Below are 56,922 nucleotides of genomic sequence, written 5' to 3' on the forward strand. Positions count from 1 at the left end.
CTTCCCACATCCGCATGACCTTGCCTTCTGGCTCGACGCGCGCGAGCGAGCCTTTCTTCACCACGCCGTCGACGACGGCCATCTCGTTGATCAGCGTCGGGTTCGCGAAGGTTGCGCGCTGCGCGGTCAGGTGGTCTCCCCGGTGCGTCGCGTACGAATTGAAGTCCTCTTCCGGCAGGCCCATCTTCGTGAGGTACTCGCCGGCCGCGCTGTTCGCGAGGATCGCGTTCGACGGCGACAGGTGGTCGGTCGTGATGTTGTCGCCGAGCACCGCGAGCGGGCGCATGCCCTTGAGCGTGCGCTCGCCGGCCAGCGCGCCTTCCCAGTACGGCGGACGGCGAATGTACGTGCTTTGCGGACGCCAGTCGTACAGCGGCGCCGCGCGCTCGCCCGCATCGGCGGTGCGCGCGAACATCGGTTCGTAGACCTTGCGGAACTGCTCGGGCTTCACGCTCGATGCGACGATCGCGTCGATCTCCTCGTCGGTCGGCCAGATGTCCTTCAGCGTGACGGGCTTGCCGTCCCGGTCGTGGCCGAGCGCGTCCTTCTCGATGTCGAAGCGGATCGTGCCGGCGATCGCATACGCGACGACGAGCGGCGGCGATGCGAGAAACGCCTGCTTCGCATACGGGTGGATGCGGCCGTCGAAGTTGCGGTTGCCGGACAGCACGGCGGTCGCGTACAGGTCGCGATCGACGATCTCCTGCTGGATCTTCGGATCGAGCGCGCCCGACATCCCGTTGCAGGTCGTGCACGCGAACGCGACGATGCCGAAGCCGAGCTTCTCGAGTTCCGGCAGCAGGTTCGCTTCTTCCAGATACAGCTCGACCGCCTTCGAGCCCGGCGCGAGCGAGCTCTTCACCCACGGCTTGCGCGTGAGGCCCTTCGCGTTCGCGTTGCGCGCGAGCAGGGCCGCGGCGATCACGTTGCGCGGATTGCTGGTGTTCGTGCAGCTCGTGATCGCGGCGATGATCACCGCGCCGTCGGGCATCTCGCCCGCCTTCTCTTCCCACTGGCCGGCGATGCCGCGCGCGGCGAGATCGGACGTCGGCAGCCGCTTGTGCGGGTTCGACGGGCCGGCCATGTTGCGCACCACGCTCGACAGGTCGAACGTCAGCGTGCGCTCGTACTGCGCGCCATCCAGCGTGTCGGCCCACAGGCCCGCCGCCTTCGCGTAGGTCTCGACGAGCTTCACCTGCTCGTCGCTGCGGCCGGTGAGGCGCAGGTAGTCGGTCGTCTGGCCGTCGATGAAGAACATCGCGGCCGTCGCGCCATATTCGGGCGCCATGTTCGAGATCGTCGCGCGGTCGCCGAGCGTGAGGCTCGCCGCGCCCGCACCGCGGAATTCCAGGTACGCGCCGACCACCTTTTCCTTGCGCAGGAATTCGGTCAACGCGAGCACGATGTCGGTCGCGGTGATGCCGGGCTGGCGCTTGCCGGTCAGTTCGACGCCGACGATGTCGGGCAGGCGCATCCACGATGCGCGGCCGAGCATCACGTTCTCCGCCTCCAGCCCGCCCACGCCGATCGCGATCACGCCGAGCGCGTCGACGTGCGGCGTGTGGCTGTCGGTGCCGACGCAGGTGTCCGGATACGCGACGCCATCCTGCGCCTGGATCACCGGCGACATCTTCTCCAGGTTGATCTGGTGCATGATGCCGTTGCCCGGCGGGATCACGTCGACGTTCTCGAACGACTGCTTGGTCCATTCGATGAAGTGGAAGCGATCCTCGTTGCGGCGATCCTCGATCGCGCGGTTCTTCGCGAACGCGTCCGGATCGAAGCCGCCGCACTCGACGGCGAGCGAGTGGTCGACGATCAGCTGCACGGGCACGACCGGGTTCACCTTCGCCGGGTCGCCGCCGCGCTCGGCGATCGCGTCGCGCAGGCCCGCGAGGTCGACGAGCGCCGTCTGGCCGAGAATGTCGTGGCACACCACGCGCGCCGGGAACCACGGGAAGTCGCGCTCGCGCTTGCGCTCGATGATCTGCTTCAGCGAATCGGCGAGGATCGCCGGATCGCAGCGGCGCACGAGGTTTTCGGCGAGCACGCGCGACGTGTACGGCAGCGTATCGTACGCGCCGGGGGCGATCGCTTCGACCGCGGCACGCGCGTCGAAGAAGTCCAGCGACGTGCCGGGCAGGGGTTTGCGGTAGGCGGTATTCATGATGTGGGGCGGAAATCGGGGTAAGACGTTCCGCGCGCGCCGGCAGCCCGCATCATGGGCGGCCGGTGCACGCGGCGTTTCAGCGCTTCTCGATCGGCACGAACTGCAGATCTTCCGGACCCGTGTAGTTCGCGCTCGGGCGGATGATCTTGTTGTCGATGCGCTGCTCGATGATGTGCGCGCTCCAGCCGGACGTGCGCGAGATCACGAACAGCGGCGTGAACATCGCGGTCGGCACGCCCATCATGTGATACGACACGGCGCTGAACCAGTCGAGGTTCGGGAACATCTTCTTCGCGTCCCACATCACCGATTCGAGGCGCTCGGCGATGCTGTACAGCTTCAGGTCGCCCGCTTCCTTCGACAGCTTGTGCGCGACGCCCTTGATCACCTTGTTGCGCGGATCGGAGATCGTGTAGACCGGATGGCCGAAGCCGATCACGACTTCCTTGTTCTCGACGCGGCGGCGGATATCGGCTTCGGCGTCGTCCGGCGAGCTGTAGCGGCTCTGGATTTCATACGCGACTTCGTTCGCGCCGCCGTGCTTCGGCCCGCGCAGCGCGCCGATCGCGCCGGTGATCGCCGAGTAGATGTCCGAGCCCGTGCCCGCGATCACGCGGCCGGTGAACGTCGATGCGTTGAACTCGTGCTCCGCATACAGGATCAGCGACGTGTGCATCGCGTCGACCCACGACTTCGACGGCGTCTTGCCGTGCAGCAGGTGCAGGAAGTGGCCGCCGATCGAATCGTCGTCGGTTTCCGTCTCGATGCGCTTGCCGTTGTGCGAGAAGTGATACCAGTACAGCAGCATCGAGCCGAGCGACGCCATCAGGCGGTCGGCGATGTCGCGCGCGCCCGGCAGGTTGTGATCGTCCTTCTCCGGCAGCACGGTGCCGAGCACCGATACGCCGGTGCGCATCACGTCCATCGGGTGGGCGGAGGCCGGGATCTGCTCGAGCGCGGCCTTCAGCGCGTTCGGCAGGCCGCGCAGCGCGCGCAGCTTGGTCTTGTACGCGGCCAGTTCGGTCAGGTTCGGCAGCGTGCCGTGCACGAGCAGGTGTGCGATTTCCTCGAATTCGCACGATTCGGCGACGTCGAGAATGTCGTAGCCGCGGTAGTGCAGGTCGTTGCCGGTCTTGCCGACCGTGCACAGCGCCGTGTTGCCGGCCGTCACGCCCGACAGCGCCACCGACTTCTTCGGCTTGAATGCGCCTGCGGCGGCCGGTGCTGCTGCGTCTTTCGTCTCGCTCATGTTTCCGTTCTCCAATGGGTATCGGGGGTGTCATGTCGGCCGGTCGCTGCGCGGGTGCGCGCGATCCGGCTTCATGCAAAGCATTCCGGGAACGTGCCCCGGCGCGCGGGCCGCGTTACTTCTTGCCCTGCGCGAACAGTTCGTCGAGCTTCTGCTCGTAGGCGTGATAGCCGAGGAAGTCGTACAGCTCGGCGCGGGTCTGCATGGTCGGCACGGTGGCCTTCTGCGTGCCGTCGCGGCGCAGCGTCTCGTAGAAATTCAGCGCGGCCTTGTTCATCGCGCGATACGCGCCGCAGCAGTACAGCGCGATGTCGACGTTCGCCTCGCGCAGTTCGTCGAGCGTGAACAGCGGCGTCGAGCCGAACTCGGTCAGGTTCGCGAGGATCGGCACCTTCACGGCGGCCTTGAAGCGGCGGTAGTCGTCGAGCGTCTTCATCGCTTCCGGGAAAATCATGTCGGCGCCGGCTTCCACGTATGCGATCGCGCGCTCGATCGCCGCGTCGATCCCTTCGGCAGCGGCTGCGTCGGTGCGGGCCATGATCACGAACTGGTCGTCGGTGCGCGCATCGACCGCGGCCTTCACGCGGTCGACCATCTCCTCGGTCGGCACGACTTCCTTGCCCGGACGGTGGCCGCAACGCTTCTGGCCGACCTGGTCCTCGAGGTGGACGGCCGCGACGCCGGCCTTGATGAACGAGCGAACGGTGCGCGCGATGTTGAACGCGCCGCCCCAGCCCGTGTCGATGTCGACCAGCAGCGGCAGGTCGGTCGCGTTGGTGATCCGGTTCGCGTCGATCAGCACGTCTTCCATCGTGCTGATGCCGAGATCGGGGATGCCGAGCGAATTCGCGGCGACGCCGCCGCCAGACAGGTAGACGGCCTTGAAGCCGACGGCCTGCGCCATCTTGGCTGCGTATGCGGTGATCGCGCCGACCACCTGCAGCGGCTGCTCGGCCGCGACTGCCGCGCGGAATTTCGCGCCGGCGCTCTGAAGATGCGTATTGCTCATGAACGGCCTCCTGAAGGAATGCCCATCAACAGCAAGGACCGGGCCAGCTCGCGAATCGCCGCTAACCCACTGATTCTTAAGCAACCGGCCCGTGCGAGGAATCGTCCGTTTATTTCAATTCGGCAATTTCATGTTTCAAAAATGAAATCGCGCGCGCATAATCGATTGCCATGGACCTCTCCTCGACCAAGCCCGTCGGCCCGGCCGACCGCACCGTTCGCCCGCGCATCTGGGCGATGGGCATCAGCCGCCTGCGCGACCTGTTTCGCGAGATCGCCGGCGAATTCGACGAACGCGCCGACGTGCGCATCGTCACGCGCGCGTACGAAGATGCATTGAGCGCGATCGCGGAGGCCGGCACCGCGCGGCCCGACGTGATCGTCGCGGCCGGCTCGAACGGCGGCTTCCTGAAAACACGTGCGCAGGTGCCGGTCGTGGTCGTATCGCCGACCGGCTTCGACGTGATGCAGGCACTCGCGCGCGCGCGGCGCGACGCATCGCGGATCGCGCTCGTCAGTGCCGGCGAGACGCCGCCCGAAGTGCGCCGCTTCGTCGCCGCGTACGGCCTCGACGTGCAGTTTGCGTCATATCAGTCCGCGCAGGAAGCGGAAGCGTGCGTGCACGACCTGCACGACCGCGGCATCGAGACGATCGTCGGCCCGGGCCTCGTCACCGATCTGGCGGCGAGCGCCGGCATGGGCGCGGTGTTCCTGTATTCGCACGCGTCGGTGCGCAAGGCGGTCGAGACGGCGCTCGAAGTCGCGTACGCGACGCACGCCGAGGCGTTTCGTCGCCAGCGGCTCGACAACCTGTTGCAGCACCTGCGCGACGGCGTGGTCGCGCTCGATGCGCGCGGTCGCGTCGAAGCCATCAACGAGCGGCTCGCGTCGGCGCTCGGGGTCGAACCCGCGGCGGCCGTCGGCCGCGCGCTCGTCGACCTGCGCCCGGAGCTGCGCACGCTGCGCGGCGAGGACGGCGACGCGCTCGCGACCGTGCGCGGCGTGCGCTACGTCGTGCATCGCGGGCCGCTGGTCGATCGCGGCGTCACGTCGGGCAGCGTGCTGACGTTCCAGGAATCGCGCGCGGTCGAACGGCTCGACCGTGCGCTGCGCTCGCAGCCGAATACGCAGCAGTTCGCGGCACGCTACACGCTCGACGACGTGGTCGGCGCGTCGGCGCCGATGGCGCGCGTGCGCGATCTCGTGCGCCGCTACGCGAAATCCGACGCGACCGTCCTCGTACTCGGCGAAAGCGGCACCGGCAAGGAGATGATCGCGCAGAGCCTGCACGCGCTGTCCGTGCGGCGCAGCTATCCGTTCGTCGCGATCAACTGCGGCGCGTTTCCGGAGGCGCTGCTCGAGAGCGAGCTGTTCGGTTACGAAGAGGGCGCGTTCACCGGCGCGCGGCGCGGCGGCAAGACCGGGCTGTTCGAGGCCGCGCACCGCGGCACGCTGTTTCTCGACGAGATCGGCGAGATGCCGCCGTCGCTGCAAAGCCGGCTGCTGCGCGTGCTGCAGGAGCGCGAGGTGATCCGCCTCGGCTCGACCGAGCCGATTCGCATCGACGTGCGCGTGATCGCCGCGACGCACCGTCCACTGCTCGCGGCCGTCGAGGACGGCACGTTCCGCGCGGACCTGTATTACCGGCTCAACATCCTGAACATTGGCCTGCCGCCGCTGCGCGAGCGCGCCGCCGACATCCCGGCACTCACGGCCACGCTGCTCGTGCAGGCCGCTCGGCGTGAACCGCGGCTGGCCGAACGCGTGCGCGAAGTCGGCGATGCGATGCGCGTGCTCGACGCGACCCAGGCGACGCTCGCGCGCTACCGATGGCCCGGCAACGTGCGGGAACTGCAGAACGTGGTCGAGCGGATCGCGGTGGAACTGGCCGAGGAAGTCGACGAACACGATCCGGGCGCCGCGTGCGCTGCGCTCACGCCGGATGCGCTGCAGGCGATCGCGCCCGAGCTGTTCGCGGTGCCGCCCGACGCAATCGACACCGACGACGCACAGACACTCCACGCGCGCCGCCGTCGCGCCGAAGCCGACGAGATCCGCGCGGTGCTCGATGCGTGCGGCGGCGACCGCGATCGCGCATGCGCGATGCTCGGCATCAGCAAGACCACGCTGTGGCGGAAGCTGTCGGCGAGATAGGTCCGGGCGGAACGGGCGCGGCTGCATGACACGCTGCGCGCGCCGCCGTCACTCGGCCTTGTGATAGTGACGGTAAGCCTTCGCGCGATTGCCGCACGACGACATCGAGCACCAGCGGCGGCTGCCGTTCTTGCTGTCGTCGATGAACAGCCACTGGCATGCATCGTTCGCGCAGCGCTTGACCTTCGCGAGCCGCGTGCCGCCCAGCAGGTCCGTCGCCGACCACAGCACCGGGCTCAGCAGCCCCGCGAGCGTCGCGTCCGCTGCCCCGAGCCGCCACGCGTAGCCGCCGTCGATCCGCGCGAGCGCGACGCGCGGCGCCGCTTCCGCCAGAAAACCGCCCAGCAGCGCGAGATCGTCGGCTTGCGGCTCACGCCGCTCGGCTTGCGCGTGAAAGAGCCGATACAGCGCCTCGCGCAACGCGAGCGCGTGCGCCAGCATCGCCGGCTCGCCCCCTTTCTCCGTCACCTGTGCACGACACACGTCGGCCAGGCCGGCCGGCACGCCCGCCTGCTCGCGGCACCATGTGAACAGGTCGTCCAGCGCGCCGAAGGTTTCGGTCGGCGCGTCCGCTCCGCGCCAGTACAGCGTGTTCGCGAAATCGATGCTCAGCGTTTCGGACGGCGCCGGAACCAGGCAGTCCGTCGTGACGGAAGGTTGCGTTTTACTCATGACACGATCGTATCTAACCACCATGCCGGTTGACAAGTGTCGGGACGCTTTCTAACATAACCAGCATGGTGGTTAAAAAGGTTTGCTGCACTGACGTCCCCTCTTCAGTTCAAGGCAAGGAGCCACAGATGATCGATCGTTTTTCCTGCGACGTTGTCCACACCGGCCGTAGCCGCGCCTTCTACGACAGCGCGCTCGGCGCGCTTCGCTACAAGCGGCTGGCCTGGTGGCTATAAACGGTTTGCCGCACTGACGTTCCCCCCTTCAGTTCAAGGAGCCACAGATGATCGATCACCTTTCGTTCGGCGTTGCCCATATCGACCGCAGCCGCGCGTTCTACGACAGCACGCTCGGCGCGCTCGGCTACAAGCGGCTGTACAGCGACGACGGGGCCCTCGGCTACGGCACCAGCGAACCGGTGCTGTGGTTGCAGCACGCGGCGCGTCCGGTCGTCGCCGATCCCGATTCCGGGTTGCACGTGTCGTTTCGTGCATCGTCGCCCGTGGAAGTCGATGCGTTTTATCGCGCCGCGCTGCAGCACGGCGGACAGGACAACGGCGGGCCAGGCAAACGCGAGCACTACGGTCCCGGCTACTACGCGGCGTTCGTCGTCGATCCCGACGGATATCGGCTCGAAGCCCATTGCGAGCTGGACAACGTCGTCTGATCCGGTTCGCACCGACACCGGTGAATGACAAGGGCCCGATTTCGCATCGCGCGGAATCGGGCCCTTGTCTTTGCTGCATCGATGTCCGGTCCGTGGCGGCCACAGCCAATGACGCCCAAACGGCGCGGGCCGGGGTCGCGGTCGATTGCGCCCGCGATCCGGCTCGCGCCACACGCTCGCCTACTGCGCGTCGCGCGTGCCCTGCAATTGCTCGCCCAGCCCCTCGACCCCGAGGCGCACGGTCTGGCCAGCCTTCAGGAACACAGGCGACGGCTTGATGCCCATCCCGACGCCCGGCGGGGTACCGGTCGTGATCACGTCGCCCGGTTGCAGTGTCATGCAGGTCGACAGGTAGGCGATCAGTTGCGCGACGGTGAATACCATCGTGCGCGTGTTGCCGTTCTGGTAGCGGTGGCCGTCGATCTCGAGCCACAGGTCGAGGCGCTGCGGATCGGGCACCTCGTCGCGCGTCACGAGCCACGGGCCGATCGGGCCGAACGTATCGAAGCCCTTGCCCTTGTCCCATTGGCCGCCACGTTCGATCTGCCACTCGCGCTCGGAGACGTCGTTGACGACGCAATAGCCTGCGACGTAATCCAGCGCGCGCGCCTCGTCGACGTCCTTGCACGTCGCGCCGATCACGACGCCCAACTCGACTTCCCAGTCCGTCTTCACCGAGCCCTTCGGGATGTCGATGCCGTCATTCGGGCCGCAGATCGAACTCGTCCATTTGCCGAATACCACCGGCTCCTTCGGTACCGGCATGCCGGCTTCGGCCGCGTGATCGGCATAGTTCAGACCAATGCCGATGAACTTGCCGACGCGCCCGACGCACGCGCCAATGCGCGGCTCGCCAGGGACCAGCGGCAACGTGGCCGGGTCGATCGTGCGCAGGCGCGCGAGAGCGGCGTCGGATAGCGCGTCGCCGACAAGATCCGGCACGTGCGCGGACAGGTCGCGAATCCGGCCGTCCGCGTCGAGAATACCGGGCTTTTCCTGGCCGGACGGACCATAGCGAAGCAGTTTCATCGTGCTTAACCTCTGTTGTCGAATGTGACAGGATACCGGCCGACGCAGCCGCCTATGGCCACGCGCCGGACTGAATGCCGATCGTCGATGACGCGCGTCGGCGCCGCATCCGGCAGGCCAATCGACACGCGAGGCTCGCGCTGGCGCAGCGATCGCGGCGCCGCACCGGAGTGCGACGCGCATCGAACGGGCGGCCGCCGGTCTGCGCATCGGCGACGACGGCCCGGCATCCGCGACACGTGCCGGTCGGCTTCACGCGCGTCCACGCCGTCGCTGGCCCGCCGCTCTTTGTACCATCGGCGGCCCGCCGTGAAATGGCGCGCGACGGATAACGACTATTGGTGCGCCTGCGGAGATTGCACCGCAACATCGGGCCCGCCGGACCATTCGGCTTTACGCCAAAAGCCACTGTCCGTCGACACCGAAAGATGAATTGCGAATATTTCTTAGGACCCTGTCATCGGGAACGATATGTGATCCGTTCTTGCTGGGTAACGATCGGTAATAAGACGCTGCATTGCCCACTGAACGTTTGTTGTTAAGCTCGCGCCGATGGCAGTCACATCTGCATGCGGCTTCACGAATCCGCGTGCAAAACCGGTCTGCGTGCGTCGCCCTCCGATTGGCAATCCCCGGACTTCCTACCCCATGACGCAAACGACCAATAACCCGCTCCCCAGTAGCGACGCACGGGAGTCGATGGGCGCAGCCGACCGCTATCGCGCGCCCGCGCTCGACAAGGGTCTCGACATTCTCGAACTCCTGTCGGAACAGAAGGAAGGACTCACCCGCACCGAAATCACGAAGGAACTCGGCCGCAACGCGAGCGAGATCTACCGGATGCTCGAGCGTCTCGTCGCACGCCGTTACGTGATGCGCTCGAGCGGCGGCGACCGTTATACGCTCAGCCTGAAGCTGTTCGCGCTCGCGCATCGGCATCCGCCGATGAACCGGCTGATCGCCGAAGCCTTGCCGCTGATGCAGCGCTTTGCCGACGCGGCCGAACAGTCGTGCCATCTGACCGTCTACGATCGCGGCAACCTGCTCGTGATCGCGCAGGTGGACGGCCCCGGCCCCTGGGGCGTGTCGGTGCGGCTCGGCTCGCGTGTCGGGCTCGCCGATACGGCATCGGGGCGCGTGATGCTGTCGTTCCAGGGTGCCGAGCAGCGTGCGCACATGCTGGCCGAGCATCGCAAGGTCAAGGGCGAAACCCCGATGAACGAGCAGGAGCTCGCGCACGCGTGCCAGTCCATTCGCCAGTTCGGTTACGTGCGCCAGGACAGCCGCCAGGCATACGGCGTGACCGACCTGAGCGCGCCTATTCTAGGCCCGGCCGGCCATGCGATCGCGGTGCTGACCTGCCCGTACATGCGCCGGATCGACGCGCATATGGCGCCGTCGGTCGAGGTGGCCGTCGCAGGACTGCGCGATATCGCAGGCCAGTTGTCGATGTGTCGCGCGGAGACTTGCTGAGCGTTGCAGAACTGTCGAGCGCGCTGAAGGCGGTCGTTCGGGCACATGGCCGGCGGATCGTGCAGGTGGGTCGGCGTGCGATGCGTGCCGGCCGCGCGGGCTCTCGTACCAGCATCCGGCAGACCGTTTCCGGATGCGCGGACGCCGCGCTACGCTAGAATAGCGGCCCTCTCAAAAACTACGACGGCCGGCTGTCGCGGCCGTCGTATCCGATGGATGTCATGGCCAAACTTCTGAACGATCAAGAATTCCAGCGTTTCTCCGAACTTCAGCAGAAGCAGGCGAGCTTCACGATCACGCCCGAGGAAGCGGACGAGCTGCGCGACATCGTCGCGCGCGCGCAGAAGAAGCGCGACGACCGTGCCGAAGCGATGCGCGCGATCGAGAACTACATCGAGCAGTTCGACATCACGCCCGACGAACTCTTCTCGCCCGAGCAGATCGGCGAGGCCGCGCGCACCTACGGCCTCATCACGGCCACCAAGAAGGAGCGCACGCTGCCGCCGTCGATCACGTTCAACGGCAAGCCGTACCAATGGACCAAGACGCTTCCGGACGACGTGCGCGGCGCGCTGTTCGATGCATTCACGTCCGGCGAATCGGTCAAGCGCTTCATCGCGATGCCGAAAGACACCGCGCGTTGCGCCCTGACGATCGCCCGGCTCGAGCGCGAAACCGGCGGCGTCTATGCCGACGCGCACCTCGAAGAACTCGCGATTTCGCGCGACCAGGTGAACGACGCAGCGGCGAAGCTCGCTGCATAAATACCATCGCGGGCACGGTTCATGCGTGCCCGCACCGGCGCCAACGCCGGCAGAAACCTGCGCCGCGCCAGCCGGAGCACTGCGTCTGCAGGCTCCCGAATAATCTCACCGAAGCATCCCGTAAGTGCTCACCTGAGCATCCCGTAAAAGCTCACCTGAAGCGCCCGGAGACGCTCACCGGCCCTTCCCGAATGTCCTCACCGACGCATCCCGCAGACGCTCACCGCCCCTTCCCGGAAAGGCTCACCGGGGCTTCCTGCAAGGGCTCACCGACAGCTTCCGCGAAGGCCGACCGGGTGCTCCCGTATCGACTCGCCCGATTGCCCCCGGAAATGCTCACCTTCGGCTCCTGAAAATCCTCACCTTTGTTCCGTTTCCGATGCTGCCGGTGCGCAGCTCGGGCGTCAGTGAGCTCAAATATGGCGCCGGGACCGATGGTACGCAGAGGTCACCAGCGCGCGCATCCGCCCGCCGCGGACGCCATGACCCGATGCACTCACCCTTCCCCGCAGGTCGCGAAGCCAGCGCTTTACCGATCCGCATATTGGACCGAAAGAGTTGAACGATCTGCATTCCGAACTACAACCAATTCGCTCCGTCGCGACTGTGAATCATCGACATCGCGCGTTCCGCAGCGGCTGCGCACGATACCGCCGGACGTTCGGGCACGCTTGCCGACGCGATTACGGTTGCAGCTTCATCCTGAACCCGACCACCCCGGGTTCCTCCGTCGTCGACACCTCGAAACCGCAGGATTTCGCCAGCGAGATCATCGCGGTGTTCTCGCGCAGCGCCTCGCCCACCATCCACGCGGTGCCACGCGATCTCGCGTAGTCGATGATGCGGGCCATCATCAGCCGACCGAGCCCCTTGCCCTTCTGATCGGGCCGGACAGCGATCGCGAACTCGGCGGTCTCGTTGTCGGGATCGGTAACCGCGCGCGCCACCGCGAGTGTGTGCGACCGGCCCGACACGTCGGTGAACGACACGATGAAGGCCATCTCGCGGTCGTAGTCGATCTGCGTCATGCGCGCGACTTGCGAATGGTCGAAGCTGCGCACCGCGCCGAAGAAACGCATCCGCAGATCGTCCGGCGTCATTGCGCCAAGCAGCTCGTTGTGCGCTTCCTCGTCTTCCGGACGGATCGGCCGGATCGTCACGGTCTCGCCGCGCCAGTCGAGCGTCTGCTCGAGATGGCGCGGATACGGCATGATCGCGAGCCGGCTGCGCCCGGCCGCCAGCGTGACGCGCGGCGCGACCACGTATGCCCGGTCGGAGAGCACACGGAGCGTGACCGACATCGCGACGACCTCGCGCACGTCGCAAACGACCTGCGACAGCGCCGTCAGCGCGTCGAGCGTGGGTTCGACGGGCGTGCGGCGTGCATACGGCGAACGCTCCATCACCACGCGGGCGAGCACCGTATTCAGCGGCGGCAGCCCGTACACTACGAACGGCGCCGATACGCCGTCGGCCGGCGGCACGGCATAACGAAACACCGGGCCGAAGTTCGAATCGTCGTACATGTCGACCGTGACGTCGACGACTCTGGCACCCGCCGACGCATCGGCCGGCTCGCCGTGCACGCCGAAGTGGGACAGCCAGCGCAACGCCGCTTCGCCGGCCAGTTCATGCTCACCGGCCTCGACCATCCGCCGGGCCTCGGCCTGCGCGGACGCAACGCACTCGGCCGGCTGCAGCGGCGTGCCCTCGGGCGTCTGCATCAGCAACTGCCGGCCGAGGTTGTAGTCGACGAGCCGTGCGTATGCGCGCGCAAGCCGCTGCGGTGTGGTGTGCACAGGAATGCCGTTCGCGTGCAGTGCGTCGCGCGTCGCCGCGTCGACCGCACCGAAGAAACACGCGAAGATGCCGCGGTACGCGTACTGCCGCGATTCGATCAGCGTGCGCGCGACCGCATCGGCCGGCGCGCTGTGGGACGTCGAATGCACGACGAACAGCGTGCCCGTTTGCGGAAACGGCGCAAGCGCCTTGATGGCGGCGCCGAAATGCTCGGGGCGCGCATCGTCGCCAAGCGTCAGCGGATTGCCGGGCCCGCCGAGATGCGGCAGCGCGGCCGCGACCGCCGACGTCGCCTCGGCCGGCCAGTCGGCCAGCACGTCGCGCACCTCCGCGACCGCATCGACCGCGAGTTTCGCGACGCCCGCGTCGCTCGTCACAAGTGTCGCCGCGCCGCGCGCTGTGACGCGCCCGACGCCGAGCGTCTCGATCTCGTCGAGCAGATCGTCGAGCGCATCGACACGCACTATCCCCGCACGCTGAAACGCCGCCGTGTAAAGCGCATCACCGGGATCGGCGCGCCCGGTGCGCAATGCGAGCACCGGCTTGTTGCGCGCCGCCGCACGCGCTGCCGACATGAACTTGCGCGCGGCATACACGGTGTCGAGCTCGAGCAGGATCGCGCGCGTGCCGGGATCGCTCGCGAGGTAGTCGAGCACGTCGCCCGCATCGACATCGGCTTCGTTACCCAGCGCGACGACATGTGAAAAGCCGAGGCCTCTTGCATCGGCCCAGCCGAGCACCGCATTCGTCAGCGCGTTGGATTGCGATACCCACGCGACGCCACCCGAGCGCGCCGTATAGGCCGGCGCGCCGAAATGCGCATGCCGCGCGGGCGACAGCACGCCGAGACTGCCGGGCCCGACGATACGGAGCACGAACGGCTTCGCGGCCTTGAGCGTGCGATCGAGCGCGGCGCGGTCGGCGTCGGTGCGTGCCTCGCCGACGATCACCGCGACACGCGCGCCGATCTCGCCGAGCTTGCGCACGATTCCGGCCCACGTGGCGGGCGGCGTGCAGATCACGGCGACCGAGGGCGGGGCGGGCAGCCGGTCGACATCGGCCACGACCGCGTACCCGTCCAGCTCGCGATACTTCGGATTGACGGGCCACACGGGCCCCTCGAACGCGCCGTCGAGCACACGCGCCCACACCATCGCACCAATACTGCCCGCGCGCGACGATGCACCGACGACGGCAACGGACCTGGGCTGGAACAACGCATCGAGATGGCGGACGGTCACATCGGCTCCATACGGTAACGAAAGACGACCCGACCGGCGCGCTCGCCGGATGGCCGTGCGCTGGTCGACGCGAACTCCAAGCATAGGCGAACCCGATGCGGCTGCCTATATGCCGAACGGCCAACTGTGCGATGCGCATCAATGCACGCAACATGGGCAGGTCGCCAACGTCTTCGCACGACGCAACGGGCGAAGGCGACACGACGCGGTCATCCGTTCACCGCTTCAAAGGTGAGGATTTACAGGAGGCTTGGTGAGCAAGTTCGGGAAATGCAGGGCACGCAGTGCAAATGCGCGAGAGGTGATCGCAATGGGTGGTACGTCTGCACCGCGCAGATCGAGAACGCCAATGCGCGCATGCCGTGTAATTGCAGGGTTGTTTACGGGAATTCGCGGCGATATCCGGTCTAATCGCGGCGAATTCGCAAAACGATGTCCGTTAATCGCGCGCCATTCGTGTTCAACTCGCGATTTCGAATCGCGCTGCGGCTGCCCAAAAACAAAACGGTGCGCCGGCCGCATGGCCGTTCGCACCGTCAGTCAGCGCATGAAAGGTGAGGGTTTTCGGGAGTCAGTCCTTGATCAGGAAACGTGCGCGGTTCTTGCCGAGCCATGCAGGCGCCCGCCCGCGGCCACTCCATGTTTCGCCCGTCTTCGGGTTCAGGTACTTCGGCGGCAACGGACGCTTCGGTTTCGCGGCAGCAGCGGCGCCGATCGGTCGAAAACCGAGCTCTTCCGCGGTAATGTCGAATTCCTCGATTTTCGCCCGAATGGCGGCAATCGCATCGGCAATCGCCTTTTCGCGCTCCTTGTCGATCTTTTGCTGAAGTCTTTCGAGCTGCGCTGTCAGTTGCCTGTAGGTCGCCATATGGATGGGACTCCGTGAGTGTTATTCATGAAAAATAGCCAACTCCAAGCGAATAGAAAAGCGCTTCACCCGATTACGGTCTCCTTATCCGGTCATGTCGGGGTCAATAACCGCTTTTCTTCTTGCATGCGAAGAGAAGATTTCGCAGTGCGTCATCGGTCGATTGCTGGAGGACGTCGAATTCTCCATTGCAGATGGCTCGGGCATTGTCCGTGCAATTGCTCCAGTCGCTGCCGGCGCACTGCACCTGTGTAGTCGGGCGTCCGTCCGAAGTGAACAGTGGCGCCCCGCCGCCGCACCCGCCGAGCCCCGCAACCAGGGCCAACAATCCGGCCCGGCGCCAATGCGTTCGAGGCCACCGACAGACCGACGCAAGCATGTGTTTCATTGTTCTTTCCGTCAACCGATTTTTTAATGCCGCGAGTATGCCATGCACCGCCGCCAGGCGTTCAGTCAGGTGTTCGGTCCGGCCGGCCGCGCGTCTTGTACGGCACGGCCCGGTGCGGATCGTCGGTGATGCGAACGAATACCTGCTCGACGTCCGGAAGCGCACCGAGTTCGCGCTCCAGCGCCTGCCGATCGAATGCCGGATCAGCACACCCTTCGACATAGATGAAGCGCCGCTGCACGGTGATCCACAGGCTCGTGCCCTGGAGACGTTCGGTGCCTGCGAAATGCGCTTTGGCCGCCTCGGCGATCGGCGCGTCATACATGTAGGAATTCGGTTTCGTGCAGCGGTGGGCGAGCCAGCAGGTGGTCCCGCGCTCGACGCGGTAATGCGCGTCGTCTTCCATCTCGGCGCGTGTCATCCACGGGCCGAGCGGCAGCGGGCATTCGGCGAAGCCTCGCGACAGCGCGACGAATGGATCGTTGTACCAGTTGCGCCGAACCGCCGGCGCGTCCGCGTCACCGGCCTGCGCGAGCGAGGACGTCGCCACCAGTGCGGCCAGCCATCCGGCAATCGCGATTCGCTTCATCGTCATCTCCTGTCGGGCACTTCACCGGTGCCGTTCGTCATGTCCGCGCGCATCCACCACCGCTTGCTCCCGCGCGATCCCGAGCGCCGTCAGTTTCTTGTACAGCGTCGCCCGGCCGATGCCGATACGCGCGGCCGCTTCGACCACCTTCCCGTCGCAGGCCGCAAGCGCGTCGATCAGGAACTGGCGCTCCCACGCGGCCAACGCATCGGCATACGAAACGACCGGCGCACCATGCGCCCCTGCTGTATCGCCCGCATCCTGGCCGATCGGCGACGGAGCAGCCCGCGTGCCCGCCGGCACGCCGTCCGGCACCACGCGCACCGGCCCGAGGAACGGCGCGAGCGCACCCGCATCGATCACCGAACGATCCGACAGCATCAGCGCACGCTCGAGTGTGTTGCGCAGCTCGCGTACGTTGCCCGGCCACGGGTACGCGCACAGCATCCGCAGCGCATCGTCGGTCAGTTCGCAGTGCGCAGCGCGACCGTGCTGCGCGGCCAACTCCTCGAGCGTCGCATAGACGAGCGCCGCGATGTCGGACGCCCGCTCGCGCAACGGCGGCGCGTGAATCGTCAGCACATTGAGACGGTAATAGAGATCCGCGCGAAAGCGGCCGGCCTCGACCAGCGCGGGCAGGTCGGCCGACGTCGCGGCGATGATCCGCACGTCGGCCCGCACGATCCGGTTCGAGCCGACCGGTTCGAACTCCTTGTCCTGCAATACGCGCAGAAGCTTGCCCTGCAGCGGCAGCGGCATGTCGCCGATCTCGTCGAGAAACAGCGTGCCGCGATCGGCCAGCTCGAACTTGCCGACGCGCCCCTTGCGATCGGCGCCGGTATACGCGCCCGGCGCCGCGCCGAAGAATTCGGTTTCGAGCAGTGTGTCGGGAATCGCGGCCACGTTGACGGTCACGAGCGGCTGGAGCGCGCGCGCCGAGGCCGCGTGAATCGCATGCGCAAGCAGTTCCTTGCCGGTGCCCGTCTCGCCGAGCAGCAGCACCGGCGAATCGACCTGTGCGGCGCGGCGCGCCTGCCGCTTGGTTTCGAGGCTTGCGGCGCTCGTGCCGACGAAACTCGCGAACGTGTATTTCGCACGGCGGGCCTGCGCGAGCGAACGCTGCGTTGCGATCAACTGCTGCTGAAGCTGCACGTAACGGGAAAAGATCGGCGTGAGCGTCTTCAGCTGATCGAACAGTGCGAAGCCGATCGCGCCGACCGTCTCGCCCGCCTCGTTCTTCAACGGCAAGCGCGTGACGACGAGCGGCTCGCGGCCCGTCTCCATGATGTCGAGCAGGATCGGCTGTCCGGTCGACACGACCTCGCGCATCAGGCTGTTCGGAATCACCGCCTCGCAGTCGAGGCCGACCGCCTGCTGCGGATCGGCGAACCCGAAGCGCGCCGCATAACGCTCGTTCATCCACACGACGCGCGCGTCGCGATCGACGACCACCGTGCCCGCGCTCGAATCCTCGAAAGTCTGAAACAGCGACTCGGCGGCGCGCCGCAGCACGTCGCCGTAATTGACGGGCAGGCGGGCCCAGTCGTTCATCATCGTGTCGTTGTCTCCGCGTATGCTTGGCCGGACGTCTCCGGAACGAGACGCAGTATCTCATTTTGGAGACGCCCCGGAATGCCTTGTCCGGGAAAGCCCTGCCCGATTCAGCAAGCGGTCCTGGCGGCCGAATCGTCTCCCGATGGAGACGATTTATGTAGAATCTTCAGACATTGGCCGGCGCGGGCCCGCCGGCCTGCGCCGGATCCACGTCCGGCGGCGCAATCCGGCCGATGGCACGAAACCTGCACGAACCTGAGCCGGTTCGCGGCGCATCCCGCGATCGAACAACAACCAAAGCCATTCCAAGCTATTAGGAGACTCCCTTGTCTTTCGTAATCGTCCTCGCCGCGCTGGCGTTCCTGATGTTCGCCGCATATCGCGGCTACAGCGTGATCCTGTTCGCGCCGATCGCCGCGCTCGGCGCGGTCCTGCTGATCGAACCCGCCGCCGTCGCACCGGTCTTCTCCGGCATCTTCATGGAGAAAATGGTCGGCTTCGTCAAACTGTATTTCCCTGTCTTCATGCTTGGTGCCGTGTTCGGCAAGGTGATCGAACTGTCCGGGTTCTCCGAGTCGATCGTGCATGCCGCGATCCGCTACATCGGCCGCTCGCGTGCGAATGCGGTGATCGTCGCGGTGTGCGCGCTGCTCACCTATGGCGGCGTGTCGCTGTTCGTCGTGGTGTTCGCCGTGTATCCGTTCGCGGCCGAACTCTATCGCCAGAGCAATATTCCGAAGCGTCTGATGCCCGGCGCGATCGCGCTCGGCGCGTTCTCGTTCACGATGGATTCGCTGCCCGGCACGCCGCAGATCCAGAACATCATCCCGACCACGTTCTTCAAGACGACCGCCTGGGCCGCACCCGTGCTCGGCACGATCGGCTCGCTGTTCATCATCGTCGTCGGCCTCTCGTATCTGGAATGGCGCCGCCGTTCGGCGATGGCGAAGGGCGAAGGCTACGGCACGTCGCTCGTCAACGAGCCGGAGCGCGTCGAAGCGACGTCACTGCCGAATCCGGCGCTGGCGATCCTGCCGCTGATCCTCGTCGGCGCGTCGAACTTCACGTTCACGAAACTGATCCCGCAGTGGTACGGCGCCGCGTCGTACACGGTCGCGCCGGACGTGTTGCCGGGCGTGCATACGCCGGTCACGACGTCGATCAAGACCGTCGTCGCGATCTGGTCGGTCGAGGCCGCGCTGCTGCTCGGCATCGTGCTGGTCGTCCTGACCGCGTTCAAGCGCGTCAGCGACCGCTTCGCGGCCGGTTCGAAGGCCGCCGTCGGCGGCGCGCTGCTCGCCGCGATGAACACGGCGTCGGAATATGGTTTCGGCGGCGTGATCGCCGCGCTGCCGGGCTTCCTCGTCGTCAGCGACGCACTGAAGAGCATTCCGAACCCGCTCGTGAACGCGGCCGTATCAGTCAGCTCGCTCGCCGGCATCACCGGTTCGGCGTCGGGCGGCATGAGCATCGCGCTCGCCGCGATGTCGGACCTGTTCATCAAGGGCGCGCAGGCGGCCAACATTCCGATGGATGTGCTGCACCGGGTCGTCGCGATGGCCAGCGGCGGCATGGACACGCTGCCGCACAACGGCGCGGTCATCACGCTGCTCGCGGTCACGGGCCTCACGCACCGCGAGTCGTATCGCGACATCTTCGCGGTCACCGTGATCAAGACGCTGGCGGTGTTCTTCGTGATCGCCGTGTACTACACGACGGGTCTCGTGTAAGTCTCCGCATGCGGCGGCGTTCCGAACGCCGCCGCGCCGCGTCCGGCCGCATCGCCGCGACGCGCCGCACCCTCCCGACACCTCCGCATGCAAGCCAAGTCGGATCACCGGGGGTTCTCATCCGCCGGCTCATCCCCCGTCCGATCGGAGCCGCACAGCGCCACATCGCCGCGCGGCCCGCACGGCTCGACGCCCGTCACGCACCGCCATCCATTGTTACCGGCAGCAAAACACTGCGTTGGGCGCGATCGCATTTTTCGCGCGCGTGGCCGGGCCTACACTGCTTTCAACCGCCGCCGCTTCGTCGAACGAAGGCCGGCCGCACAGTTGGAAACATGGAGGTCACGATCATGAAGCGCCTGATTCACGCAGTTGCCGTTGCCCTGGCCGTATCCGCGCCGCTCGCCGCGCAAGCGCAGTCGAACCCGCCGCTCACGCGCGCGCAGGTTCACGCCGAAGTGAAGGCGCTCAAGCAGGCCGGCTTCCAGCCGAGCGACTGGTTCTACCCGGCCAGCATCGTTTCCGCCGAAGCGAAGATCGCCCGTCAGCAGAGTGCCGGGTATGGCAGCGACGGCGGTGCATCGTCCGAGTCGAGCCACTGATCACCGTCACGACGCGGTCGTCCGATCCGACCGCTTCCGCGCAGGTCATCACGCCTTCACCGGCTCGATCAGTCTTGCGCATGCGGCTGCCTGCGGATCGCCCGCGGGCAGTTTCGCGCACACCGCGTCGAACTGCTTCACGACCGACCTGACCGACGCGTCGTGCGCGCCGCCGCCGCGCCAGCGATTCAGTTGCGTGACGACCTTGGTCAGCGCGCGCAGGTTCGCCCCATAAAACGCATCCTTGGTCTTGCCGGCCTGCGCGAGCACGCTCGCAGCGATCGCCTCGATCCGCGCCGAATCGTCCGGTGCCAGCGCAACCGCATTCGCGAAATAGGTCGCGCCCCAGCGCAGCTTCGTCGCCGGGCCGCTCGCCGAGTCGTACGCCTTCCGGTACCAGTCGAGCGCCGCGGCCTTGTCGCCGCGCGCCTTCGCATTCGCCGCCAGTCCCGACATGAAGTAGTACGGTGTCGCCGAACGCAGCAACTCGGCCTTCAGCAAGACGTCGGATTCGTCGTACAGCCCTGCGTCGGTCAGCGTGTCCGCCGCTTCGCTGACAAGCGCCTGCCGCTCGTACGCGTTCGCGGCGCCCCGCACCGATGCCGCGATCTGCTTGCGTGCGGTATCGACCAGCGCCGGCGCGGCAAGCGGCGCGCCGGCGTGCGCATCGTCGCGCGCGAGCAGCACACGGCCGTGCAGTGCCATCAGACGGTCGATCGACGACAGCGTCGTATCCGTCGACAGGCGCGCGAGCGCCGTGTCGTACGCGCCGCGCAGTTTCGTGCGCTGCGCGGCGTCGCCGCCGAGGTATCCGACCACGCGCGCGGGCGCCGCGACCAGCACGTCCGAATCGGCTCGCGCCAGTGCCGGCTCGCGCAGCACCGCGCGCAACGCGTCGGCGAGCGCCGCCTTGTCGAGCACGCCGGCCTGTGCGGGATCGTCCGATGCCGCCACCACTGCCGACTTCAGCGCGAACCGCGCGGCGTCCGCCTTCGCGCCGGCCGCACGCGCCCGTTGCGACAACGTCTGCAGCGTCACCGCGACACGGTCGGCCGGCACCGGCAGCGCGCCGTCGGTGTCCCAGGAATAGTCGGCCAGCAGATGCCATTCGGCCGGCATCAGCGCCGCGCCGTCGTTCAGCGCGGTCGCGAGCGTCTGCCGCACCGGATGCGCGGCCGTCATCCCGAACGACAGCGCCTGCATGTAGCGGTCGAGATCGGCCTCGCCCGGCAGCCGCGTCACCTCCGTGCCGTCCGGGCGGAACAGGATCATCGTCGGATAGCCGTGCACCTTGAAGCGCTCGCCGAGCTTCTGCGCGCTTTCCGTATCGCCGTCGAGATACACGGGCACGAAGAACGACGAGCGGGTCTTGAATGCCTGCTGGCTGAAGATCGTCGATTTCACCTGGTTGCACGACGGGCACCACACGGCGCCCCAGTACAGCAGCAGCGGCTTGCCGGTGCGCTTCGCGAGCGCGAACGCGGCATCGACGTCGCCCTGCTGCCACGCGATGCCGGGCGGCAGATGCGCGCCGTCGCCCGACGGGCTCGATACGGCGGCGCCCTGCGGCGCGGTGGTGGCGAACGCCGCACCCGCGGCGGCGAACAGGCAGGCTGCAGTCACGTTACGGAGAACGGTTTTCATCGAGACGGGTTCCGTTGAAAGAGACGGTTGCGGGAAACGGCCCCGCGCGACGGTCGGAATCGGTACGTCGGCGACGGTCGGTCCATGCGCACGAAGCGGCGAAACAACGAAGGGCATCGACGGATGGCACCACGCATGCCGGAATCGGCATGCGCGTCACGCAGGCATCGACGCGGAAAGCCACGACCGGCAAATCGCTCGACGATACGATCCACGCGGCCGATTGAAAACGAACGAATCCTCGAATGCATATGACGTGCGCTCATACGCCGTCGCGCAATGCATGGTCCGGCGCGTCGCCTTCGATCCGGAAGCCGTGCTTTTCACACAGCGCCGCCACCGGGTTGTCGACGAATACGGTCAGTTCGAAACGCGTGACGTTCAGCCAGTCTTCTGCAAGTTCGATCGTGGCGGCGAGAGGTGCGGCCGCGGAAGCCGCACGAACGCAACAACACATCGAGCTTATCCGATTTCATGCGAATGAAACGTGGTCGACGCACAAGTCTATTACGTTGCACGCGCAGCTACATTACGTCATGTCGCCTTCGAGAAATCGGTGATTTCCTACCGCCGTCACTCGCACTAACCGGTAATTTCCGACCATTCCAACATCCTCACCGCGCGTCGCCTATGCGCCGCGCACGCAACGTCACGAATGCGGCAGGCCGTGTCATTTCAGCATCACAAGCGCGCAGGTCGATGCCGGCAAGGGCACTCTCGAACACCGGTTCCCCGCCTGCGACAAGCCGAACCTCGGCCACGTACCGCGCCGCCACGTCGTCGAACCGGGCAAGGCGCTGCGTGGCGACTGGGCGACACTGGCCGACGGCGGCGGGAAGTAATATGACCCGTGGGTGCTCGGCCCGAACGGCTATCACCGCCGCTTCACCGGCACCTCGCCCGCCTGACCGGCGCGCACACGCCACATCCGGAAATCCGGGTCGTGCATGCGGGCACAAGCGGCGCCCTGCATCGGCGGCTTCGCAACGATGGCGGCAGCACGGCGCGCTTCACGTTGAAGTCGGCCGATCCGGCTGAAACGCCCGCCCGGCGCGGCTCAAACATCAGAGGGATCGGTGGTGCAACCCTCAATTCGGGTCCACGAAAATGCTCCGTATTGCGGCCCGTTCGCGTTAAACTTCGTCAAGCTGCATTCAACAACGACATCTTCGCCAATCTGGCACACACGACACGAGGATAGGTTCGATGCGCACTACCGGCTCATCCGGGGCAATGACCCTGCTCACCGAACACGACCCGGCCGACGGCCGCGAACTGCGCTCGCTGAGGCTCGAATCGACCGGCGACGGCAAGAGCGTGCTGCTGATCGAGATCGACGAACGCAAGCCCGGCATTCACCGCGAGGTCCGCTACGAGATCACGCCGGCCGAGCTGATCGCGGCGATCCGCTCGCACGGCGCCGAGCTGCCCGGCGAAAACCACGGCGCCGCCTCGCTCGCCCGCACCCCTTCCTGATGTCGAACGGTGAGCCGCGTGCAATGCACTGGCTCACCGTTCTGTCCGCATTTCCCTGCCGCCGTCAGGCGCTTTCCGTCATTCCCCTCCGCCCGCTTGAAAATGGCCGATAATCGGCCCATTCGCGTACCTTCCTCACGCGCTCCCTTTTCGGCCAGCCGTCATGCTCCGTGACCTCGTCGCCCAATACGGGCCGCTTCTCGTCTTCGCCAACGTCCTGGCGGCGGCCATCGGCCTGCCCGTGCCGGCGATGCCGACGCTCGTGCTGTTCGGCGCGATGGCCGCGATGCATCCGGCGATGATCGGCTCGCAGCTCCTGACGGTGCTGGCGCTGTCGGTCCTCGGCGCGCTGATCGGCGACACCGTGTGGTACGTCGCCGGGCGGCGCTACGGCGGCACGACGCTGAAGACGATCTGCCGGCTGTCGCTGTCGCGCGATACCTGCGTGAGGAAAACCGAACGCTTCTTCGGCCGCTACGGCGTGCGCGTGCTCGCGGTCGCCCGCTTCATCCCGGGGTTGTCGCTCGTGTCGGTGCCGATGGCCGGCGCGCTCGGCACGCGCTATCGCACGTTCGCCGGCTACGATGCGCTCGGCGCCGCGCTATGGACGACCGTCGGGCTCGTCGCGGGGCTCGTGTTCTACCGGCAGATCGACTGGCTGTTCGCCGGCGCGAGCCGGCTCGGCCGGGCGGTGCTGCTGGTGATCGTCGCGCTGCTGGCCGTCTATGCGGCCGTGCGCTGGATGCGCCGACGTGCGCTGATTCGCCAGCTCGCGAGCGCGCGGATCGGCGTCGACGAACTCGATCTGCTGCTGCGCGATCCGGCCGCGCCGGTGGTGCTCGACGTGCGTTCGCCCGAGCACCGCAAGCTCGACCCGTTCACGATTCCGGGCGCGCAGTTCGCGGACGAGCGGCACATCGAGGACATCGTCGCGCGCTACCCGTTCTCGCAGAAGTTCGTCGTGTATTGCTCGTGCCCGAACGAAGTGACGGCCGCGCTGATGGCCAAGCGCCTGCTCGACGCGGGCTTCACAGATGCGTTGCCGCTTCGCGGCGGCCTCGACGCCTGGCGTGACACGGGCCGCCAGCTCACGTCGCTGGTGGAAGACATCCCCGCCGCGAACGATCCGATGGCGGGGTTGCACAAGCCGGCCTGATCGAACTGACTGCAGGCCGGCCGCACGAAGCGAACAATGTTGAAGGGGCGTTGCGCCCCCTTCGATCAGAACGCGTGCAGCGGCACGTTCACGACCAGGCGGTATTCCTTGTTGGTCGCGTCCGAGTAGTGCGCGGAACCGTTGTGCCACATCGCGATGAACGTGACCTTCGTGTCCTTCAGCTTGCCGCTCTGGAACGTGTACGACGGGATGAAGCCGAACTCGTGGTGACGGCCCTGCACCGGTGCGCCGTTGCTCCAGTAGATGCTCGACTTGCTCGGATCCGCCGCCGCGCCCGCGCTCGCATCCGCGCCCCAGCCCGTCACGCCCCACACCATCGCCTTGAAGCCCGGCAGGCCCGCTTCCTTGCCGTAGAACGTGTAACGCAGCTGCAGCGACTTTTCGTGGGGCGCGTTGTAGTCGACGTCCATCGAGTTGGTCAGGAAGATGCCGTTGGTTTCGTTCAGGTAGTCGAAGAACTGGTCGCCGAGCACCTGCTGATAACCGAGCAGCAGTTCGTGCGGGCCGTGTTGCGCGGCCAGCGACAGGCTGTACGCGTTGTTGTTGATCTTGCCCTGCAGCGCGTCGCCCGTATCGTGCGTGGAGTAAACGTTACCAAAGCCGGTCCACTTGATCGACTTCGTATCGCCAATGCTGTGCTTCACCGACGCGTAGTACTGGTGCCACACGTCATCGGCCTGGTTTGCGTACAGTGCGACTTCGCCGTCCGGCGAGTAGTCCCACGTGCCGCCAACGTAGGTCAGGCGATTGACGCGCGTGCCGCCGTACTGCGTCGTGAGGTTGGTGAGCGTCGTGTGGCCGCGCGCATCGGTCTTCGTGAAGCTGCCGGCCTCGAGCATCACGTTCTTGAATTCGTTGCTGACGATCGTCGCGCCGAGGAACGTCGGCGGCAGCGCGCGGTTGTCGTGCTGCTCCATGAACGGGTTGTCGACGGCCTGCAGACCGTACTTGATCACCGTGTTCGAAATGCGCGCCTTCACGTCGTAGATACCCGGATAGGCCCACGCGAGCTGGTTCGAACCGCCGCCGCCCTTCGCGATGTGCACCATGCTGCCGGCGCCGGCGCCGCCGTCGAGCTTCAACGCCGCATACAGCGACGCGTCGAAGCCGATGCCGATCAGGCCGGTCGTGTAGCCGGACTCGAAGTTCGCCATCGCACCCTGGACCCACGCGTGACGATGCGGTCCGCCCTTGTTGTCGAGCGTGTCCGCATAGTTGCGGAACAGGAAGTTCAGGTGGCTGTCTGCGATGAAGCCGTTCGACTTCGACTGCGCCGAAGGCTCATCGGGCGGCGTAACGGCCTGGTTCGCCTCGGCGTTGACAACGGCGTTCTGGGTCGTTGCCTGCGCAACCGTCGCGCTGGCGCCGGCGGACGGCGCGGCCTGCGCGACCGTCAGCGGTGCGGGGGCCGCGTCGTCGGCGTGCGCGACGCCGCTCAGCGATACGCCGGCAAGCGCAGGCAAGCCCCATGCAAGCAGCATCTTCGATGCCGTCCCGATCGTCTTTTGCTTTTTCATCGTCATTCTCGTCTTGTGTTGATGTCGTCCACGCCGGTTGCGATCCGCTTCCAGCCCCCCGGCGAGCCCGGTTAAGGACGCGCCTTTACCCGCGACGCGAAGATCGTTCGCGCCACACCTACCCCTGTTGACCTGCCTGGTTATGTTTGCTGCGTCACTTCACGCCGCCACGCCCGCCCGGATGCACGCGACACGCGCCGCCGAGCCGTGCCGCACTTCCGGCAGCGGCACGTCCTGCGCGCACGCGTCGATCGCGACCGGGCAGCGCGTGCGAAACGCGCAGCCGGACGGCGGGTTGAGCGGCGACGGCATCTCGCCCGCCAGCAGCATCGGACGGCGAGCACGCTCGCGCGCCGGCTCCGGCGTCGGCGCCGCGTCGAGCAGCGCCTTCGTGTACGGGTGTTGCGGCACGCCGTACACGTCATGCCGCGTGCCGAACTCCATCACGCGGCCGAGATACATCACGAGCACGCGCTGGCTGATGGCCTTCACCACCGCCAGGTCGTGTGCGACGAACAGATAGGACAACGACAGTTCGCGTTGCAGATCGCGCAGCAGGTTCACGATCTGCGCCTGGATCGACACGTCGAGTGCCGACACGGGCTCGTCGCAGATCACGAGCTTCGGCTCGCCGATCAGCGCGCGCGCGATGCCGACACGCTGGCACTGTCCGCCCGAGAATTCGTGGGGGTAGCGCAGCAGGTGATGCGCGTTCAGGCCGACACGCTCGAGCATCGTGACCACGCGGCGCCGCACTTCGGCACGACCGAGGCCGGCGTGGTGCGTGACGAGCGGCTCCGCGACGATCTGTTCGATCGTCATGCGCGGATCGAGCGACGCGAGCGGATCCTGGAAGATCATCTGCACTTCACGGCGCATCGCGGTGCCGCGCAGGTGGTCGGGCGCGACGGCTTCGCCGCGCCAGCGCACCGTGCCCGCCGTCATCGGCACGAGGCCAATCAGCGCACGCGCGAGCGTCGATTTCCCGCAGCCCGACTCGCCGACGAGCCCGACCGTCTCGCCGCGCTTCACGTCGAACGACACGCCGTCGACCGCACGCAGCGTGCCCTTCGGCGACCACGGATAGCCGCCGAGCGGCACGCGGAAATGCACCTTCAGATCCTCGACGGACAGCAGCGTGTCGCCCGTCGCGCCGGCATTGAGGCGTTCATCGACGCTCATCGCAGACCTCCCGTCAGTTCGGCCAGCGGCCGGTGGCACGCGCGCACCGCGCCCGCGGCGCCATAGGTTTCGAGCGCGGGGCGCGCGGCACCGCAGCGCTCCTGCGCATACGTGCATCGTTTCGCGAACGCGCAGCCGGCCGGCGCGGTGCCGGGCATCGGCGGATTGCCGGGAATTGCGAAAAGCGGTGCATCGTGTGCATCGGTCAGCCGCGGCAGCGCGTTGAGCAGGCCGATCGTGTACGGATGCGACGGCGCCGCGAAGATCGATTCGGCCGGCGCGTATTCGACGGTGCGGCCCGCATACATGACCATCACGTCGTCCGCGAGGCCTGCCACCACGCCCATGTCGTGCGTGATCAGCACGATCGCGGTGCCGCGCTCGCGGTTCAGCTCGCGCAGCAGATCGATGATCTGCGCCTGCACGGTCACGTCGAGCGCGGTGGTCGGCTCGTCGGCGATCAGGATTTCCGGCTCGGACAGAAGCGCCATCGCGATCATCACGCGCTGGCGCATGCCGCCGGAGAATTCGTGCGGATACATGCGGATGCGGCGCGCCGCATCCGGAATGCGCACCGACTCGAGCGCTTCGATCGCGCGCCTGGTCGCTTCCTTGCGCGACAGCTTGCGATGCAGTTGCAGCGTCTCGGTCATCTGCCGTTCGATCGTCAGGAACGGATTGAGCGACGTCATCGGATCCTGGAAGATCATCGCGATCCGGTCGCCGCGCACCGAGTTGAGCGCGCGCGTATCCATCTCGAGCAGGTTGTCGCCGCGATAGCGCGCGACGCCCGTCGTCGTGCCGTTGCCGGCCAGCAGGCCGAGCAGCGCCATCACGGTCTGACTCTTGCCCGAGCCCGATTCGCCGACGATGCCGAGCGTCTTGCCGGCTTCGAGCGAGAACGACACGCCGCTCACGGCGTCGATCGGCGGCGCGTCCTTGCGCGAGAAGCGCACGCCGAGATTTTCAACTTCCAATAGAGCTGCCATCTTCAGCGATCCTTCGGGTCGAGCGCGTCACGCAGGCCGTCGCCGACGAAGTTCACGCAATAGAGCGTCACGCACAGCATGACGGCCGGCGCCAGCAGCAGCCACGGCATCGATTCCAGTTTCTGCGCGCCGTCCTGGATCAGCACGCCCCAGCTCGTCATCGGCTCCTGCACGCCGAGGCCGAGGAACGACAGCACCGATTCGGTCAGCACGATGTTCGGCACCGACACCGTCGCGTACACGACGACCACGCCGAGCAGGTTCGGCACGATGTGGCGCACCACGATCGACGCCGGCGACACGCCGATCGCGCGCGCCGCATCGACGAACTCTCGATTGCGCAGCGACAGCGTCTGGCCGCGCACGACGCGCGCCATGTCGATCCACGAGAACGCGCTGATCGTCAGCACGACCAGCATGAACGAGCGGCCGAACAGGGTCATCATCAGGATTGCGATCAGCAGATACGGGATCGCGTACATCATGTCGACGACGCGCATCATCGCGGAGTCGACACGGCCGCCCGCGAAGCCGGCGGTCGCGCCCCACGCGACGCCGAACAGGCCGGACACCAGCGTGCCGAGCAGGCCGACCTCGATCGACACGCGGCCGCCGATCAGTGTGCGCACGAGCAGGTCGCGGCCGAGTTCGTCGGTGCCGAACCAGTGCTGGTTCGCGAGCGTCGGCGGCAGGCTGATCGCGCCCCAGTCGCTCGCGGCGGGATCGGCCGCGAGCAGCCACGGGCCGACGAAACACGCGAGCGTGATGAGCGCGAGCAGCACGAGGCTGAATACGGCCGCGCGGTTGTGAAGGAAGCGCGCGAACGCGAGCGCGAGCGGCGAGCGCGAACGCGGCGGCGAGTCGGTCTGCACGGGCAGACTGACGACGGGAGTGGTCGGAGTCATCGCAGTGCCTCGCTCAATAACGGATGCGCGGATCGAGCCACGCGTATGCGAGGTCGACCAGCAGGTTGAACAGCACCGCACAGACGGTCGTGAGCACGACGAGGCCGAGCACCAGCGTGTAGTCCCGGTTGATCGCACCGTTCACGACGAGCTGCCCGAGCCCCGGCAGCGCGAACACCGATTCAGTAACGACGGCCGCCGTGATCGACGTGATGCAGACCGTGCCGAACAGCGACACGACCGGCATCAGCGCGGGCTTGAGCGCGTGGCGCAGCACGATCGTCGAGCCCGGCAGGCCCTTCGCGCGCGCGGTGCGGATGTAGTTGCTCGACAGCGTTTCGATCATCGAGCCGCGCATCACGCGTGCAAGCAGCGACACGTTGATGAAGGTCAGCAGCACGATCGGCAGCAGCCGGTACTGCCAGCCACCGTCGCCCCAGCCGCCGGCCGGCAGCCAGCCGTTGCCGGCCGACGTCTTGAGCAGGATCGCGAAGATCCACACCAGCACCGGGCCGAGCACGAACGGCGGCACGACGTTGCCGAAGTTGCCGATCAGCATCACGAAGCGATCGATCAGGCTGTCGCGGCGCACGGCCGCGACGGTACCCAGCAGCACACCGAACACGATCGAGATCGGGATCGACACACCGCCCACGCCGAGACTCACGGGTAGCGCCTTCTTCACGAGATCGTTCACCGACCAGTCGACGTAACGGAACGACGGGCCGAGATCGCCTTGCAGCAGCGAACCGAGATACAGCAGGTACTGCTTCCACAGCGGCTCGTCGAGGTGATACTTCGCGTTCAGGTTCGCGAGCGTCGCCGCGGACAGCTGCTTCTCCGTATCGAACGGACCGCCGGGCGTGAAGTGCAGCAGCAGGTAGCAGACGGTGATGACGGCGAGAATCGTCGGCACCGCCCACAACGTGCGTCTCAATGCGTAGGCCAGCATGATCGCTCCGCTCAGTGCTTGATCAGGTACATGTCCTGCGAAGCACGCATGTCGATCACGTTCTTCAGCGAGTAGCCGCCCACGTAGGGCTTCACGAGACGGTCCGCCGAGTACTGGAACAGCGGCACCATCGGCGTGTCGTTCATCGCCGTGTCGTGCGCCTGCGTGAGCAGCGCGGCGCGCGCCTTGTCGTCGAGCTTCTGGTTGCCGTCGTCGACGAACGCGTCGACCTGCTTGTTGCAGTAGCCGACGGTGTTCTGCGAGCTGCCGCAGCGGATCAGGTCGAAGAAGGTCATCGCGTCGTTGTAGTCGGCGAACCAGCCGTCGCGCGCGATCTGCACCTTGCCGTCATGCCGTTCCTTCATCAGCACCTTGAACTCGACGTTCTCGAGCTTCGTGTTGATGCCGAGCTTCGTGCGCCATTCGGATGCGGTGAACAGCGCGACCTTCTTGTGCAGGTCGTTGGTGTTGTACGTGAGCGTGAACGACAGCGGCTTCGCGTCCGAGTAGCCGGCCTGCTTCAGCAGGTCCTTCGCGGTCGAGATGCGCTTGGCCATCGGCCACGACGCCCATTCCGGCGTGAACGGCTGCACGCCCTTCGTGCCGTTCGGCATCAGGCCGTACATCGGCTTCTCGCCGGCCTGCGTGAGCTTCGACGTCAGCACGTCGCGATCGATCACCATCGATAGCGCCTGGCGCACGCGCTTGTCCTTGAGCGCCGCGTCGCTGTTGTTCAGGTAGTAGTAGTAAGTCGCGAGCTGCAGGCCCGGGCGCAGTTCGCCGCCGAACTGCTTGCTGACCTGCTGGAAGATGCCCGACGGGATCGAGTAGCTGTAGTCGATCTGGCCGGCCTGGTACATGCGCATCGCCGTTTCGTCGCTTTCGATCGGCAGGTACGTGACCTTGTTGATCACGACCTTCGGCGCGTTCCAGTACTTCGCGTCCTTCGAGATCACGATTCGGTTGTTCGGCTGCCAGTCGACGAGCTGGTACGCGCCGTTGCTGACGATGTTGCCCGGTCGCGTCCATGCGTCGCCGAACTTCGCGACGGTGTCCTTGTTCACCGGCGCGAGCGGCACCATCGCGGTCAGTTCGGGGAAGAACGCGACGGGCACGTCGGTCGTCACTTCCAGCGTGTACGGGTCGACCGCGCGCACGCCGAGCGTCGTCGGCGCTGCCTTGCCGGCGATGATGTCCTTCGAGTTCTTCACGAACTCGACGAGGATCGTGTACTTCGAGCCCGTCTTCGGATCGACGAGGCGCTGCCACGCGTAGACGAAATCGGCGGCCGTCACCGGCTGGCCGTTGCTCCACTTCGCATCGTGGCGCAGCTTGAAGACCCACGTTTGCGGCGTCTTGCGCTCCCACGATTGCGCGACGCCCGGCACGACCTGGCCGGCTGCATCGATGCGGGCGAGCCCTTCGAACAGATCGAGGCCGATCGTGTTGCCGGTCCACGACTCGATGTGCGCCGGGTCGAGCGACTCGACTTCGGCGGGCACCTGGCGCGTCAGGTCCTGTTGAGGAGCGAGCGCGACGTTCGACGGAACGGTCACGGCGTGAGCGGCGGGCGTCGTCAGGGCGAGCGCGGCCAGCACGGCCGACATGGCATGCAAGGATTTCATCGTGGCGGTCTTGAGAAGGTTGTTCGGTGAGCGATGCGCGGCGAATGCCGCGGTTACGCGTGAGACGCTGACGGGTTCAGCGATTGAGGAGGCCCGTGATTCTCGTATTGCATCTTAGTATTCCTTACGTTTCTTTCGACAGGCATTCCGTCTCGGAAACGAAGGAATACCTGTGCGTTAGAACAGCCGCGGTGTACCGACCCAGACCACCACCGACTCGATCTTCGCGGTGTTGACCCAGCTGTGCGGGACCGTCGACTGATAGTGCGAACTGTCGCCGGCCTGCAGAACGAACGTCTTGCCTTCCAGCGTCAGCGACACTTCCCCTTCAATCACATACAGGAACTCCTCTCCTGCATGTGTCGTCACTTCCGACCGCTTCTGCCCCGGCGGCATCCGCACGAGGATCGCCTCGAGCTGACGCCCTTCGGTCACGTTGGTCAGCCTCGCGAACAGGTTCGCCGAATCGGCGAATCCGAAGAAGCGCAACTGATCGCCTCTGCAGACCGAGCGTTCCTCGCTCGGCGTATCCACGAAGTACTGCACCGTCACGCCGAGCGCCTGTGCGATACCGGCCAGCGACGTCAGCGACGGCGACGCGAGCCCGCGTTCGACTTGAGACAGAAACGGCTTCGAAATCCCCGCGGCGGTAGCGGTGTCGTCGAGCGTGCGCTTGAGTCGTTGGCGCAACGCGCGGATCTTGCTGCCCAGTGCTGCGGCAGCGTCTGCCGACTGCGAGTTTTCAGTGGGGGGAACCATAGCAGGCCGAAATGTGGTCGTCAAAAAATGTTTGATGGAAAGTAACTAAGTTAGATCGATTTGGCTTAGTCTTCGGTTTCGCACACGTCTTCGGTGTTGAGCCCGGTGCACTAAACAGGGCACGAAGCGAGCGAAACGACGCGCTATCTTGCCAGACTCGCCGGCTTCACAGGCAAGCTGCAAGCGGCTCTCCGGGAATTTGCGGAGAGCGGGCGCAAATCTTACAAATAGATGATGAGACAAATGTTCCTGAAAGCTGCTGCCATATCGGGAGTTTCCCTGAGTGGCGCGGACCTGACGCACCGGACCGGCAAACGTTACCATTCGCGCGCCGGTCGGGGCCTTGCACCGCCTTGTCCGGCGGCGTCCGGCCCCGGCCCGGGCTAACCGCCCGACTGCTCCATCGCCGACGCAAAGCCTACCCGGCCACAGTGCTCCGGCGCCAGTTCGACCCCAGGCGACGCGCGATCCGCGCCGTCCGTTTCAAACGAGATTGATGATGCATGCACCTGTTTCACAGACCCGATCGTTTACGACGGTCTTCCTTATCGAAATGTGGGAGCGCTTCGGCTACTACGGCATGGCCGCGCTCCTGGTCCTCTTCATGGTCGACCGGCTCGGTTTCACCGACAGCCATGCGAACCTGACCTGGGGCGCGTTCACCGCGCTCGTCTACGCGTCGCCGTCGATCGGCGGCTGGATCGGCGACAAGGTGCTCGGCGCCCGTCGCACGATGATCATCGGCGCGGCCGTGCTGTGCGCCGGCTACCTGATGCTGGCCGTGCCGAACGACGCGCTGGCATACATGTATGCGTCGCTCGGCGTGATCGTCGTCGGCAACGGCCTGTTCAAGGCCAACGCAGCGAACCTCGTGCGCCGCATCTACGAAGGCGACGATGCGCGCATCGACAGCGCGTTCACGATCTACTACATGGCGGTCAACATCGGCTCGACCGTGTCGATGCTCGCGACGCCGTGGATCAAGGATCACTGGGGCTGGCACACCGCGTTCGCGGTCTGCTGCGCCGGCATGCTGCTCGCGATCCTGAACTTCATGCTGATGCACCGCACGCTCGCGCACATCGGCTCGCAGCCAGACGACGAACCGATCCGCTGGAAGCGTCTCGGTGGCGTGGCGGCCGGCGGCGTCGCGCTCGCGCTGATCACGCTGTACGTGCTGCAGCACAAGCAGCTCGCGGTCGCGAGCGTGTGGACGGCCGCATTCGCGATCCTCGCGATCTTCGCGTACATGATCGCGAAGTCGGAACGCTCGGAGCGCGCGGGCCTGATCGCGGCACTCGTACTGATCGGCCAGGTGATCCTGTTCTTCATCTTCTACGTGCAGATGTCGACGTCGCTGACGCTGTTCGCGCTGCGCAACGTCGATCCGCGCTTCATCCTGTTCGGCACGACGCTGTTCACGTGGAGCGCCGCGCAGTTCCAGGCGTTGAACCCGATCTGGATCATGATGCTGAGCCCGGTTCTCGTGTGGATCTACAACGCGGTCGCGAAGAGCGGCCGTGACCTGCCGGTCGCGGCGAAGTACGCACTCGGCTTCGGCGCGGTGGCCGCCGGCTACCTGGTGTTCACGATCAGCGGCCGCTACGCGGTGGACGGTCGCGTGTCGTCGTGGTTCATGGTGTGGGGTTACGGCCTGTACTCGCTCGGCGAACTGCTGGTGAGCGGTCTCGGCCTCGCGATGATCGCCCGCTACGTGCCGGCGCGCATGAGCGGCTTCATGATGGGCGCATATTTCGTCGCGACGGGTGTGTCGCAGTATCTGGGCAGCGTCGTCGCGAACTTCGCGCAGATGCCGTCGCACGACCTGCCGGCCACCGAATCGCTGCCGCTCTACCTGTCGCTGTTCGAGAAGCTCGGCTGGCTCGCCGCGATCGGCATGCTGCTCGCGCTTCTGCTGCTGCCGATGATGAACCGCCTGTCGCGTCAGCATCAGCGCTGCGCGGACGAGCGCCGCGAGGAGGAAGCCGTTCAGGCGCAGGCGCTGGCCTCGGCGCAGTAAGTACTATCCCTCGGCGTGCGGCCTGCACGCCACATTCTCCCGCCAGCGCGGCCAGCACGTCCTACACTGGTTGCAACGGCGCATCCGCTCCGTCGTGATGCGCACTGGCGGGAGAAGATCATGAAAAGCAAAACGACTCGGCTCTTGAGGATACTGTCGGATATCCGGCACGCGCAGCGCTGCACCGCGTTGCGCGCCACCCGGGCCGCAGCCGAAGCCGACGCGGTGCTCGCGGAGCAGGACGATCCGAAGTCCGACCAACGCGACGACGCCGAATCCGACGACGCGACCGCCGCCCCCCGCTCCCGCATCGGCTCACCTCACTGACCGCACCGACGCCGCGCGGCACCCCGCGTGCCGCCTCCGTGCTTCCGCGTTGCCGATGCTTCCGTGCCGCTCATGCGGCCGCGCCGCGCCAGCGTGCGAACCACGTTCCCGAACCCGCCACGGCCATCATCAGCCCGACCGCGCATGCGTCGGCCGCGAGACCCACGCCGATATGCCGCAGCTCGGCGCCGTTCGCGACCGGATGCAGCAGCGAATCGATGACGAGCGAGATCGCCGCGCCCGCGACGAAGCAGATCAGGCCGCGCCGGCCAACAGCCACGACGGGCTGCACGGCCTGCGCGATGCGCGCGATCCAGCCGCGGCGCACGCAATCTGCCATCAGCCACGCGATCGCCGCGAAGCTCACGATACGCGGCAGCGCGAGATCGCGCTTGAGCACGCCTTCCGGCACCGGCAGCCCCGAGAACAGCTTGTAGCTCGCGCAACCGAGCACGATCGCGCACGCGACGCCGGTCGCAGCGGCGCCCCAGCGCCCGAGCGCGACCTGCCGGTAGAACGGCTGGCAGCGCGCGAGCACGCCGGCGACGAACATCAGTTGCCAAGCAAACGGGTTGAAGCTCCAGCGGAACCCGTCGGTGTCCAGCAGCTCGGGGCCGAGCCAGCCGGCCGCGAGCCACGACGCCGCGCTCGACGCGACGAGCAGCCAAGGATGGCGGCGCGCGAACGGCACGATCACCGGCGACGCGAGCGCGAACAGCACGTACATGGGCAGCACCGACGCGAGATACGGCTGACGCTGAAACGTGAGCAGCTCGGCCGCGCCCGTGAGCGGCGACGCGAGCATCACGCTGACGTCGTCGAGCGCGAGGTTCGGCGCGTCGATCCCGTAATGGTCGAGCACGGCGGACACGACGAGCATCAGCGTCGACGTCGCGAGAAACGCGCGATAGATCTGCATCGCGCGATGCACGAACCGCCGCTGCGCGGCGCGCGCGCCGTGCCGGTCGGCGATCGCGCCGTACGCACTCGCGGTCGCGAAGCCGCCGAGGAACACGAACACCTCGGCCGCGTCGCACAGCGCGAATGCGTGGAGCGTCACGCGCGACAGCATGCTCGCGCTGATGTGATCGACGACGATCATCAGCAACACGATTCCGCGGAAGAAATCGACTTCGATCAGTCGGCCGCCGCGCGCCGGCGGCACCGAGACGGCGGGCGGCATGCTCAACGACATGGCCGCACCTGCGCGACGACGGCGCGGCACGCACCGGCGGAGGATTCGGAATGGAGAAGGCGAACGCGATCAGCAGCGATGCGCGTATGCTCGCATCGCGCCAACCCGGCCGGCCCGGCACGGAGATGACCGTTCATGGAAAAGCCGCATACGAAGAGAAGACGGTCAGGTCAGTCTAGCGGGCGGTCGGGGGATACCCTAAGTAACAAAGTGCAACGGAATCTTCTGTTCGATTACAGGCGAGACGTCTGCGATGCAAAGCTGGCAAGCCCGCCAGCCGGACGTCAGTGCGATGCCAGTTCGATGCCAGCATCGTGAGATTCGACGCAACGCACGCGCGATGCGCGGCACGTTCGCTGCCGCCGTCGCCCCGCCGGGCGACGGCACTCAGCCGCGCATCGGCAAGCGTCGCATCAGCATCGCGCTGTGCCACGCGGTCAGCGCGACGGCGGCCCAGATCGGCCCGTACGTCGCGAGTTGCGCGACGCTCAGCGTCTCGCCGAGCAGCAGCAGCGACACCGCGACGAGCAGCACCGGCTCGACGTAGCCGAGGATCCCGAACAGCGCCATCGGCAGCATCCGGCTCGCCTTCAGGTAGCTCGCGAGCGCGAGCGTGCTGAGCACGCCGAGCCCCGGCAGCAGCACTGCCCACAGTAGCGGATGGCTGGCGACCGGCGTCGCGCTTGCCGACACCATCGCGAGCGCGACGGGGCACAGCAGCGCGATCTCGAGCGCGAACGCGGCGAGCGAATCGGCGTTGATCCGGCGACGCAGCACGAAATACGGCGGATAGCCGAGCGCGACGACGAGCGTCGGCCACGCGAACGCGCGCGTCGCCCACACCTCGTGCGCGACGCCGAGCGCCGCGCACGCGACCGCCGCCCATTGCAGCGGATCGAGGCGTTCGTGATAGTAGAAGCGGCCGACGAGCACCATCGTCAGCGGCAGCAGGAAATAGCCGAGCGACACTTCGAGCATGCGCCCGTGCAGCGGCGCCCACAGGAACAGCCACAGCTGCAGGCCGAGCAGCGCCGCGCTCGCCGGCAGCGCGATCAGCAGGCGCCAGTCGCGCACGCTGCGCCGCACGAGTTCGACGAGCGCCGGCCAGCGGCCGCGCAGCGCGATCAGCGCGAGCGCGCCCGGCGCGGTCCACAGGATGCGCCACGCGAAGATGTCGAGCCCGGTGAGCGGCGCGAGCAGTTTCGCGTAGGCGGACATCAGCGCGAACAGCGTCGACGCCATCATCGACAGCGCAATGCCGCGACCAGCCTCCGGATACCCCGTCATGTCGTTTTCGCCTTACTGCTGCTGGAAGCGCTCGAAGCGCTTTTCGACCTGCCGCTCCTCGAACGTCACCTCGGACACGCGCGCGGACGGCGGCCCGTGCCGCAGCCAGGCGAGCATCCGGTCGATCTGCGCGCCGGGGCCCTGGATCATCGCCTCGACACTGCCGTCCTCGAGATTCGCGACCCAGCCGCGCAGCTTCAGCGCGTGCGCCTCGCGCACCGTTGCATGACGGAAGCCGACGCCCTGCACGACGCCGCGCACCCGCACGTAGTAGGTCTCGATCCGTTCGTCCAGTTCATTGCGGCTCATCGCGTCACCCTCCCGTAGCATTCAAGCCCGGCATTGTAGTCGCGTCGACCGCTTCGCACACGCGCCCGGCAAGCGGGCCGCACGCGGCCGCCGACGCCCGCCGCGGCCGCCGCGCGGCGCTCGCGTCGCCGTGCGCGCCGACCACGTACAATCTCGCCGACGCACAACCGCCGCGCCGCCCGCGCGCGGCCCCGAAGGAAACGCATGACTGATACCTCCCGCGATCTCGTTCTCGTCACCGGCGCGTCCGGTTTCGTCGGCTCGGCCGTCGCACGCATCGCGCAGCAGAAAGGCTATGCGGTGCGCTTGCTGGTGCGCCCGACCAGCCCGCGCATGAACGTCGCGGATCTCGACGCCGAAATCGTCACCGGCGACATGCGCGACGAGACGTCGATGCGCGCCGCGCTGCGCGGCGTGCGCTATCTGCTGCACGTGGCGGCCGACTACCGGCTGTGGGCGCCGGATCCGGACGAGATCGAGCGCGCGAACCTCGAAGGCGCGGTCGCGACGATGCGCGCCGCGCGTGCCGAAGGCGTCGAGCGGATCGTCTACACGAGCAGCGTCGCGACGCTGAAGGTCACGAGCGCCGGCGATCCGTCCGACGAGAACCGGCCGCTGACCGCCGAGCAGGCGATCGGCGTGTACAAGCGCAGCAAGGTGCTGGCCGAGCGCGCGGTCGAGCGGATGATCGCCGACGAAGGGCTGCCGGCCGTGATCGTCAACCCGTCGACGCCTATCGGCCCGCGCGACGTGAAGCCGACGCCGACCGGCCGCATCATCGTCGAGGCCGCGCTCGGCAAGATTCCCGCGTTCGTCGATACTGGCCTGAACCTCGTGCACGTCGACGACGTCGCGCACGGCCACTTCCTCGCGCTCGAGCGCGGCCGCATCGGCGAGCGCTACATCCTCGGCGGCGAGAACCTGCCGCTGCAGCAGATGCTGGCCGACATCGCGCAGATGACGAACCGCAAGGCGCCGACGATCGCGCTGCCGCGCTGGCCGCTCTACCCGCTCGCGGTCGGTGCGGAGGCCGTCGCGAAGTTCACGAAGAAGGAGCCGTTCGTGACCGTCGACGGCTTGCGGATGTCGAAGAACAAGATGTATTTCACGTCCGCGAAGGCCGAGCGCGAGCTCGGCTACCGCGCGCGTCCGTACCGGGAAGGACTGCGCGACGCGCTGGACTGGTTCGGCTCGGCGGGCTATCTGAAGTAACACAAAGCGGCGTGCTTCGCGCCGCTTTGCGCACTTTGTTACACGTCGCTGACGGACCGGCACCGGCGCAGCGGTTAAAATCGCGGGTCTTACGCAGAGAAGACACGCATGAACCTGAACGAACAGATCGATTCGCTCAACGCGGGCGTCGATCGGCTCCTCCACGATCACCACGCCGCGCAGCAGGCGGCACGCAGCGCGGAAGCGTTCGCGCGCGCCGCCGCGGCGGAAGCCCAGGCCGCCGCCGCCCGTCACGCCGCCGCCGAGACCGAAGCCCAAGCGGCCGCGCAGCGCCACACGGCCGCAGCCGCCGACGCCGAAGCCGCGCAGCATCGCCACGCGGACGCCACCGCCGCGGCCGAAGCCGCCGCCCAACGCCACATCGAAGCCACCGCACAGGCCGAGGCCGCCGTCCAGCGGCACGCAGAGGCGACCGCGCTGACCGAAGCGCTCGCCCAGCGTCACGCGGATGCCGAAGCCGCGTCGCAGCGTCATGCGGCCGCGATCGCCGAAGCCGAGGCCGCCGCGCAGCGTCATCACGCCGCCGCGACCGAAGCGGATGCAGCCGCGCAGCGTCATGCAGCTGCCGCCGCGGAAGCCGAAGCCGCCGCGAAGCGCCATGCCGAAGCAACCGCCGAGGCCGAGGCCGCGACGCAGCGTCATGCGGCCGCGATCGCCGAGGCGGAGGCACTCGCGCAGCGTCACACGCAGGCGATCGCCGACGCGGAAGCCGCCGCGCAGCGCCATGTCGAGGCAACTGCCGAAGCACAAGCCGTCACGCAGCGTCACACCGAGGCGATCGCGCAAGCCGACGCGGCCGCGCAACGCCACGCGGCGGCGACTGCCGAGGCCGAGGCCGTCGCGCAGCGCCACACCGAAGCGATCGCGCAGGCCGAAGCGGCCGCCGAGCGTCACGCGAAGGCGATCGCCGACGCGGAAGCGCTGGTCGAAGCCGTCGTGAAGGACGCCGCGACGAACGCGGCGGCTGTGGCAGCCGCGCCGGCCGTCGCGGCCGAAGTCGTCGAACCGGTTGTCGAATCCACGGTCGAGCCGGTGGCGCACGCAGCCGTGGCGGTGACCGCCGACGAAGCCGCGGCAGCGCCCGCCGATGCCGGCACCGCCGTCGTCGCGCCCGCCGCCGGCACCGCAATCGAAGTCGCCCCCGCTGCCGAAACAGCGGACACCGTCGCGGACAAGCCGACGCTGCACGTCGCCCGCCCGTCGCAGAACGAACTGACGCTGACCGTCAACGGCCAGTCGATCACGCTGCACCCGGAGCAGCTCGGCCAGCTGATCGAGGAACTCGCGCATGCGCGCGCGTCGATGCAGCCGGAACCGCCGCCGGGCATCCCGGCCGGCTGGCGCTTCGTGACGACGAAGAACCCGATGATGGCTGTGCAGAAGCAGTCGAACGGCGATCGCCTGCTGGTCGCGCGCCACACCGGCTACGGCTGGGTGCCGTTCACGTTCTCGCCGGACGTCGTGATCCAGATGTACATGATGCTGACGCAGCGGTAAGCACGAGCGCCGCCGCCGCATACGACAAAGCCCGATCGATTCACAATCGATCGGGCTTCTTGCTTTCCGAAATCCGGAGGAACGACCGGCATCCGCCGGCGTCCGTCAGCGCTCCACCGGCGCCTGCACGCGCGCCTTCCACTGGCCGCCCTTGCCGCGCCAGTAGCGCCACGCGGACGCGAACGTCGCACCGACGTAGAACAGCGCGACGAGCGGCAGCGCCGGCGCCCACAGCGGCGAGCGGCGGTAGTAGCGCAGCATCGGCGCATATGCGGTGCACATCGACGCCCACGCGAGCCACGCCGGCCACGCGCGCGCGCCATACGCGAGCGCGGCCACGGGCGGCACGAGGTAGATGATCGCCATTCCGAGCAGCGTGCCGGCGAGCAGCAGCGGCGAATAGTGGAGCTGCGTGAACGCGGTGCGCGCGATCATGTTCCAGATGTCGCGCCAGCTGTCGTACGGACGCAGCGACACGCTGCGGTCGGCCAGATCGAGCCGGATCGGATGCCGCCCGCTGCCGCGATGCTTGATCTGCGCGGCGAGACTGCAGTCGTCGATCAGCGCGCCGCGGATCGATTCGATGCCGCCCGCCTCCTCGAGCGCGCTTCGCTTGACCAGCATGCAGCCGCCCGCGGCGCCGGCCGTCCGGTTGCGCGGATTGTTGATCCACGAGAACGGATAGAGCTTCGCGAAGAAAAATACGAACGCCGGGATCAGCGCCTTTTCCCAGAACGAATCGCATCGCAGCCGCACCATCAGCGACACCAGATCGCGTTGTTCGGCCTGTGCGCGCGTGACGAGCTGGGCGACGGCGTCCGGCGGATGGCCGATGTCGGCATCGGTCAGCAGCAGATAGTCGGCCGGCAGCCCGAGCGTGCGCACCGCGGCGATGCCCTGCGACTGCGCCCACACCTTGCCCGACCAACCGGCCGGCAGCGGCTTCGCCGCCAGGACCGTCAGGCGGTCGGCGCGGTTGATCGCGAGCGCGGCGGCGCGGGCCGCATCGGCGGTGCCGTCGTCGCTGTGGTCGTCGACGATGATCAGATGAAAGTCGCCCGCATAATCCTGCTCGAGCAGCGACGTCGCCGCGCGGGCGATCACGTCGACCTCGTTGCGCGCCGGCACGACCGCGACCACGGCCGGCCAGCCGGCCTCGGCCGCGGCGCCGCGTGCCTCGGGCGGCAGCGCCCGCGCGGGGCGCGCGCGCCAGAAGCCGCCGCGCGCGACGAGCAGCACGATCCAGATCAGCAGCGACAGGCCGGATACCAGGAAGGTAATCGCCAGCATCATCGGCACGCCTCCTGCCGGATGCCGGCGTGAGCGGCGCCGGATCGTCCGGCCACAATCAGGGTCGGATTAAAAACACCCATGACCGCATCGGCGGCAGGGCAATACGCGTAAGAATCGACGGTCATCGAATGGCCTTGAAATGAGCGCGACGCCGGGCAGCCGGACAGGTTGCCCGCGAAACCGCGCAGTTTACCGGGTTCCGCGCGCGCGAGCGCCGACGCGGCTCTGCGGCAGATGCAACACGGCCGATACGGCACCAGAGCAAGGACGGCGCGATAGGGTTAAAATGCGCGATTAATTCGGGGTTCCGGGGCCTGGCCTGGCCGGTTCGTTTCCTGCCTTCATAACATCAAGCCGGGGCGAGCGAGCAGTGCCAGCTCCTCGAACCCCGGCGTCTGTCGTCGGAGTTCGCTCACTTATGCGAGTCATCCTTGCCCAGCCCCGCGGCTTCTGTGCGGGGGTTGTCCGTGCGATCGAGATCGTCGATCGCGCGCTGCAACAGCACGGCGCGCCGGTCTATGTGCGTCATGAGATCGTGCATAACCGGCATGTCGTCGAAAATCTGCGTAATAAAGGGGCACGATTCGTTGAGGAGCTCGACGAGGTGCCACACGGCGCCGTGGCGATCTTCAGCGCGCACGGTGTCGCACAGACGGTCGAACGCGACGCCGAAACGCGCGGGCTCGACGTGCTGGACGCCACCTGCCCGCTCGTCACGAAAGTGCACGTGCAGGGCCGCCAGTACGTCGCGGCGGGCCGCCGGCTGATTCTGATCGGCCATGCGGGCCATCCGGAAGTCGAGGGCACGATCGGCCAGATTCCGGCCGAGGTGATCCTCGTGCAGAGCGAGGCAGAAGTCGATACGCTGACGCTGCCGGTCGACACGCCGGTCGCGTACGTCACGCAGACGACGCTGTCGGTCGACGACACGCGCGGCATCATCGAAGCGCTGCAGCGCCGGTTCACCGACATCGTCGGCCCGGACACGCGCGACATCTGCTACGCGACGCAGAACCGCCAGGCTGCCGTGCGCGAACTGAGCAGCCAGGTCGACGTGCTGCTGGTCGTCGGTGCGACGAACAGCTCGAACTCGAACCGCCTGCGCGAGATCGGCACCGAAAGCGGTGTGCCGAGCTATCTCGTCGCCGACGGCTCGGAAGTGAAGCCCGAATGGTTCGCGGGCGCGCAGACGGTCGGCCTGACCGCCGGCGCGTCGGCACCCGAGGAAATGGTTGAGGATGTGATCGGCGCGCTGCGCGCGCTGGGGCCCGTCGATGTCACGACGATGGCGGGCCGTGAGGAAAAAGTCGAATTCAAGTTGCCGGCGAAGCTTACGCAAGCTGTCGCCCGCGAAGTTTAAGGAGGACAACTCTTGTCTATTCCGCTGCTCCAGCAAGTCCGCGTCGGCGCATACATCATGCGCCAACACCTGTCCGGCAACAAACGCTATCCGCTCGCGCTGATGCTCGAGCCGCTGTTCCGCTGCAACCTCGCCTGTAACGGCTGCGGCAAGATCGACTATCCGGACCCGATCCTGAACCAGCGCCTGTCCGTCGAGGAATGCCTGGAAGCCGTCGACGAGTGCGGCGCGCCCATCGTGTCGATCGCCGGCGGCGAGCCGCTGCTCCACAAGGAGATGCCGGAGATCGTCAAGGGCATCATGAAGCGCAAGAAGTTCGTGTACCTGTGCACGAACGCGCTCCTGATGGAAAAGAAGATGGACGACTACCAGCCGAATCCGTACTTCGTCTGGTCGGTCCACCTCGACGGCGACAAGGACATGCACGACCATTCCGTGTCGCAGGAAGGCGTATACGACAAGGCGGTCGCGGCCATCAAGGAAGCGAAGCGCCGCGGCTTCCGCGTGAACATCAACTGCACGCTGTTCAACGATGCAATCCCCGAGCGCGTCGCGAAGTTCTTCGACACGCTGGGGCCGATCGGCGTCGACGGCATCACCGTGTCGCCGGGCTATGCGTACGAGCGCGCGCCGGATCAGCAGCACTTCCTGAACCGCGACAAGACGAAGAACCTGTTCCGCGAGATCCTGAAGCGTGGCGAAGGCGGCAAGCGCTGGTCGTTCAGCCAGTCGTCGCTGTTCCTCGACTTCCTGGCCGGCAACCAGACGTACAAGTGCACGCCGTGGGGCAACCCGGCGCGTACCGTGTTCGGCTGGCAGAAGCCGTGCTATCTGGTCGGCGAAGGTTACGTGAAGACCTTCAAGGAACTGATGGAAGACACGAACTGGGACAACTACGGCGTCGGCAACTACGAGAAGTGCGCGGACTGCATGGTCCACTGCGGCTTCGAAGCCACCGCCGTGATGGACACGATCGCGCATCCGCTGAAGGCGTTTGCCGTGAGCCGGAAGGGTATCAAGACGGAAGGCGCATTCGCGCCGGACATCTCGATCGCGAAGCAGCGCCCGGCCGAGTACGTGTTCTCGCGCCACGTCGAGATCAAGCTCGAGGAAATCCAGCGCGCCGGCAAGGGCAAGCTGCAGAAGCCGGCGAAGCCGGCAACGGCGGCTTAAGCGCGTATCGCCACGTGGAGGTTCGCGCCTCCGCTTCGGCCCGCATCGAAGAAGCGCCACGGAGTTCGCTCCGTGGCGCTTTTGTTTTGGTGGGCGTCGTCGTAAGGCCGCGTGCATTCGCGCACGCATGAGCATGCGAATGCCCGCACGCTAGTGTCTCGACTCCGCCGCCGCGATCAGTTGCCATGCGGTCGGCCCGCGATCGAGCAGCGGGTCGGACGGCGGATCGAAATCGTGACGATGCGCGTCGTCGGACGGCAGTGCCTGCGACTTCGCGATGCCGATCTCGTCGCCGCATACGGTGCATCGATAGATGCCCGCGACCGGCGTCTCGCTGCCCGGCGGCAGGTTCTCGTTGAATGCGCGGCCGCTTCCGCACGTGAAGTAGCCACCGATCCTGTAAAGCGCCATCGCGCCTCCTGACTGAAACGAATGCATTCGCGGCGACACACATGATCGCCGCGAACGCGAGGATGGATCGTCATCGACCGAACCCGTTCGGCTCCTGTCGTGACACTGGGCGTCGAGCGTCAGCCCGAGGGCACGGAACGCGCATGAAACGCGGCCGCAGTGCCGGTCGCGTTGCCACCGCTCAATGCAGAATGACTGGTTCCCGCATCCGGGCCGCCGCCTGCGCGACCAACCCCGGCTGCTCGCTGGACGCGACCGCGCACACGTCGCGCCACAGCTCGGCGAGCCTATGCCGCGTGAGCGTCGCGACGCACGCGTCGTTCGCCGCGAGCACACGCTCGCGTATCGCGCACTCGTCGTCGTGCAGCGTCCATGCGCCGCTTTGCGCGGCGCGCGCCATACTCGCGTCGAGCGCGCGCTCCGCGTCGACGCACAGGTCGATGCTCGCATCGGGGGATACCGCGTCGTCAAGCGCGAGGAACACCAGATAGACGCTCGTGCGCAGCCGCATCAGTAACGTTTCGCTGCCGTACTCGCCGCGCAGCGCGACGAGCGCCATGTGGCATTTCAGCGAGATGTCGCGCACATGCGCGGGCGGCAGCGGCAGCAGCCACTCGCGCGTCAACGGCGGGTGGCGACGGCCTTTTCGGGCGGCCTTCATGATCCGCCCTCGCCTGCCGCGACGTCGTCCACGTCGAATGCCGGCCACGCGGTTCGGCACGCGCCGGCGCCGCGGCTCGCGTCGCGATGGCCGTTCGCGCGGCGCCGCGCGGCGCCGTACACATTGCCCCACCGCCGCGTCGCGCACGCCCGGGGCAGCCGGCGGAACGCAGATGCGCGCAACACATCGGGGAATCGGTCAAGGCATGCCATGCTCTGCTCCCGCATCAGAACGTGTTCTCGCCCTTCAGGTAGTACGCGGTCTTCACGAAGAACGCCTTCACCGGATGGCCGCTCTGCGCTGCGCTGGCCGCGCGCGCTTCCATCGCGGCCTTCTCCTCGCGCGAGCGGTCGGGCACCGGGTACCTCACGCGTTCGAGCGCACGCTGCATCGCGAGCGGATAGTCCTGGTTGCCGGCCGTCGTCGCACGATAGCCGGCGCGCGTCATCTGCGTCAGTTGCACATCGGTTTGGGCTCGCGCCGCCGACCAGGTCAACGGCGCGACGTTCGACTGCCACTCGGTATCGACGGACTGCGCGAAGCTCGCGGCGGGCAGCACGGCAAGCGCGCCGGACAGGACAGCAAGGGAAACAACGGATCGCATCATGGCCTCCAGATGGTTGTTTCCGCATCGATCGTCGTCGATGCGGTGCAATCATCGTATGTCGCGTGGCCACGCGCCTGAATAGCCGATTCCGCAATTGATATTTTCGGCATCGACGGACGGGTTGCGATCCACGCGATTCGCCAATGCCGCCTGACCGGAATTTCTTTATTTCATTCAACTACCTGATCGCGTTTTTGCAGACCAATCGACGTGCCGTGTGAATCGCTTTTGCAGTTTTTGAAATGACGTATTGCCGATGCGATTTCGGCCAAAGCCCTACCCGGTGCGGCTTTCGGCGCGACGCCGCACGCGCGGGCACAGGCGGGAAACGATTCGACAAATGCGCTCGTTTCCCTGACATACGACAAAACCTCCGTGCCGATTGACCGCTCCGCGAGAAGACGTGTGCGACACGGACGCGCGATAATTGCGCATCGCGCCGTCAGTCACGGCGCTTATCCGTTCCCCATTCTTCTCTCGAGTTCCGCCATGGCTGCCATCGACACCTCCGCCATCGACAATTGGCACGCACACGTCTACTTCGACGCCGCGAGCCGCGACGCAGCCTGGGCGTTCCGCCTCGTCGTCGAGGAACGATTCGGCGCGATGATCGAGCTCGGCCGCTTTCACGAGCGCCTCGTCGGCCCGCATCCGGCCTGGTCGTACCAGATCGCGTTCGACGCCACGCGCTTCGACACCATCGTGCCGTGGCTCGTGCTGAATCACGGCGCGCTCGACATCTTCCTGCATCCGAATACTGGCGACGATCTGCGCGACCATCGCGACAGCGCGGTGTGGATCGGCAAGTCGCATGACCTGAATCTCGGCGCGCTCGCGGGCTGACGAGCCGCACGCAGTCGCGCTCGACATACGCGGCATCCACGTTTCGGCCCAAGCTGAAACGTCCGGCGGCGCGGCGTCGATACAGTGGTTCCGTTACCCACGTTTGCCGGAACCCGCCATGACACGAGCCGACACCGACGCACAACGCATCCATCGAGACTGGCACGCCGCCGTCATCGCGCGCGACCTCGACGCACTGATGTCGCTGTACGCGAACGACGCGATACTCGAAACGCCGCTGATCGTCGCGATGCTGCCCGATCACGGCTCGGGCATGCTGCACGGCAAGGCCGCAATCGGTGCGTTCTTCGCGGCGGGCCTGCGCAATCCGGGAAACAAGCTCGGACGCTGGTATCGAACCGGGCAGTTCTTCTCGAACGGCCGGCAACTCACGTGGGAATATCCGCGCGAAACGCCGGAAGGCGATCAGGTCGATCTCGTCGAGGTGATGGATCTGCGCGACGGGCTGATCGCGCATCACCGCGTCTACTGGGGGTGGGTCGGGTTCATGGCGCTGCGCGAAGCAGCACAGGCGGCCGGGCATGCATGACGCGCGCCGTGCCGCCCGCGTGCACGCTCACGCGACATACATCGCGACACTGACGAACTGGCACAGGCTGCCGGCCAGCACGAAAAGATGCCAGATACCGTGCCCGTGGCGGATGCGCTCGTCGTTGATGAAGAAGTAGATCCCCGCGCTGTAGATCACGCCGCCGGCCACGAGCCATGCGGCACCCACCGGCGGCAGCGCATGTATCAGCGGGCGGATCGCGACGAGCGCGAGCCAGCCCATCAGCACGTACAGCACCATCGACACGATGCGCGTGCGCCGACCGAGCGTGAGTTCCTGCGCGATCCCGAATGCGGCGAGCCCCCAGCTCACGCCGAACAGCGACCAGCCCCACGGGCCGCGCAGCGTGACGAGCGTAAACGGCGTGTAGCTGCCTGCGATCAGCAGATAGATGGCCGAATGGTCGCACTTCTGCAGGATCGCCTTCAGGCGCGGGTTGCGCACGCTGTGATACGCCGTCGAGATCCCGTAGAGCAGGATCAGCATCGCACCGTACACGCTGAAGCTCACGATCTTGTAGGGATCGCGATCGAGCGCGCCCATCGTCACCAGCGCGACCAGCCCTGCCACCGACAGCACCGCGCCGACGAGATGGGAAATGCTGTTGAAACGCTCACCGACATGCACGACGGGTTCTCCTGCGCGGATTCTTCGGGAAAAGGATGCCTCATATGATACCGACGCCCGGACGTTGCCGCGCTGAACGAAGTCAAACGCCGCCGTGACGGGCGCCTCGCACGCACCACACGGGCCCGACAAAGAAAAAGCGCCGCGAATGTCTTCGCGGCGCTTCCCCGTCCGTCACCGGACCGCCTCACCGGCCGGCTGCGCCGGCCCGGTTCAGCAACACTTCCCTGCCCCCGACCCGTACCGCGCATTCTGACGCTCGCGGAAGAATTCCTCGTACGTCATCGGCTCGCGGTCCGGATGGGTTTCGCGCATGTGCGCGACATAGGTGTCGTAGTCGGGCAGGCCGACCATCAGCCGCAACGCCTGCCCGAGGTAACGCCCCGCACTGCGCAGGTCGCTGCCGAGATCGGTGAACATCGCGGCCTCCCGTTATCGTCCGCTGCCGAGCGCCTGCGCAGCCGGCATCGCTTCGTACGGCGTCTCGCGCACGGTGGGCTTCGACTCGCGACGCGCGCGCAGCACGGCGAGCAGGCCGTACCCCGCGATCGCCACGACGACGAAGATGAACAGGCCGGCCAGCGCCGCATCGATGTAGTCGTTGAAGATGATCCGCTGCATCTGCGCGATCGACTTCGCCGGGGCGAGCACCTTGCCTTCGTCCACCGCGGCCTGCAGCTTCGCCGCGTGCGCGAGGAAGCTGACCTTCGGATTCGAATCGAAGATCTTCTGCCAGCCGGCGGTCAGCGTGCAGATCAGCAGCCATGCGGTCGGCACGATCGTCACCCATGCGTAGCGCTCGCGCTTCATCTTGAACAGCACGACGGTGCCGAGCACCAGCGCGATCGCGGCGAGCATCTGGTTCGAGATGCCGAACAGCGGCCAAAGCGTGTTGATGCCGCCGAGCGGATCCACCACACCCTGATACAGGAAATAACCCCACGCGGCCACGCACAGCGCGGTGGCGACAAGGTTCGCCGGCAGCGACTCGGTGCGCTTGAGCGCGGGGTGGAACGTGCCGAGCAGGTCCTGCAGCATGAAGCGGCCCGCGCGCGTGCCGGCATCGACGGCCGTCAGGATGAACAGCGCCTCGAACAGGATCGCGAAGTGATACCAGAACGCCATCATCGCTTCGCCGCCGATCACCTGGTGCAGGATGTGCGCCATGCCGACGGCCAGCGTCGGTGCGCCGCCCGCGCGCGCGATGATCGTCGTTTCGCCGACGGCCTTCGCGGTCTGCGTGAGCATGTCGGGCGTCAGCACGAAGCCCCATTGCGTAACCGTGTTCGCGACGGCCTCAGGCGTCGAGCCGAGCACGGCCGCCGGCGCGTTCATCGCGAAGTAGATGCCCGGCTCGATCACGCACGCGGCGACCAGCGCCATGATCGCGACGAACGATTCCATCAGCATCGCGCCGTAACCGATGAAGCGCGCGTTGGTTTCGTTGTCGATCAGCTTCGGCGTCGTGCCCGACGAGATCAGCGCGTGGAAGCCCGACACCGCGCCGCATGCGATCGTGATGAACAGGAACGGGAACAGGTTGCCCGACCACACCGGGCCCGTGCCGTCGACGAACTTCGTCAGCGCGGGCATCTTCAGTTCCGGCGCGACGACCAGGATGCCGATCGCGAGGCCGAGGATCGTGCCGATCTTCAGGAACGTCGACAGGTAGTCGCGCGGCGCGAGCAGCAGCCACACCGGCAGCACCGATGCGACGAAGCCGTAGCCGATCAGGATCCACGTCAGCTGCGTGCCGCTGAACGTGAACCATGCGGCGAGCGCGGGCGAATCGTGCACGGTCTGGCCGAACGCGATCGACGCCATCAGCAGCACGAAGCCGATGATCGACACTTCGCCGATGCGGCCCGGACGGATGTAGCGCGTGTAGACGCCCATGAACAGCGCGATCGGAATCGTCGCGGCGACGGTGAACGTGCCCCACGGCGAATTCGTCAGCGCCTTCACGACGATCAGCGCGAGCACCGCGAGGATGATCACCATGATCAGGAATGCGCCGAACAACGCGATCACGCCGGGCACCGTGCCGAGCTCCATCTTGACGAGGTCGCCGAGCGAGCGGCCGTCGCGGCGCGTCGAGATGAACAGCACGATGAAGTCCTGCACCGCGCCCGCGAACACGACGCCGGCCAGGATCCACAGCATGCCGGGCGTGTAGCCCATCTGCGCGGCGAGCACGGGCCCGACGAGCGGCCCGGCGCCGGCGATCGCGGCGAAGTGATGGCCGAACAGCACGTACTTGTTGGTCGGCACGTAGTCGAGGCCGTCGTTGTGCCGGACGGCCGGCGTCATCCGCAGCCCGTCGAGCTGCATGACCTTGCTGGCGATGAAACGGCTGTAGAAGCGATATGCGATCAGATATACGCAGACTGCGGCGATCACGATCCATAGCGCGCTGACGCGTTCGCCGTGCGCAAGTGCGATCGTCCCGAATGCGAACGCGCCGAGCAGCGCGACCGCGATCCAGAGCAGGGTACTGGAAGCCCGATTCATGGCGTCTCCTGGTCTCCAATGTGGTTTTGAGTGGATCCGGCGAGGCGCCGGATCCGCGTGACGTCGATGCGTCGTGCCGCGTCTCGTGGAAGACACGGCGGTGGGCCGTAGTATTCCGCGCGACGGGGGAGGCTTACAAGCGCACAACTACGTATGTGAGGCTACGTAGAATTACGTAGCCGAGGGGCGAAAGTTCGGGTTGCGGCCGTGATCGACCGACGCGCGGCCGGCCACGCGCCGCGATTGGCCGTGCCCGGCGCATTGCGCCGGGCCGTCTGCATCAGTGCTTGTCGTCGAGCTTCTTCGGCTTCGGCGGCGACGGCACCTTCGCGTACTGGAACGCCGGCGTCGCCTTCAGCGCGTCCTTCGTCGCGCCCGGCAGGTAGATGTTGCCGTTGCGCACGTCGAGCGATGCGATCGGCACCGCGACGTCGTGCGCCGCGACGCCCAGGAAACCGCCGGCCGACACGATCGCGGCCGACACCGAGCCGTCAGGCGCGACGATCAGGTCGCGCACCGTGCCGACTTTCCGGTTCTGGTCGTTGTACACGGCCTTGCCGAGCACGCTCTTCTTCACGCTCCAGCCTTCGAGCAGCGCCTGCGATTGCTCGACGGTGACGCTGAGTGGCTGGGCGCCCGCGATCTGCGCATGCACGTTGATGCTCGATACGAGAACGGCGGCTGCGACGATTGTCTTGGTGAAAGCCATGCTGATTGCACTCCGGTTAGGTTGCTGTTGGTGCCGGGAGCGAAGCGGCGCGGGTGCGGTGGCGAATCGGTGAGCACCCCGCGCTTCGTCGATGCAGCAGCGGCCGGCCGCGCCGCCGCCGCCGCGTGTGCGCGCAACGGCCCGGACGGGCACGTCGGTTAGCGCAACACGGGCCATGGTAGCGCCAGTCGAGAAGCGCTGCCATGAGGCTGCATTGCACAGCGGCGTACGGAAATGAACGAAGATCAATGTCGGCGTAGAAAATGCCGAGCGAGATTCGGAATCAGACGACGCTCATTGTTTTTCGAGCAGCTTGCGGGACGCGAACAATTCGGCATCGCTACGGATACCGAGCTTGCGATACGCCGATTGCTTTTGCGCGCTGATCGTCTTGCGGCTGCGGGAAAATTTCAATGCGATATCGGATACCGACATGCCCGCCAGATAACAGCGCAGCACCTCGTGCTCGCGCGGGCTCAGGCGCAGGTCGGCGGACGATTCCGATTCGGCCGTCGGTGCGTCGTCGCTGACGGCCGGTTTCGGCGCCGTCACGCTCTGGACGGGCGTTGCACTCGCCATCACCCTGCTTGCCAATTCGGCACTGATATACGAACGTCCGTCCGCGACCACACGGATCGCATGCACCAGTTCGCGAAGATTCTCGCTCTTGCCGAAAAAACCGAGCGCGCCTGCGCGCATCGTCATGTTGACGGTCGCGGGCGTATCGCTGCTCGACGTCATCAGTATCTTGCAATCCGGGAAGCGCGTGCTCACCAGCTTGACGAGATTGAGGCCGTCGATCTCGTCCGGGCCCAGCGTGTAGTCGAGCAGCACGACGTCCGCGCGATTCGACTCGAGCCAGCTGATCAATTCGCGCGACCTCGCAAAGCTCGCCACCACTTCGATGCCGGTCCTCTCCGTCAGATAACTCGCGATCCCGTGTTGGACGACGGCATGGTCGTCCAGGATCACGACGCGGATCGGTTGGAGCTCTGGTCTCATTGCTACCCCTTTTTCTTTCTGGCGATACGGCCATCAACGGTTGGCCCCTTCTTGCCATGGCAAACCGGAACGGATGATCCGAATTAGCTTACCGGCTTTCTGGATAATTTTTAACCCCGCCGGCTAAACAGCCGAAGTGCGAGCAGTCGTGGTGGACGCCATGCAATCCGATTCGGCATTCGCGGTAGTGACAGCATGGGAAACGGCCCGCGCGCCCCGTCTCCACGATCAGGACGGCGTATGTCGCTGGCGCGGGCGCGACCCGCAACGAATCGCCGACCCGCGGCGCTCCCGTCGTCGAAAGGCCTGTTGATGCCGGTGCTCCCGTCGGCACCGCGTTGCGTCGACGCAACAGACTATTTGTGATGACGACCTCGCGCCGCGCATTTCTCACGCCGCTGCAGCGCCTGATACCGATCATCCCATCTGTGCAGATTACGCTTGAGGCAAAGGCATGGATCGCCGCGCATCCGGTGGTGCGTACCTATGGCGACACGCATTGGCGCCCGCTCGAATTCCGCGAACGCGGGAAGGTCGTCGGCGTCGTGCCGTCCTATCCCGACGCGATTTGGCGAATCAGCGGACTGCGCTTCGAGTATGTCGAGAATGTATCGTGGCCCGGTTCATACCACGCTTTCATGTCAAGGAAGATCGACATGGCGCCGGACGCCATTACCGTCACTGGCAAGTCGCGGCGGCCGGTGCCATCCTGTTCGCCTTGACGACGGTCGCCTTCGTTCCTTGGCGTTCGCGCGTCGCGGCCGCGCGCAGCAAGCTCGACAAGGCGGTGTAGCGCGTGTTCAGCAGCCGCGAGATCCGCGATCGCCACCGTCGCATTTTCGAGCCGCACCGGCGCGTCGAGCAGCCGGGCAGCCGCCCCGTGCACGACGTGGGCACGATCTATCGATCTATCGATCTATCGATCCGTCGCGAACGGGTCGACTTGCTGAACGCCGTGGAGTTCGCGAAGCCATGTTTCGACACGCAACGCGACATTGGCGATATTGCCGAGTTTGGCCAGATGCGACGCCCCCGCAATCCGGTGCGCGGCCCGTGCGGCTGCAACGAAATCGCGCGACAGCAATCCGTTGACAAGCGCGTCGAGGTCCTTCGCCACCTCGCGATCATAGACCGCGTCGAGATCGGCGGCATCGTCCGCACGCGCCGCGGCCTGCTCCATCTCGGCATACGCCGGGCACCACATCGCGATCAGCTGCCGCAACGTTTCGAGTCGCAGCGGCTTGCCCAGCACGCCGTCCATGCCGCTGTCGAAGCAGCGCTCGCGATGCGCATCGCCGGAAACCGCGGAAATTCCGATGATCGGAACATGTCTCGCTTCGCGTGCCGACTCGTCCTGACGGATCATCTTCGCAAGCGCATAACCGTCGACGTCCGGCAGATCGCCATCGAGCAGCACGAGGTCGACACGGCCGCGCGCCAGTTGACGCAGCGCGTCCTCGCCGGTACCGGCGACGATGCCGACGCAGCCGAGTTCGTCGCATTGCTGCTGCAGCGCGAACTGCACGGTTTCGTGATCGTCGACAATCAGGATGCGCGGCGAGTCGGGATGAGCGTGTCCAGACAGTGCGTCGACCAGCACGGGCGTCGACGCGGCAGGCCGCACCGGCAACGGCTCGTCCACCGCCGTGACCGGCAATCGCACCGTCATCGTCGTTTCGACGTGCGGCAGGCTTTTGACGGTGATCGTGCCGTGCATCAATGCGACCAGTTCGCGGCAGATCGCGAGGCCAAGCCCGCTGCCGTTGACGTCCTGGTGATGCGAGGCAGGCCCCTGCCAGTATGCGTCGAAGATGTGTTCGACCCGTTCGGGTGCAATGCCGATGCCGGTATCGCGCACCGCGAGGATCAGCGTGCCATTTTGCCCCTGGCGACCGGAAACATACTCGACGCGCAGTGTCACCGAGCCGGCAGATGTGAATTTGATTGCGTTGACGAGCAGGTTCAGCACGATCTGGCGCACACGGACCGGATCGATCGAAACACGCACCGCCGGCGGACAAGCAGAGTCGAGCACCAGCTCCAGCATCTTGTCGTCGGCACGCCAGCGCACCATGTCGACCGTATGCCGCGCCCACGACTCGAGCTCGACTGCCTGCGTGGCAAGCCCGACCTTACGCGATTCGAGGCGAGAATATTCGAGGATATCGTCGAGCAGCGTGAGAAGCGTTTCCGATGCCGAGATCGCCGCATCCGCGCGATTCGCCTGTTGCCCGGTCAACCGCGAGCGCTGCAGCAATTCCAGCGACGACAGGATCGTATGCATCGGCGTGCGGATTTCGTGACTAACGAACGCGAGAAACATCGCCTTGTCGCGCTCGCTGCGAATCGCGGCCACGCGCGACTTCCACGACAGGAATGCGAGCATCGCGAAGGCCAGCAGCGCGGCGGCGATCGCGACCACCTGGGGCGCCCGGTAATGCAGGATCGAACGGATCGTCGGCTTGCCGTAATCGGCCATCTCGACCCAGTCGCGGGTAAGCTCCGCCGTCTTGCTCACGGGAATGGCCGCGAGCGACTTGTCGATGATCGATGCAAGGATCGGCAAGTCTGCCCGCGTGAGCATCGCCAGCGATACGGGGCGGTCGGCAAGCATCCCCGACATGTAAAGCTGCCCGGGGAACTGCCGCTGCACGATCGGCAGAATCGTGACGTCGACGCCGAGTGCGGCATCCGCCTCACCGTTGGCAACCGCGGCGAGCGCGAGTTCCTCGGTGTAGAACGTGAGCACGTCGAGCATCACGCCGCTGTTGCGCGTGAAATACTCTACCGCGCCTTGCCCCTTGATCGCGACGCGCCGGCCTTCGAGCCGCTTCAGGTTGAAGATCATCGCGGAGTCGTTGCGCGTGACGGCGGTCAGCCGGCCGACCAGGTAGGGCGCACTGACGAGAGCACCGGCACCGACGCGGTCCGGCACCAGGTCGCGCCATACGCCCGGCAGCAGATCGACCTTGCCCGATGCAAGCGCCTCGTACGCGTGCCCCCATTCCGTGCCCGGCACCGTTTCGAACGTCAGCCCGGTCATTTTCGAGATTGCGTTCAGGTACCCCGCGACAAGGCCGGCATGGTTGCCGTTGCGCATGTATTCGATCGGATGCCAGTTCGCCTCGACTGCGATATTGACGACCGGGTGCGCGCGCATCCACCGAAGCTCCTCGTCAGTGAAGGTGGGCTTCCAGCAGGCGGTCGCGCCATTCGCAGGGAGCGACGAGACAACGAGCCAAAGGAACATTGCGCGCAAGAGCAGGCGCGGTGCGGCGCGGTACGCGATAAGACGACCTTCCATGTACGATACGGCGGCCGTAGCAAGTGCATCGGAGACCATGCACGGCATGCGCCGTCGGTTGAGGTTTGCAGATGTGTCGACTCTATCCGACGATCCGCAAATCGGCCGTCCATCCAATCCGATTTCAGACAGATGCCTTAGGAATTATCTTAAATTTTGCCGGTGGCCACGGGATTCGTATCAGCGGAATCCCACACAGCGCGGCCGCTCGCCGCACGGCGCCTCGGGCGCATGCGACTGACAAATTGCGACGCGCCGGCGAGCGGTCGGCGCAACGGTCGCGACACGGCGGAACGAACGTCTCGTCGGCGTCGCCGCGATTCCAGTCGTTGGGATACCGCCGATATGCGACGTGCCGCGGGCCGCGCGCGCACGAGGATTTCGCGTGGCGCGGCACACGAGACGGATGAAACAACTCGCTCGGCACCCGTCTTCGTCGATGGGCCGACCACGACGGCGGCGGGCATCAACCCGCCGCCGTCACCTCACGCATTGCGCGAATACACTCGCCGATGCCGCACCGCCTCCGCCAGCACGTCCAGCACCGGCTCCGTCTGCGTCCAGCTCAGACACGCATCCGTAATCGACACGCCATACTGCAGCGGCACGCCGGGCTTCAGATCCTGACGCCCGGCCTCGAGATGGCTCTCCACCATCACGCCGACGATCCGGTGCTCGCCCTGCGACAGTTGCCGCGCAAGATCCTGCGCGACTTCGATCTGCCGCTCATGCGACTTGTTCGAGTTCGCGTGCGAGCAATCGACCATCACCTGCTCGCGCAACCCGCTCTTGCGCAGCACCGCGCAGCTTGCCTCGACGTGTTCGGCGTCGTAGTTCGGCCCGTTCTTGCCGCCGCGCAGGATCACGTGCGCGTCGTCGTTGCCGCGCGTCTCGAAGATCGCGGCCATGCCCATCTTCGTCATCCCCATGAACGCGTGGCTCGCGCGCGCGGCGACGATCGCGTCCGACGCGACCTGCACGCCGCCGTCGGTGCCGTTCTTGAAGCCGATCGGGCAGCTGAGCCCCGATGCGAGCTGGCGATGGCTCTGGCTCTCGGTCGTGCGCGCGCCGATCGCGCCCCACGCGATCAGGTCCGCGATGTACTGCGGGCTCAGCAGGTCGAGGAATTCGGTCGACGCCGGCAGGCCGAGCGCGTTGATGTCGAGCAGCAGTTGCCGCGCCGCGCGCAGCCCTTCGTTGATGCGGAAGCTGCCGTCCAGACGCGGATCGTTGATGTAGCCCTTCCAGCCGACGGTCGTGCGCGGCTTCTCGAAGTACACGCGCATCGTGATCAGCAGGTCGTCCTTCAGCGCATCGGCGGCGGCCTTCAGGCGACGTGCGTAGTCGAGCGCCTGGTCGTGGTCGTGGATCGAGCACGGGCCGACGACGAGCAGCAGCCGGTCGTCGCGGCCGTGCAGGATGTCGCCGATCGCGCGGCGCGTGTCCTCGACGAGCATCTGCGTGGCGGCCGGCACCGGCAGTTCGTCCTGCAGCAGAGCGGGCGAGATCAGCGGACGCACGGCGCCGATGCGGACATCGTCGATGCGCGTGGTATCTTGCGTCGCGTCGGCGCTGCCTACCTCGCGATCGTGGGAAGGATTGTCGAGGTTCTGCATGGGGGTTCTCCGGGGACGTCTGGAATGATGTGCAGGCTCGATTATGGCACTCGGGCGTGGCGGCAGCGAGGCGCGGCGGGGGAAGGCGACCGGCGTCAAGGCGCCGGATGAAAGACGGCGATCCGCGAAGGATCGCCCGGCGATCGGTGTCGATGCGCGTGGCGGCTAGTGCAGCGTCTCGG

Annotated in this window: 49 protein-coding genes and 3 pseudogenes (2 of these 52 running past the window's edge); 18 read left to right on the forward strand and 34 right to left on the reverse strand. The window is 66.6% G+C overall.

Translation table 11 applies throughout. The features are described from left to right. From acnD to prpB, 3 genes are all read right to left on the reverse strand, one after another. Positions 1-2,167: the 5' portion of a Fe/S-dependent 2-methylisocitrate dehydratase AcnD gene (gene acnD, locus ACV22W_RS14045; protein ID WP_448019934.1), read on the reverse strand. Its footprint begins 428 nt before the window's first position; the window shows 2,167 of its 2,595 coding nt (coding positions 1-2,167); the start codon lies at positions 2,165-2,167; the stop codon falls past the left edge of the window. 79 nt (positions 2,168-2,246) lie between these two features. Beyond that, complete coding sequence (gene prpC, locus ACV22W_RS14050) at positions 2,247-3,419, reverse strand: bifunctional 2-methylcitrate synthase/citrate synthase (protein WP_059508457.1); 1,173 nt, start codon at positions 3,417-3,419, stop codon at positions 2,247-2,249. 115 nt (positions 3,420-3,534) lie between these two features. Beyond that, positions 3,535-4,428, reverse strand: coding sequence for a methylisocitrate lyase (gene prpB, locus ACV22W_RS14055; protein ID WP_448019936.1), 894 nt, complete (start codon positions 4,426-4,428; stop codon positions 3,535-3,537). A 170-nt stretch (positions 4,429-4,598) separates the two neighbouring features. Here prpB and prpR point away from each other — a divergent pair, with 170 nt between their 5' ends. Next, entirely contained in the window at positions 4,599-6,581 is a 1,983-nt protein-coding gene (gene prpR / locus ACV22W_RS14060; RefSeq protein WP_448019938.1) for a propionate catabolism operon regulatory protein PrpR, read from the forward strand. A 48-nt stretch (positions 6,582-6,629) separates the two neighbouring features. Here prpR and ACV22W_RS14065 read toward each other — a convergent pair whose 3' ends face one another. Continuing rightward, positions 6,630-7,277 (reverse strand): CGNR zinc finger domain-containing protein, encoded by a 648-nt coding sequence (locus ACV22W_RS14065; protein WP_448019940.1) that lies wholly within the window; start codon positions 7,275-7,277, stop codon positions 6,630-6,632. 259 nt (positions 7,278-7,536) lie between these two features. Here ACV22W_RS14065 and ACV22W_RS14070 point away from each other — a divergent pair, with 259 nt between their 5' ends. Then, positions 7,537-7,920, forward strand: a complete 384-nt coding sequence (locus tag ACV22W_RS14070; protein ID WP_448019941.1) for a VOC family protein — start codon at positions 7,537-7,539, stop codon at positions 7,918-7,920. A gap of 180 nt (positions 7,921-8,100) precedes the next feature. Here ACV22W_RS14070 and ACV22W_RS14075 read toward each other — a convergent pair whose 3' ends face one another. Next, entirely contained in the window at positions 8,101-8,949 is an 849-nt protein-coding gene (locus tag ACV22W_RS14075; RefSeq protein WP_448019943.1) for an ureidoglycolate lyase, read from the reverse strand. Between the two features lie 648 nt (positions 8,950-9,597). Between ACV22W_RS14075 and ACV22W_RS14080 the strand changes: the two genes are divergently transcribed. Next, complete coding sequence (locus ACV22W_RS14080; protein WP_448019945.1) at positions 9,598-10,422, forward strand: IclR family transcriptional regulator; 825 nt, start codon at positions 9,598-9,600, stop codon at positions 10,420-10,422. A 212-nt stretch (positions 10,423-10,634) separates the two neighbouring features. Next, complete coding sequence (locus tag ACV22W_RS14085; protein WP_448019946.1) at positions 10,635-11,186, forward strand: hypothetical protein; 552 nt, start codon at positions 10,635-10,637, stop codon at positions 11,184-11,186. A 683-nt stretch (positions 11,187-11,869) separates the two neighbouring features. Here ACV22W_RS14085 and ACV22W_RS14090 read toward each other — a convergent pair. From ACV22W_RS14090 to ACV22W_RS14110, 5 genes are all read right to left on the reverse strand, one after another. Continuing rightward, the gene (locus ACV22W_RS14090) at positions 11,870-14,227 is read right to left on the reverse strand and encodes a bifunctional acetate--CoA ligase family protein/GNAT family N-acetyltransferase (protein ID WP_448019948.1); all 2,358 of its coding nucleotides are present in this window, start codon (positions 14,225-14,227) and stop codon (positions 11,870-11,872) included. A 571-nt stretch (positions 14,228-14,798) separates the two neighbouring features. Beyond that, complete coding sequence (locus ACV22W_RS14095; RefSeq protein WP_059467298.1) at positions 14,799-15,095, reverse strand: H-NS histone family protein; 297 nt, start codon at positions 15,093-15,095, stop codon at positions 14,799-14,801. 103 nt (positions 15,096-15,198) lie between these two features. Beyond that, positions 15,199-15,483, reverse strand: a complete 285-nt coding sequence (locus ACV22W_RS14100; RefSeq protein WP_448019950.1) for a hypothetical protein — start codon at positions 15,481-15,483, stop codon at positions 15,199-15,201. Between the two features lie 61 nt (positions 15,484-15,544). Then, positions 15,545-16,072, reverse strand: a complete 528-nt coding sequence (locus ACV22W_RS14105; RefSeq protein WP_448019952.1) for a BON domain-containing protein — start codon at positions 16,070-16,072, stop codon at positions 15,545-15,547. Between the two features lie 21 nt (positions 16,073-16,093). After that, the gene (locus tag ACV22W_RS14110; protein ID WP_448019953.1) at positions 16,094-17,626 is read right to left on the reverse strand and encodes a sigma-54 interaction domain-containing protein; all 1,533 of its coding nucleotides are present in this window, start codon (positions 17,624-17,626) and stop codon (positions 16,094-16,096) included. A gap of 326 nt (positions 17,627-17,952) precedes the next feature. Between ACV22W_RS14110 and ACV22W_RS14115 the strand changes: the two genes are divergently transcribed. Both ACV22W_RS14115 and ACV22W_RS14120 read left to right on the forward strand, forming a co-directional pair. Beyond that, a complete protein-coding gene (locus ACV22W_RS14115; RefSeq protein ID WP_448019955.1) occupies positions 17,953-19,356 on the forward strand; it encodes a GntP family permease in 1,404 nt (467 codons plus the stop codon). Between the two features lie 350 nt (positions 19,357-19,706). Further along, positions 19,707-19,958 carry a DUF4148 domain-containing protein gene (locus tag ACV22W_RS14120; protein ID WP_448019956.1) on the forward strand — a complete coding sequence of 84 codons (252 nt, stop codon included), beginning with the start codon at positions 19,707-19,709 and terminating at the stop codon, positions 19,956-19,958. Between the two features lie 48 nt (positions 19,959-20,006). Here the strand turns inward: ACV22W_RS14120 and ACV22W_RS14125 are convergent, their stop codons facing one another. Further along, positions 20,007-21,602, reverse strand: a complete 1,596-nt coding sequence (locus ACV22W_RS14125) for a thioredoxin family protein (RefSeq protein ID WP_448019957.1) — start codon at positions 21,600-21,602, stop codon at positions 20,007-20,009. 262 nt (positions 21,603-21,864) lie between these two features. Then, positions 21,865-22,020 (reverse strand): annotated as a pseudogene (locus tag ACV22W_RS14130) (GNAT family N-acetyltransferase); the annotation flags it as partial. Positions 22,021-22,288: 268 nt separating this feature from the next. Between ACV22W_RS14130 and ACV22W_RS14135 the strand changes: the two are divergent. The 3 genes and pseudogenes from ACV22W_RS14135 to ACV22W_RS14145 form a co-directional block, all read left to right on the forward strand. After that, positions 22,289-22,665, forward strand: a pseudogene (locus ACV22W_RS14135) (phospholipase domain-containing protein); the annotation flags it as partial. 143 nt (positions 22,666-22,808) lie between these two features. Then, positions 22,809-23,078 (forward strand): hypothetical protein, encoded by a 270-nt coding sequence (locus tag ACV22W_RS14140; protein WP_040138862.1) that lies wholly within the window; start codon positions 22,809-22,811, stop codon positions 23,076-23,078. A 163-nt stretch (positions 23,079-23,241) separates the two neighbouring features. Next, the gene (locus ACV22W_RS14145; protein WP_448019959.1) at positions 23,242-24,234 is read left to right on the forward strand and encodes a DedA family protein/thiosulfate sulfurtransferase GlpE; all 993 of its coding nucleotides are present in this window, start codon (positions 23,242-23,244) and stop codon (positions 24,232-24,234) included. Between the two features lie 65 nt (positions 24,235-24,299). Here ACV22W_RS14145 and ACV22W_RS14150 read toward each other — a convergent pair whose 3' ends face one another. From ACV22W_RS14150 to ACV22W_RS14180, 7 genes are all read right to left on the reverse strand, one after another. Further along, on the reverse strand, positions 24,300-25,772 hold the full coding sequence (locus ACV22W_RS14150) for an OprD family porin (protein WP_448019960.1): 1,473 nt from the start codon (positions 25,770-25,772) through the stop codon (positions 24,300-24,302). Positions 25,773-25,931: 159 nt separating this feature from the next. Beyond that, positions 25,932-26,954 (reverse strand): ABC transporter ATP-binding protein, encoded by a 1,023-nt coding sequence (locus ACV22W_RS14155; protein WP_448019962.1) that lies wholly within the window; start codon positions 26,952-26,954, stop codon positions 25,932-25,934. Next, entirely contained in the window at positions 26,951-27,943 is a 993-nt protein-coding gene (locus tag ACV22W_RS14160) for an ABC transporter ATP-binding protein (RefSeq protein WP_448019964.1), read from the reverse strand. The genes ACV22W_RS14155 and ACV22W_RS14160 overlap by 4 nt, the downstream gene beginning before the upstream one ends. Before the next feature lie 2 nt (positions 27,944-27,945). Beyond that, positions 27,946-28,848: an ABC transporter permease gene (locus ACV22W_RS14165; protein WP_321848799.1), complete on the reverse strand. Its 903-nt coding sequence runs from the start codon at positions 28,846-28,848 to the stop codon at positions 27,946-27,948. Positions 28,849-28,861: 13 nt separating this feature from the next. Then, entirely contained in the window at positions 28,862-29,800 is a 939-nt protein-coding gene (locus ACV22W_RS14170) for an ABC transporter permease subunit (protein ID WP_059528807.1), read from the reverse strand. Between the two features lie 11 nt (positions 29,801-29,811). Further along, a complete protein-coding gene (locus tag ACV22W_RS14175; RefSeq protein WP_448019965.1) occupies positions 29,812-31,425 on the reverse strand; it encodes a peptide ABC transporter substrate-binding protein in 1,614 nt (537 codons plus the stop codon). Positions 31,426-31,602: 177 nt separating this feature from the next. Next, complete coding sequence (locus tag ACV22W_RS14180) at positions 31,603-32,184, reverse strand: cupin domain-containing protein (RefSeq protein WP_059448921.1); 582 nt, start codon at positions 32,182-32,184, stop codon at positions 31,603-31,605. Between the two features lie 496 nt (positions 32,185-32,680). Here ACV22W_RS14180 and ACV22W_RS14185 point away from each other — a divergent pair, with 496 nt between their 5' ends. Together ACV22W_RS14185 and ACV22W_RS14190 are read left to right on the forward strand one after the other, a co-directional pair. Further along, positions 32,681-34,204, forward strand: a complete 1,524-nt coding sequence (locus ACV22W_RS14185) for a peptide MFS transporter (protein WP_448019967.1) — start codon at positions 32,681-32,683, stop codon at positions 34,202-34,204. Positions 34,205-34,324: 120 nt separating this feature from the next. Next, on the forward strand, positions 34,325-34,531 hold the full coding sequence (locus ACV22W_RS14190) for a hypothetical protein (protein ID WP_448019969.1): 207 nt from the start codon (positions 34,325-34,327) through the stop codon (positions 34,529-34,531). 70 nt (positions 34,532-34,601) lie between these two features. On the opposite strand, the gene ACV22W_RS14195 is transcribed toward ACV22W_RS14190, so the two are convergent. The 3 genes from ACV22W_RS14195 to ACV22W_RS14205 form a co-directional block, all read right to left on the reverse strand. Beyond that, entirely contained in the window at positions 34,602-35,726 is a 1,125-nt protein-coding gene (locus ACV22W_RS14195; protein WP_448019971.1) for an OpgC domain-containing protein, read from the reverse strand. 387 nt (positions 35,727-36,113) lie between these two features. Then, positions 36,114-37,013, reverse strand: coding sequence for an EamA family transporter RarD (gene rarD / locus ACV22W_RS14200; RefSeq protein ID WP_448019972.1), 900 nt, complete (start codon positions 37,011-37,013; stop codon positions 36,114-36,116). Positions 37,014-37,025: 12 nt separating this feature from the next. Next, positions 37,026-37,322, reverse strand: a complete 297-nt coding sequence (locus tag ACV22W_RS14205) for an acylphosphatase (RefSeq protein ID WP_448019974.1) — start codon at positions 37,320-37,322, stop codon at positions 37,026-37,028. Positions 37,323-37,526: 204 nt separating this feature from the next. Here ACV22W_RS14205 and hpnA point away from each other — a divergent pair, with 204 nt between their 5' ends. Both hpnA and ACV22W_RS14215 read left to right on the forward strand, forming a co-directional pair. Continuing rightward, positions 37,527-38,534: a hopanoid-associated sugar epimerase gene (hpnA, locus tag ACV22W_RS14210; protein ID WP_448019975.1), complete on the forward strand. Its 1,008-nt coding sequence runs from the start codon at positions 37,527-37,529 to the stop codon at positions 38,532-38,534. A 108-nt stretch (positions 38,535-38,642) separates the two neighbouring features. Continuing rightward, the gene (locus ACV22W_RS14215; RefSeq protein WP_448019976.1) at positions 38,643-40,052 is read left to right on the forward strand and encodes a phage tail protein; all 1,410 of its coding nucleotides are present in this window, start codon (positions 38,643-38,645) and stop codon (positions 40,050-40,052) included. Between the two features lie 105 nt (positions 40,053-40,157). Here the strand turns inward: ACV22W_RS14215 and ACV22W_RS14220 are convergent, their stop codons facing one another. Further along, a complete protein-coding gene (locus ACV22W_RS14220; protein ID WP_448019978.1) occupies positions 40,158-41,345 on the reverse strand; it encodes a glycosyltransferase in 1,188 nt (395 codons plus the stop codon). A 418-nt stretch (positions 41,346-41,763) separates the two neighbouring features. Here ACV22W_RS14220 and ispH point away from each other — a divergent pair, with 418 nt between their 5' ends. Further along, positions 41,764-42,705: a 4-hydroxy-3-methylbut-2-enyl diphosphate reductase gene (gene ispH / locus ACV22W_RS14225; RefSeq protein WP_448019980.1), complete on the forward strand. Its 942-nt coding sequence runs from the start codon at positions 41,764-41,766 to the stop codon at positions 42,703-42,705. A 12-nt stretch (positions 42,706-42,717) separates the two neighbouring features. After that, positions 42,718-43,878: an adenosyl-hopene transferase HpnH gene (gene hpnH, locus ACV22W_RS14230; protein ID WP_059528840.1), complete on the forward strand. Its 1,161-nt coding sequence runs from the start codon at positions 42,718-42,720 to the stop codon at positions 43,876-43,878. A gap of 150 nt (positions 43,879-44,028) precedes the next feature. Here the strand turns inward: hpnH and ACV22W_RS14235 are convergent, their stop codons facing one another. The 3 genes from ACV22W_RS14235 to ACV22W_RS14245 form a co-directional block, all read right to left on the reverse strand. Beyond that, positions 44,029-44,289, reverse strand: coding sequence for a hypothetical protein (locus tag ACV22W_RS14235; RefSeq protein WP_059815212.1), 261 nt, complete (start codon positions 44,287-44,289; stop codon positions 44,029-44,031). Positions 44,290-44,470: 181 nt separating this feature from the next. After that, positions 44,471-44,950 carry a hypothetical protein gene (locus ACV22W_RS14240; RefSeq protein WP_448019982.1) on the reverse strand — a complete coding sequence of 160 codons (480 nt, stop codon included), beginning with the start codon at positions 44,948-44,950 and terminating at the stop codon, positions 44,471-44,473. 226 nt (positions 44,951-45,176) lie between these two features. Beyond that, positions 45,177-45,554, reverse strand: coding sequence for a hypothetical protein (locus tag ACV22W_RS14245; protein ID WP_448020060.1), 378 nt, complete (start codon positions 45,552-45,554; stop codon positions 45,177-45,179). 492 nt (positions 45,555-46,046) lie between these two features. Between ACV22W_RS14245 and ACV22W_RS14250 the strand changes: the two genes are divergently transcribed. Both ACV22W_RS14250 and ACV22W_RS14255 read left to right on the forward strand, forming a co-directional pair. After that, the gene (locus ACV22W_RS14250) at positions 46,047-46,400 is read left to right on the forward strand and encodes a DOPA 4,5-dioxygenase family protein (RefSeq protein WP_448019984.1); all 354 of its coding nucleotides are present in this window, start codon (positions 46,047-46,049) and stop codon (positions 46,398-46,400) included. 118 nt (positions 46,401-46,518) lie between these two features. Further along, positions 46,519-46,950 (forward strand): nuclear transport factor 2 family protein, encoded by a 432-nt coding sequence (locus ACV22W_RS14255; protein WP_448019985.1) that lies wholly within the window; start codon positions 46,519-46,521, stop codon positions 46,948-46,950. Between the two features lie 27 nt (positions 46,951-46,977). Here ACV22W_RS14255 and trhA read toward each other — a convergent pair whose 3' ends face one another. The 5 genes from trhA to ACV22W_RS14280 form a co-directional block, all read right to left on the reverse strand. Continuing rightward, positions 46,978-47,598: a PAQR family membrane homeostasis protein TrhA gene (trhA, locus tag ACV22W_RS14260; protein ID WP_059448906.1), complete on the reverse strand. Its 621-nt coding sequence runs from the start codon at positions 47,596-47,598 to the stop codon at positions 46,978-46,980. A 213-nt stretch (positions 47,599-47,811) separates the two neighbouring features. Beyond that, positions 47,812-48,018 carry a YbdD/YjiX family protein gene (locus tag ACV22W_RS14265; RefSeq protein WP_027781714.1) on the reverse strand — a complete coding sequence of 69 codons (207 nt, stop codon included), beginning with the start codon at positions 48,016-48,018 and terminating at the stop codon, positions 47,812-47,814. 12 nt (positions 48,019-48,030) lie between these two features. Beyond that, positions 48,031-50,109: a carbon starvation CstA family protein gene (locus tag ACV22W_RS14270; RefSeq protein WP_059815227.1), complete on the reverse strand. Its 2,079-nt coding sequence runs from the start codon at positions 50,107-50,109 to the stop codon at positions 48,031-48,033. Between the two features lie 280 nt (positions 50,110-50,389). After that, positions 50,390-50,818, reverse strand: coding sequence for a PRC-barrel domain-containing protein (locus ACV22W_RS14275; protein ID WP_448019988.1), 429 nt, complete (start codon positions 50,816-50,818; stop codon positions 50,390-50,392). Positions 50,819-51,112: 294 nt separating this feature from the next. Beyond that, complete coding sequence (locus tag ACV22W_RS14280) at positions 51,113-51,820, reverse strand: response regulator (protein ID WP_448019990.1); 708 nt, start codon at positions 51,818-51,820, stop codon at positions 51,113-51,115. Positions 51,821-52,185: 365 nt separating this feature from the next. On the opposite strand from ACV22W_RS14280, the gene ACV22W_RS14285 reads away from it, so the two are divergent. Beyond that, entirely contained in the window at positions 52,186-52,542 is a 357-nt protein-coding gene (locus ACV22W_RS14285) for a transporter substrate-binding domain-containing protein (protein ID WP_448019991.1), read from the forward strand. 194 nt (positions 52,543-52,736) lie between these two features. Here ACV22W_RS14285 and ACV22W_RS14290 read toward each other — a convergent pair whose 3' ends face one another. From ACV22W_RS14290 to ACV22W_RS14300, 3 genes and pseudogenes are all read right to left on the reverse strand, one after another. Next, positions 52,737-54,980: an ATP-binding protein gene (locus tag ACV22W_RS14290; protein ID WP_448019993.1), complete on the reverse strand. Its 2,244-nt coding sequence runs from the start codon at positions 54,978-54,980 to the stop codon at positions 52,737-52,739. A 629-nt stretch (positions 54,981-55,609) separates the two neighbouring features. Continuing rightward, the gene (locus ACV22W_RS14295) at positions 55,610-56,740 is read right to left on the reverse strand and encodes a 3-deoxy-7-phosphoheptulonate synthase (RefSeq protein WP_448019994.1); all 1,131 of its coding nucleotides are present in this window, start codon (positions 56,738-56,740) and stop codon (positions 55,610-55,612) included. A 165-nt stretch (positions 56,741-56,905) separates the two neighbouring features. After that, a pseudogene (locus tag ACV22W_RS14300) lies at positions 56,906-56,922 on the reverse strand (lipase family protein) (its annotated part continues 340 nt past the right edge of the window); the annotation flags it as partial.

The sequence above is a fragment of the Burkholderia sp. AW49-1 genome, from assembly GCF_053427845.1.

What these genes read in the sequence shown, in the direction of transcription:
- ACV22W_RS14295 (WP_448019994.1), bottom strand. Translation starts at nt 56,740, where the DNA reads ATGCAGAACCTCGACAATCCTTCCCACGATCGCGAGGTAGGCAGCGCC.
- ACV22W_RS14080 (WP_448019945.1), top strand. Translation starts at nt 9,598, where the DNA reads ATGACGCAAACGACCAATAACCCGCTCCCCAGTAGCGACGCACGGGAG.
- rarD (WP_448019972.1), bottom strand. Translation starts at nt 37,013, where the DNA reads ATGACGGGGTATCCGGAGGCTGGTCGCGGCATTGCGCTGTCGATGATG.
- ACV22W_RS14240 (WP_448019982.1), bottom strand. Translation starts at nt 44,950, where the DNA reads ATGAAGGCCGCCCGAAAAGGCCGTCGCCACCCGCCGTTGACGCGCGAG.
- ACV22W_RS14290 (WP_448019993.1), bottom strand. Translation starts at nt 54,980, where the DNA reads ATGCGCGCGCACCCGGTCGTCAATATCGCAGTCGAGGCGAACTGGCAT.
- ACV22W_RS14195 (WP_448019971.1), bottom strand. Translation starts at nt 35,726, where the DNA reads ATGTCGTTGAGCATGCCGCCCGCCGTCTCGGTGCCGCCGGCGCGCGGC.
- ACV22W_RS14205 (WP_448019974.1), bottom strand. Translation starts at nt 37,322, where the DNA reads ATGAGCCGCAATGAACTGGACGAACGGATCGAGACCTACTACGTGCGG.
- ACV22W_RS14265 (WP_027781714.1), bottom strand. Translation starts at nt 48,018, where the DNA reads ATGTTCACCGATCTCGGCAGCGACCTGCGCAGTGCGGGGCGTTACCTC.
- ACV22W_RS14140 (WP_040138862.1), top strand. Translation starts at nt 22,809, where the DNA reads ATGCGCACTACCGGCTCATCCGGGGCAATGACCCTGCTCACCGAACAC.
- ACV22W_RS14160 (WP_448019964.1), bottom strand. Translation starts at nt 27,943, where the DNA reads ATGGCAGCTCTATTGGAAGTTGAAAATCTCGGCGTGCGCTTCTCGCGC.
- ACV22W_RS14075 (WP_448019943.1), bottom strand. Translation starts at nt 8,949, where the DNA reads ATGAAACTGCTTCGCTATGGTCCGTCCGGCCAGGAAAAGCCCGGTATT.
- ACV22W_RS14285 (WP_448019991.1), top strand. Translation starts at nt 52,186, where the DNA reads ATGACGACCTCGCGCCGCGCATTTCTCACGCCGCTGCAGCGCCTGATA.
- ACV22W_RS14100 (WP_448019950.1), bottom strand. Translation starts at nt 15,483, where the DNA reads ATGAAACACATGCTTGCGTCGGTCTGTCGGTGGCCTCGAACGCATTGG.
- hpnA (WP_448019975.1), top strand. Translation starts at nt 37,527, where the DNA reads ATGACTGATACCTCCCGCGATCTCGTTCTCGTCACCGGCGCGTCCGGT.
- ACV22W_RS14255 (WP_448019985.1), top strand. Translation starts at nt 46,519, where the DNA reads ATGACACGAGCCGACACCGACGCACAACGCATCCATCGAGACTGGCAC.
- ACV22W_RS14280 (WP_448019990.1), bottom strand. Translation starts at nt 51,820, where the DNA reads ATGAGACCAGAGCTCCAACCGATCCGCGTCGTGATCCTGGACGACCAT.
- ACV22W_RS14215 (WP_448019976.1), top strand. Translation starts at nt 38,643, where the DNA reads ATGAACCTGAACGAACAGATCGATTCGCTCAACGCGGGCGTCGATCGG.
- ispH (WP_448019980.1), top strand. Translation starts at nt 41,764, where the DNA reads ATGCGAGTCATCCTTGCCCAGCCCCGCGGCTTCTGTGCGGGGGTTGTC.
- ACV22W_RS14275 (WP_448019988.1), bottom strand. Translation starts at nt 50,818, where the DNA reads ATGGCTTTCACCAAGACAATCGTCGCAGCCGCCGTTCTCGTATCGAGC.
- ACV22W_RS14250 (WP_448019984.1), top strand. Translation starts at nt 46,047, where the DNA reads ATGGCTGCCATCGACACCTCCGCCATCGACAATTGGCACGCACACGTC.
- ACV22W_RS14235 (WP_059815212.1), bottom strand. Translation starts at nt 44,289, where the DNA reads ATGGCGCTTTACAGGATCGGTGGCTACTTCACGTGCGGAAGCGGCCGC.
- ACV22W_RS14145 (WP_448019959.1), top strand. Translation starts at nt 23,242, where the DNA reads ATGCTCCGTGACCTCGTCGCCCAATACGGGCCGCTTCTCGTCTTCGCC.
- prpC (WP_059508457.1), bottom strand. Translation starts at nt 3,419, where the DNA reads ATGAGCGAGACGAAAGACGCAGCAGCACCGGCCGCCGCAGGCGCATTC.
- ACV22W_RS14185 (WP_448019967.1), top strand. Translation starts at nt 32,681, where the DNA reads ATGATGCATGCACCTGTTTCACAGACCCGATCGTTTACGACGGTCTTC.
- ACV22W_RS14065 (WP_448019940.1), bottom strand. Translation starts at nt 7,277, where the DNA reads ATGGTGGTTAGATACGATCGTGTCATGAGTAAAACGCAACCTTCCGTC.
- ACV22W_RS14270 (WP_059815227.1), bottom strand. Translation starts at nt 50,109, where the DNA reads ATGAATCGGGCTTCCAGTACCCTGCTCTGGATCGCGGTCGCGCTGCTC.
- ACV22W_RS14245 (WP_448020060.1), bottom strand. Translation starts at nt 45,554, where the DNA reads ATGCGATCCGTTGTTTCCCTTGCTGTCCTGTCCGGCGCGCTTGCCGTG.
- ACV22W_RS14170 (WP_059528807.1), bottom strand. Translation starts at nt 29,800, where the DNA reads ATGCTGGCCTACGCATTGAGACGCACGTTGTGGGCGGTGCCGACGATT.
- ACV22W_RS14070 (WP_448019941.1), top strand. Translation starts at nt 7,537, where the DNA reads ATGATCGATCACCTTTCGTTCGGCGTTGCCCATATCGACCGCAGCCGC.
- ACV22W_RS14175 (WP_448019965.1), bottom strand. Translation starts at nt 31,425, where the DNA reads ATGAAATCCTTGCATGCCATGTCGGCCGTGCTGGCCGCGCTCGCCCTG.
- ACV22W_RS14095 (WP_059467298.1), bottom strand. Translation starts at nt 15,095, where the DNA reads ATGGCGACCTACAGGCAACTGACAGCGCAGCTCGAAAGACTTCAGCAA.
- prpB (WP_448019936.1), bottom strand. Translation starts at nt 4,428, where the DNA reads ATGAGCAATACGCATCTTCAGAGCGCCGGCGCGAAATTCCGCGCGGCA.
- ACV22W_RS14085 (WP_448019946.1), top strand. Translation starts at nt 10,635, where the DNA reads ATGGATGTCATGGCCAAACTTCTGAACGATCAAGAATTCCAGCGTTTC.
- prpR (WP_448019938.1), top strand. Translation starts at nt 4,599, where the DNA reads ATGGACCTCTCCTCGACCAAGCCCGTCGGCCCGGCCGACCGCACCGTT.
- ACV22W_RS14105 (WP_448019952.1), bottom strand. Translation starts at nt 16,072, where the DNA reads ATGAAGCGAATCGCGATTGCCGGATGGCTGGCCGCACTGGTGGCGACG.
- ACV22W_RS14120 (WP_448019956.1), top strand. Translation starts at nt 19,707, where the DNA reads ATGAAGCGCCTGATTCACGCAGTTGCCGTTGCCCTGGCCGTATCCGCG.
- ACV22W_RS14150 (WP_448019960.1), bottom strand. Translation starts at nt 25,772, where the DNA reads ATGAAAAAGCAAAAGACGATCGGGACGGCATCGAAGATGCTGCTTGCA.
- ACV22W_RS14165 (WP_321848799.1), bottom strand. Translation starts at nt 28,848, where the DNA reads ATGACTCCGACCACTCCCGTCGTCAGTCTGCCCGTGCAGACCGACTCG.
- ACV22W_RS14110 (WP_448019953.1), bottom strand. Translation starts at nt 17,626, where the DNA reads ATGATGAACGACTGGGCCCGCCTGCCCGTCAATTACGGCGACGTGCTG.
- ACV22W_RS14220 (WP_448019978.1), bottom strand. Translation starts at nt 41,345, where the DNA reads ATGATGCTGGCGATTACCTTCCTGGTATCCGGCCTGTCGCTGCTGATC.
- ACV22W_RS14180 (WP_059448921.1), bottom strand. Translation starts at nt 32,184, where the DNA reads ATGGTTCCCCCCACTGAAAACTCGCAGTCGGCAGACGCTGCCGCAGCA.
- ACV22W_RS14190 (WP_448019969.1), top strand. Translation starts at nt 34,325, where the DNA reads ATGAAAAGCAAAACGACTCGGCTCTTGAGGATACTGTCGGATATCCGG.
- ACV22W_RS14155 (WP_448019962.1), bottom strand. Translation starts at nt 26,954, where the DNA reads ATGAGCGTCGATGAACGCCTCAATGCCGGCGCGACGGGCGACACGCTG.
- ACV22W_RS14125 (WP_448019957.1), bottom strand. Translation starts at nt 21,602, where the DNA reads ATGAAAACCGTTCTCCGTAACGTGACTGCAGCCTGCCTGTTCGCCGCC.